Below are 57,671 nucleotides of genomic sequence, written 5' to 3'. Positions count from 1 at the left end.
TGCCGGAACGCGATTGCCTTGCGGTAATGGTGCAAAATGGCGCTTGGGTCGTGTTCCTGCTTGTCAACGGCAAGGCTGCGGTGCGCCTCTGCAATTGGCAACCACGTGCGCGGCGCATTTGAAAAGCCGGCGTTTTGCGCGTCGGCGTCCCAGACCATCGGTGTGCGGCAGCCGTCGCGGCCTTTGAACTCTGGCCAGAATTCGATGCCGTAGGGGTCTTGTAGGTCCTCAAACCGCACCTCTGCCTCTGGCAGGCCCAGCTCTTCGCCTTGGTAAATGCAGACCGACCCACGCAGCGCCATGATCAACGTAATGAACATGCGCTGCGCCCCGGTGGACAACTGCCAGCGGCTGACATGGCGCACCACGTCGTGGTTGGAAAACGCCCAGCACGCCCAGCCATCGCCGGCGACGCGGTCCACGTCCTCCATCACCTCGACGATGCGGGCGGCGGTCGGCTGGGTGTTGGCCAGAAACTCGAAGGCATAGCACATGTGCATCAGATCGTCGCCGCGCGTATACTCGCCCAAAATCTCGAGCCCGCGCTGCGCATCGCCAACCTCGCCCACGGCGGCGGCACCGTAAGGCTTCATCTCGGCCCGTAATTTGCGCAGGAAATCAAGGTTTTCTGGCCGGTTCTTATCGTAAATATGCAGCTGGTGATTATAGGGGTTCACCGCCGGGGCGATGTTCGCGTTGCGCTGATCCTTGGGCAGCGGTGGGTTGTCCCGCAGTTCGGAATCGCAAGTGTAAAAGTTGATCGTATCTAGCCGGAAGCCGTCGACGCCCCGGTGCAGCCAGAACTGCGCGACCTCAAGCAAGGCATTCTGCACCGCCTCGGAGTGGAAATTCAAATCAGGCTGGCTGGTCAGAAAGTTGTGCTGGTAATACTGCTCGCGCCGCGGCGACCACTGCCAGCCGCTCCCGCCAAAGATCGACAGCCAGTTATTCGGCGGCGTGCCGTCCGGCTTGGGATCGGCCCAAACGTACCAGTCCGCTTTGTCGTTCGTGCGGTCCTGCACACTTTGCTGGAACCACGGATGCTGGTCGCTGGTATGGCTGAGCACCAGATCGATCAGCACACGAATGCCAAAGCGGTGTGCCGTATCGATCACCGCATCGAAATCAGCCAGCGTGCCAAACATCGGGTCCACGTCGCAATAATCGCTGACGTCGTAGCCGAAGTCCTTCATCGGGGATGTAAAGAACGGCGAAATCCAGATCGCATCCACGCCAAGCGACGCGATATAGGGAATGCGCCCCACGATCCCCAGCAAATCGCCGATCCCGTCGCCGTTGCTGTCCTGATAGCTGCGCGGATAGATCTGATAGATCACGGCCCCCCGCCACCAGTCGGGGTTCGCCACATTGTCGATCCTATGTCCGGTCATCATCACTATCCTTGTCTGGCTATGTCTTTTGCTAGCAACGCGCATGTTTAAACGCAACAAGCCACACGCGCCCGGCCTTGTCATTCGCGATAGCCTGCGTAAAAGTTACCGCTAACAGGAGGAGCCGCCATGAAACTGTCCCGGTCCGATTTCCCAGCAGGTTTTCTGTTCGGGGCCGCCACCGCTGCCTACCAGATCGAAGGGTCATCTTTCGGCGGCGCAGGTTCGACCCATTGGGACACCTTCGCCAAAGGCCCGGGCAATGTCGTGCGCGCAGAAGACGGCGCAATCGCCTGCGACCATTACCACCGCATGGACGCCGATCTGGACCTGCTCAAAGACGCAGGCATGGACGCCTACCGCTTTTGCACCAGCTGGGCGCGGGTGCTGCCCGAGGGGCGCGGCCAAGTGAACCAAGAGGGCCTCGATTTCTATGACCGCTTGGTCGATGGCTGCCTTGATCGCGGATTAAAGCCGTTCCAAACGCTGTATCACTGGGAAATGCCATCTGCTCTGGCGGACCTGGGCGGCTGGACCAACCCCGATGTCGCCGACTGGATGGCGGACTACGCCGAGGTGATCACCAACCGCATCGGCGACCGGGTCCATTCCATCGCGACCATCAATGAAAGCTGGTGCGTCGCCTACCTGTCCCACTTTCTGGGCCACCATGCCCCCGGCCTGCGCGACATCCGCGCCGCCGCCCGCGCCATGCATCACGTCAATAAGGCTCACGGCCGCACCATGACCCGCCTGCGCGATCTGGGCATGAAAAATTGCGGCATAGTCCTGAACTTCGAGGCGACAGAGGCGGCCACAGACAGCGCCGCCGACACCCGCGCGGCCGCAACGCAGGACGCCACCCACAACCGCTGGTTCATCGAGGCAATCACCAAGGGCACCTACCCTGCAGAGGCGCTGGTAGGGTTCGGCCCCCACCTGCCGCAAGGCTGGCAAGACGACATGGCCGAGATCAGCCAGCCGATCGATTTTCTAGGCGTCAACTACTACACCCGCGGACTTGTTGCCGCTGATCCGGATACGACCTGGCCCGCGACCAAACCCGTCACCGGCCCGCTGAATAAAACCCAGATGGGCTGGGAGGTTTATCCCGAAGGTCTGCAACGTACCCTGACCCGCATGGCCCGCGACTATGTCGGTGATCTGCCGATGTTTGTCACCGAAAACGGCATGGCGTGGCCAGACGAGGTGGGCACCGACGACGATGTGCGCATTGATTTTATCGACCGCCATATGCAAGCCATGCAGGCCGCGATCACCAGCGGCGCAAACTTGCAGGGCTTTTTCTATTGGTCGCTGCTCGACAACTATGAATGGGCCTTCGGTTACGAAAAACGCTTTGGTCTGGTGCATGTCGACTTCGACACGCTGGACCGCACGCCCAAAGCCTCTTATCACGCGCTGAAGTCCGCCATTGCCCCGCGAAAGAACGATGTATGACCTTGCCTGCTGCTAACTCCTATAATCTGGTCGCCGATATTGGCGGCACGAATACCCGGATCGCATTGGCCGAAGGCCGCACCGTGCTGGCCGACACAGTGCGCCGCTATCAAAACGTCGATTTTCCCGGACTTGAAAGCGTGATCCGCCAGTACGAGGCGGACTCCGGCGGTCTGGATCCCTACGCCGCTTGCGTCGCGGTCGCGGGTCCGGTGCGCGACGGTCAAGCATCGATGACCAATCTGGATTGGGTGATCGACAAAGACACGCTGGCGCGCGCAACCCGGTCACATACTGTGGCGATTCTGAATGATTTGCAGGCGCAGGGCCATGCGCTGGGGTTTCTGGCACCGCAGAACGTCCTGCCGATCCTGACCGGCCCCGAAGGTAACGAACACGCCGCCAAGCTGGTGATCGGCGTCGGCACCGGATTTAACGCGGCCCCCGTGTTTGACACCGAACATGGCCGCCTCGTCACCCCTTCGGAAAGCGGCCACGCCAACCTGCCGATCCGCACCGAACAAGAGCTGCGTTTGTGCCAATACGTGTCCAATGCGCATGGCTTTCCAGCGGTCGAGGACGTGCTGTCCGGCCGCGGGCTAGAGCGCGTCTATGCCTTCTTGGGTCAAGAGGCCGGCGATCCGCGTGAAGAGCGGGCGCATATGATCATGGCCGCCCTCGCCGATGGCCGCGATCCGCGCGCCGTTGAAGCAGCCCAGATTTTCACCCGCATTTTAGGCACGGTTGCTGGCAACCTGTCGCTCATTCAACTGCCGTTCGGCGGTGTTTACCTTGTCGGCGGCGTCGCACGCGCCTTTGCCCCCTACCTGACCCAGTTCGGCTTTGGTGAAGCGTTCCGCGACAAGGGCCGGTTTGCCGGGTTTATGGGCAATTTCGCGGTCTCTGTGATCGAAGACGATTACGCCGCCCTGACCGGCTCTGCCGCGCATTTGGTGTCGCTGGCGAACGCGGAATCTTAAATCAAGTCCGGCCACGTCAAAGACTGTTTTTAAAGCCTTCACCTTCCGCCTGATAGCAGGCGGAGGGTGCAGGCTTTTGGGCCTGAACGGCTAACTGTTAGGCCAGCTGTTCCTGCACCGTCGATGTCAGCTCGTTCAAAGAGAATGGCTTCGGCAAAAACACCGCATCCGGTATCCGTGCGCTTTCGTCAGAGAACGCGTCTTCGGAATACCCCGACACAAAAACAACCTTGGTGGCTGGACGCTCGATCAGCGCTTCTCTGACCCAGGTCGGGCCATCTTTGCCGGGCATGATCACGTCGGTCACAAAGATATCGACCTTCAGCTCTGGGTCAGCAAGCATCTCTAGCGCGCCTTCGGCACAATCCGCCTCCAGCACGGTATATCCGCGCAGACGCAGGGCGCGGGATGCAAAGGCACGCACCGGGGCCTCGTCCTCGACCAGCAGCACGACGCCATCACCTTGGCGCACCACTGTTGCGTGCTGCGGCGGCGGGATCAGCGATTTGTCAGCGACGGGCAGCGAATGACTTGGGAATAACAATTCAAATTCCGTGCCAACCCCCACCTCTGAATGCGCAAAGATATAGCCGCCAGTCTGCTTCACGATGCCATAAACCGTCGACAGCCCAAGGCCAGTTCCCTCTCCCGGGCGTTTGGTCGTCCAGAACGGCTCGAATATCTTGTCCAGACGATCGGCCGGAATACCGCAACCTTCGTCGATGACCCGCACGCAGACATATTCGCCCGCAGGCACGGTGACCCGGTCGCGGATCAGGGGCATGTCCAACACGCGATTATTGGTCTTGATCCCAATTTCGCCGCCCGACGGCATGGCATCGCGGGCATTGACGACAAGGTTCATCATGACCTGTTCCAACTGCCGCTTATCCGCCTTGATCGCGGCCAAATCAGGGTCGTGGTCCAGAATAAGTGTTACTTTTTCGCCAACAAGCCGGTTCAGCAGATGGGTTAGATCAGACAGCGTATCGCGCAAATCGATCCGCTCTGGTTGCAAGTTTTGCTTGCGCGAAAATGCCAAAAGCTGCCCCACAAGGCTTGCCGCGCGGTTCGCGTTTTGATGGATCTGGATTAAATCGCCATAGTCGTGATCGCCCTGATCGTGGCGTAGAAGCAGCAAGTCGCAGTGCCCTGAAATCGCAGTTAGCAGGTTATTGAAATCATGCGCGACGCCGCCAGCTAACTGACCAATGGCCTGCATTTTCTGGCTTTGCACGAACTGCGCCTCTAGCGTTTTCAGCTCTGTCACGTCGTTCAGCACCGCAATCAAATGGCGACCTTCCGGGCCATCGGCGGTGTTGAGGGTCACCTGCACAAATGTTTCTTGGTTGTCGCCGCGCCCGCGCAGAAATTGGCTGCCATTCCCGCCGCCGCCCGTCAAAGATTCACGCACCCAGTCCGCGACAGGGCGACCAAGGCCATCGAGCACGTCCTGCACCCGCCGCTCTTGTGTTGTGGTCAGTCCCAACAGCGAACGCGCTTCCCGGTTAGAGGCGGTGATGGTGCCGTCTTTTGCTATTTTAAGCAGTGGAACTGGCAAATCCTCAATTGCGTTCCAGCCCGCCGCCAGCGCAGGCGGGCAATCTTGCGATGGCGCGGTCCGTCCGCTGGGCAGCATATAAACCTCGCGCCGGCCAGCGGCCCCGTCAACCATTCCAACCAGCATCGTCACAACGCCAGAGGCGCTGCGGAAGTCGCGCAGTTGGCCGCTGGCCAATTGTTCAGGTCCAAAAATGTCGATCAGGGATTTCGGTCGATAACCCAATAGCTTGCGAAATGGTTCATTTAGATAAAGGATCGCGTCCGTGGGCCCCGCCGTCAGCATCGGCAAGGTCAGTGTATCACCGCCGCGCCCGTTGCCGCGGCTCGCTTTACCCAGATCATCTAGGCGCCAAAGCTGCTTGTCGTCGCCTAAGTTCACCAGCGACAGGCGGAACTGACCCGTGCGCGTTATGATATCTTCGCGCGCGGCGCCGGTTGCGGTGGCGCGGTTTTGCAGGCGGAACAATACCGCCTCTGGATTAGCCAGAAGGCGGCTAAATGCCGTCGCCAGATGCCCATCAGAGATTTCGCCAAAGCGTTCCACCGCCACCGGGTTCGCGTAGACGATATCGCCGTCTGAATCCGTTAAATAAGCGACATCAACATCATGCCCGAGCAAAGCAATAATCGCCTCTTGCGATGATGTACCCGCCAAGGCAGGCGCGCTGCGGCGCAGGCTAGGTCCATAGACGCGCAAGCCGGATAAGGCCGCAATCAGCATACAACCCACAGCAACGGCAGAGGTCACAACGACGAAAAGAGGGTCATTGCTGAACAGCGCAAGCAATCCAAATATCGCCATGCCAAGCGTAAAGAGCCAGAACATCGACGCAGGCGGCGCAGCGGTCGCTGCGTCGCTGCCACGCAGGTTTTGCATCATCTTGCCCAGCCCCTTTGCACAGTCAAACCTGCATAGAGCGGAGCCGTCAACAATTGGTTAACGTCGCCCTACAGCCTAACGTTGCATCAGTTCCGGCGCAAAACAACCATGTAAAATCCGTCGTGCTGTGTCGATGGCTGCAGGCGCAAAGGTGCTTGCGCGTGCCAGCTTGGATTTTGTGCGACAAAGGCTTCGACGATCGCGTCATTCTCGTCCCGCAGGACCGAACATGTCGCATAGGCAAGTGCGCCGCCGGGCGCGCAAAGCGATGCGCCGTGCGCAATAACTTCGGCCTGTATCGCATTCAATTCATGCAGTCTTTCGTCCGTCAGCCGCCATTTGGCGTCAGGCGTGCGCCGCCATGTGCCGCTGCCGGAACAGGGCGCATCGACCAGCACCAGATCAAAGGGCGCGGCCCCCTGCAGGGCTTGCGTCGATAGCGTCTTGATCTGAACGCCGGCGCGGATGGCGCGCGGGGCGATATCGGTCATGCGGCGCGGGTCGATGTCGTGGGCGAAGACCGACGATCTCATCCGGTCCGCCATCGCCAACGCCTTACCCCCGCCACCCGCGCAAAGGTCCAGCACACGCAGGCCGGGCGAGAGAGGCAGCGCCGCCATCGCGGTTTGAGAGGCGGCGTCTTGCACCTCGATCACGCCATCGGCAAAGGCATGAGAGCCCGCAACGCGGCGCGGATTGTCCTGCACAATCAGTCCGGTATCCACATCCGGGTGCGGCAAAGTCGCGATGCCTTCGGCTTGCAGGCGGTCTTGCGCAACCTGCCGCGTGGTCCGCGACAAGTTCACGCGCAAATGCAGTCCGGCGCGGTGCTGCTGCATGACGGCGCAGGCCATCGCGTCATCCCCAAGCGACGCCTGCCAGATCGGCCAAAGCCAGTCGGGCAGATCCGCAGCCTGCGCAAGCGTTGGATCAGTGCGAGGGGCTTCCGCCTCCTCCGGCGTCAGCGCAGCGGGGGCATGGCCGCCAGCGCCAAATACGGTGTCTGGCGGGGTCCCGTCGCGGCGCAGCAGGCCAAGGATCAGCGCACGGCCGTCTTCCCCGCCGCCCGCAACCGACAAGGACCGCCGCGCGCGCAGGACGTCATAGACGTGATCGCGAATTGCGGCCCGGTCGCCGGATCCAGCAAACCGGTTCGAGCGCGCCCAATTGGTCAGGGCACGCTCTGCCGGCTCGCCCGCAAGGACGATATCCAGAATGGCAATCGCCGAGGCATAGCGCGCGGCGGGCGTCATAGGTCACGCATCACTTTAACAACGCCGCGCAACATATTGATATTAAGACCCAACGCGGTAGTTCGGAGACTCCCGCGTGATCTGCACATCATGCACGTGGCTTTCGCGCAGACCCGCGCCAGTGATCTTAACAAAGGTACAGTTCTTGCGCATATCGGCCACAGTGGCATTGCCGGTATAGCCCATTGCGGCCCGCAGACCGCCAACAAGCTGGTGCACAACAGCGCCAGCGCTGCCTTTGTAGGGCACCTGACCCTCAATGCCTTCGGGGACCAGCTTGTCGCTGGCTGCATCCTTTTGGAAATAGCGGTCGGCAGACCCCCGCGCCATGGCGCCAAGGCTACCCATGCCGCGATAGGATTTGAACGAGCGGCCTTGATACAAGATCACCTCGCCCGGGGATTCGTCCGTGCCAGCAATCATAGAGCCGACCATCGCGCAGGACGCGCCCGCGGCGATCGCCTTGGCGAAGTCGCCAGAGAACTTGATGCCGCCGTCAGCGATCACAGGCACATCGCCTGCCGCCTGCGCGCAATCTATCACAGCCGTCAGCTGTGGCACACCGACGCCTGCGACCATGCGGGTCGTGCAGATCGAACCGGGGCCGATGCCAACCTTGACCGCATCCGCACCTGCGCCGATCAACGCTTTGGTCGCCTCGCCGGTGGCGACGTTGCCCGCGACGACTTGAATGGCGCTCGAGAATGCTTTGACCCGCTCAACCGCGCGCGCAACGCCTTCGGAGTGGCCGTGCGCGGTGTCGATCACGATCAGATCGACGCCTGCTTCAATCAACGCTTGCGAGCGTTCAAAGCCCGCATCACCGACGCCCGTGGCTGCGCCAACGCGCAGGCGGCCAAGGTGATCTTTGCAGGCCATCGGGTTCAGCACAGCTTGTTCGCTGTCCTTCAGGGTCAGCAGGCCGGTCAGCTTGCCAGCACCGTCGGTGATCAGCAGTTTTTCGATCCGGCGCGCCTGCATCAGGCTACGCGCCTCGTCCAGATCGGCAGGTTCGCGCAGCACAGCAAGGTTGTCAGAGGTCATCATCACGCTGACAGGCGTCTTATCGTCGGTGGCAAAGCGCATATCGCGGTTTGTCACGATGCCGACCACAAGTCCCTTGTCGTTCACGACAGGAAAGCCCGTGACGCGGTAACGTTCCATCAGCACGCGGGCATCCGCCAGCGTCTGATCGGGCGTCAACGTGACCGGGTTATAAACCGTGCCAGAGATGAAGCGCTTAACGTGCCGGATCTCTTTCGCTTGCGCGTCGATATCTAGGTTCTTGTGCACAATGCCCATGCCGCCCGCTTGGGCCATGGCGATGGCCATGCGGCCTTCGGTTACCGTGTCCATCGCGCTGGATAACAGCGGGATGTTCATGGCGATGCTTTGCGTCACGAATGTGCGGGTGTCTGCCGTGCTGGGCAGGACGGCGGATGCTGCGGGAACAAGCAGTACGTCGTCGAAGGTCAATGCCTCGCGAATCTCCATCACGGTCTCTCCTGATGTGGTCACTTGGCACTGCGCTATTGCATGGAATGCGGCAGGGCAAAAGGCCGAAATGGGACGTCTGTGCGCAAATGGCGTGCGCAGGCTGGGGCGGGGCTGTGCGGCGGCGCCATTTGCACCGCGCTTGCGCCGCCGCACAGAACACCGCAGAAGGCGGGTATGGAACCCAGTGATCCCCTTATCCCGCCGCCGCTTAGCCGTTCCGTGCCGCGGCTGATCCTGCGTCTTGCGATCATCGCAGCGCTGGTCTGGGGCGGCCTGTCACTGTTCAACTGGCTGCAAGCCCATATCGCTGATCTAGAGGACGCCGCCCGCGCCCGCGCGCTGACGACCCTCGTGATCGTGTCGGTCGTCGCCTATGCGCTGATTATCGCCATTCCCTTTGTGCCCGCGATCGAGATTGGCATCGCCCTGATGGTGATGGAGGGGTCGATTATCGCCCCCTTTGTCTGGCTTGCGACGGTGCTGGGGCTGCTCATCGCCTTTGGCTTTGGCCGCTGGGTGTCATTGGACTGGCTGCACGGATTTTTCCGCGACCTGCATATGCGGCGCGCCTGCGAAATGGTGTCGCGGATCAAGACCCAAGCGCCTCAGGCCCGCCTTGCTGGCTTGTCGGATCGCCTGCCCCGCTGGCTGGCCCCGCTGGCCACGCGGTTTCGCTATGGCATGGTGGCGGCGCTCCTCAATATCCCTGGAAACGTGGCGCTTGGCGGCGGCGGCGGGATTTTGATGATGGCAGGGATCAGCCGCTTGTTCACGCCGCTTTTCACGATTTTCACCATCGCGATTGCCACCGCCCCTGTGCCGCTGGCGGTCTGGTTGATGGGCGCCGATTTCCTGAAGTGACGCCCTGCCGCATCCGGATGCCGCATCCACCCTTTCCTGCCCCCTGAAAATCGCTAGGTTGCGCGAGAACAGACCAAAGGCTGCCCCCATGACCGACCCTCTTGTGATCTTTACCCCCTCTGGCAAGCGCGGACATTTTCCCGTCGGCACGCCGATTTTGACAGCGGCGCGGCAGCTTGGCGTGGACCTTGATAGCGTTTGCGGCGGGCGTGGCATTTGTTCGAAATGCCAGGTGTCGCCGTCTTATGGCGAATTTTCCAAGCATGGCGTCACAGTGCGTGATGACGCGCTGAGCCCGTGGAACAGTGTCGAGCAGCGCTATGACGACATTCGCGGCCTGCCCAAGGGGCGGCGGCTGGGCTGCCAAGCCACCGTGCAGGGCGATATCGTCGTCGACGTGCCGCCCGAAAGCCAAGTGCACCGCCAAGTCGTGCGCAAGGCCGCTGCCGTGCGCGATATCATCATGGACCCGGCGACCAAGATGTATTTCGTCACCGTGGTTGAACCTGACATGCACGAACCCTCTGGCGATCTGGAACGGCTTGCACAGGCGTTAAAGGACCAGTGGCAGATTGAAGACCTGCACGCGCCCTTGCCCGTATTGCGCAAGCTGCAAAAGGCGCTGCGCAAAGGCAATTGGGAGGTCACGGTTGCCCTGCATCGCGGGTCTTTGGATGATCGCCACCAGTTGCTTGATATCTGGCCCGGTTTTCACGAGGGGCGGGTCTACGGCCTAGCCATCGACCTTGGGTCCACCACGATCGCCGCGCATCTGTGCGATCTGCGCAATGGCTTGGTGCTGGCATCCGCTGGCGTGATGAACCCGCAGATCCGCTTTGGCGAGGATCTGATGAGCCGCGTCAGCTATGCCATGATGAACCCCGGAGGCGAGGTCGAGATGACCGCCGCCGTGCGCGAGGCGATCAACGCGCTGACGGTGCAAATCGCGACGGAGGCCGAGATTGAGGCCGAACAGATCCTAGAGGCGGTGTTTGTCTGCAACCCCGTGATGCACCACCTGCTGCTGGGCATCGACCCGGTCGAGCTGGGCCAAGCGCCCTTTGCGCTGGCCACATCGGATGCGATGGCCCTGCCCGCCCGCGACATGGAACTGACGGCGATGAACGACGCGGCGCAGGTCTTTATCCTGCCCTGTATCGCGGGCCATGTCGGCGCGGACGCAGCGGCTGTGGCCCTGTCAGAAGAGCCGGGCAAGTCCGACGACCTTGTGTTGATCGTTGACGTCGGCACCAACGCAGAAATCCTGCTGGGCAATAAAACCCGCGTGTTGGCGTGTTCGTCCCCCACAGGCCCCGCGTTTGAAGGCGCGCAGATTAGCTCCGGCCAACGCGCCGCACCCGGCGCGATCGAGCGGGTCGAGATTGACGCCGCTACCAAGGAGCCCCGCTTCAAGATCATCGGCAGCGATCTGTGGTCCACAGACGCGGATTTCGGCACGCCCCAGATCACCGGCATCTGCGGGTCCGGCATCATCGAGGCCGTGGCCGAGATGCGCATGGCGGGGATTTTGGACGACAAGGGCCTGATTGGCTCTGCCGATCAGACAGGCACTGTACGCTGCGTCGAGACGGGGCGCACCCACGCCTATGTGCTGCACGATGGCACGCAGGCAGGTGGTCCGCTGATCACCGTGACGCAGGGCGATATCCGCGCGATCCAGCTGGCGAAATCGGCGTTGTATGCCGGGGCGCGGCTGTTGATGGACGAAATGGGTGTGGACCACGTAGACCGGATCACGCTGGCCGGCGCCTTTGGCGCGCATATCAGCCCCAAGCACGCGATGGTGCTGGGGATGATCCCAGACGCGCCGCTGGACAAAGTCACATCCGCCGGCAACGCCGCGGGCACCGGCGCGCGGATCGCGCTCTGCTCTGTCGCGGCGCGGCGCGATATTGCGCAGGTCGTGCGGCAGATCACCAAGGTTGAAACGGCAATCGCGCCGAAGTTTCAGGAACACTTCGTCAATGCCAACGCCATCCCCCATGCCACCGACGGCTTTCCCAATCTGATGGGCGTCGTCACGCTGCCGGATGTCAGCTTTAACCTTGGCGGCGGCGGATCGGTGGATGCGGACGGCAAGCGGCGCAGACGGGCGCGGCCGCCGCGCGACTAAATCGACGCAGAACGGCAGCATCGTTAAATTAGCTGATCTAAGGGTCGCGTTGCACAGGCAAGGCGGCCCTTTTTGCTGCTCAATCCACAGGCAAGTTTCGGTGCCAACAGTCCCAGCAGAAGCGGATCGCCCTTGCCTGCCGATCCGTTCGCCCTGCCCCAAATGCGTGAAGCGCAGTGTCAAACACGGCGGGCAGTCACAACAGATCGTCCGGCGGCGAAAGGGGATCGCCCCGCTCTTTGGCAATAAGGCTGCCAGAGTAGCGCACCATCAGACCTTTGGTGATGGGGGCCAGAAGCGCCACATCGAAGTGGAATACCCCGCCGGACACAAACTCGCGCGCCTCTGACGTCGGAAGCAGCCATCGCGGCAAGGGGATTGGGCCGATGCGTCCCGCTGTCACCGGATAGTGCAGCGCGCCGCTGCGCAGCTGCAATCCAATCACGAAAGAGAACGGCCAGAAGACCTCGAGCAGCTTGCCGGATTCGACCGACAAATGAGATTTGAACCGGTGTTGGCCAAACTGGCGCTCCCACGTCTCGCCGTGCGGGGTGACGGTTTTGGTGACCGCCACGGCGACATCAGGCTGCGCGGGCGGAAACCGAAAGACGGCGCAAAGCAGGCGCGGCCACGACCCGCTGCCCCGTAAAACGACGCAGCGCCCTTGCCACCGCGACACCCCCACCGTCTGGTGGATCGCTTTGAGCGCGTCTGGCAAATCTTTAAACTCTGGCCCCAAAACCCGTTCGAGCATGAAGGTGGTTGGCACCTCGTCGCGCTTTGTCGTCACCGCCAGATCAGACATCGCGGCCTCTGCCTCGGCAAGTGTTATCGCCTCTAGCGCGGGGCCAGCGCCGATGGGCAAACTTGAGCGGCGCAGCAAGGCGCGCGCGGGAATGGCGGGGATGTAGGGACCGTCGCCATCCTCGGCAATCAGGGACCAACTGCGGTCCGCGTGCGGGGTCGTGACCGATACGGACATACCGCCCCGCCCGCTGCCGAAAGGGCTAAGTGCGCCTGCCAACCCCTTAAAGACCTGCACAAGCGGCCGCGTCACAGCAAAGGGCCACAGACGACGCAGCCCGGCAAACAGCGCAAGGCCGTACCGCATCACGCCAAGCTCTAACCCCGCGCGAAAGCGGACCGTTTCAGCGCCAAAATGCGCCGGGAACAGGCGCTGGTCTGGCACGGCGATTTGCCAACCTTCCCTGACCAGCCCGCCCGGCAAGGTATAATCAGCCGGACTGGACCAGCCAAAGCCCCGTTCCCACTGGTTGCCGCGCCACAGGGGCATCGGCCGCCCGGCCTGCGACAGGATCGACTGCATCACAGACAACCCGCGCGGCGCGCGGTTGCCGGGCAGGATCGCGGTATCAATGACGCTCGGCACCTCGCCCCCTGCAAGGGCGCGCACGGCGGCGGACGACAGCGCCGGGACCGACGACAGGCCAGAGAGCACGCAAACCCCTGCCGCGCGGGCATCCGTATCCAGCGCCGCAATACCAGCGCAAAAACCCGCATCGTCCGCAAGATCAAGATAGTGGACACCAGCTGCAATCGCCGCGCGGGCCAAACGGTAGGGGTCGTCGCCGTAGGTGTGAAACGGGCCTGCCGCGTCGATGACGACGTCATGCGCCGTCAGCGCCCCCAGATTTTGGCTGCGGTCCATCTGGATAGCCCGGCACCCCAGGTCCGCCGCGCAGGTTTGGGCAGCGCGCAGAGAGCGGCCCGCGATGCAGACATCGTGCCCGTCAATGACCAGCAATTTGGCCAAGCGTGCGCCAAAAACTCCATATCCGCCCAGCAGCAAGACCTTCACCGCAGCAGCCGCTTTTGAAATGCAGGGTCCGGCAGCGCGCACATGTCACCCCTGCCGAAAATGGCATAGCGGTTGCGGGCAAGGCGGCGGTAAAGCCAGTCCCGCAACGGTTTTGGCAGGATCAACAACACCGCAGCCAGCCGCCCCCAGCCGCCAAAGCTGCATGCGGCATGAACCACGGCGTCAAAGTCCTGATGCGCAACGCCGGCATCAATGAAAAGCCACGACGCGGGGTCACTTGGATCAAGCCCATAGTGCCGCATCAGCGCCGCCCCAAGCGGTGTCTGGACGGGGCAGATGCGCACAGTTCCGCTGCGGTCCAAGCGGTGGATCATACGCGCACCCCAACTACAGATCGCGCATTCCGCATCCATCACGGCCAGCGGAGCCGCATCGTCAAACGTCGGAACTTGGGGGTCTAGGCGAAATGAAAATGGCTTGGACATATGACCGCGATTGTCCTGAACAATAGCGGGTTGCGCAAGGGCCATTGCAGCCCGGAGCCATCAAGATCGCAATGGCAGATCGGCGGCTACACTGGGGATATGATTGTCGTGTCGCCGCCGATTGGAGTTTTAACGATCATCGATACACCGCCAAATCGTTCTGCAAGCTTTGGGACCAGATTCCCGCATTCGTCAAATCCACTGAAAGATTATCTCTTTATACGCTTGATGAACTCCATGCGCGTACAATCCCAAATTGAAGGTATGTCTTGGGCGGCATCACGCGCGACAGTATCCTCACCTTCTTTGCAGGCCGTTTCGATATCGCCCAGCAGACCATGCAACCGCTTTGCGCCCAGCATTCCACACATGCCAGCAAATTCATGCGCACGGCTTTGCAACGTTTCAAGCGATTCAGTCTCTATCAGAATTGGAACTTCCTTATCCATGTAGCGGATGAAATCCACAATGCGATCCGAAAATCGGTCGTGTCCAAGCAAATCAGATACTTCGGCGACTTGGGCTTCATCAATAAACGGCTGCATCATGGACGTCAGATCGTTATTGGCAAAGCCGCCGACCGCCGCAGTTCCCGCAAGTGCTGCTTGCAAAGCCGCGCTGTCCAAGGGTTTCAATAGAACGGCCGCCATGCCAGCTGATTGAAATCTGCTACGTTCTTGCTGCGCGGCGTGGGCCGTGACGGCGATGATCGGAGTCTCTTTGTTCAACCCGTCGCCATTCAAAATAGCTTCCGTCGCCTGAATACCGTTAATGCCCGGCATAGAGATATCCATCAGGATCGTATCAAACTTCTTTTGCTTGTCGAACGCGATGGCCGTTTGTCCGCCATCGGCTGTTACAACCGTATGGCCAAGCCGCTGAAGCATTTCTTTTAACAGGCTTCTGTTAATTTCGTTGTCATCCACGACCAGGATATTCAACGCAACATGTGGAGCTTTGGGTGCTGCGCAGGTTTCCTGAGGGGCCGCATTAAAGATATCTGTTTCGCCGACCATCGTGACGGGTAGATCAACGATAAATCGACTGCCACGCCCGAGTTCGGATTCGCACCTGATTTCACCGCCCAATGTATCGACCAACCGCTTGACGATCCCCAAACCAAGGCCCGTCCCGCTGGTGCGACGTTCATATCGATTATCGAGCGACACAAAATCTTCGAAAATACGTCCAATGTCGTCCTCTGGAATTCCCGGACCTTCATCTATGACTTCTAAATGAAGCGAGACTGCGCCCTCAGCCGCCGTGTCATAAAATGCACGAAGGGTAATATCGGCATTTGGGCTGAACTTTGTCGCATTGCTGAGCAGGTTCAGGACAATCTGCTGAATTGATCTTGGGGCAGTCAGAATAAGGCGATCGTCTAGCCCAACCTGATCAATATGAAGCGTCGATCCCGATGCTTCGGACAGGGGTCTCATAAGGTCTACCATGCTGGATGTCAGCGACATGATATCACATGGATGAAATCTATGATCTTCGGTATCGGCCTCGGTGCTTTCAATCGTAAGAACGTCGTTGATGTGTCCTAAAAGGATCCCACCTGACGTAAGTGCAGCATTCAGAAAACCTTGCCGTTTGGCATCTAGCTTACCGTCGTCAAGAAGATGGATCGCCGAAAGAAGCCCGTTTAAAGGCGTGCGCATCTCGTGGCTCATGACTGCGAAAAAACGGGATTTTTCGCGGTAAGCTTGAAGGGCCTGATCGCGCGCATGAAGGATATCTGCTTCTTTTTGCACTTTGTCGGTAATGTCGCGCACATAGGCTACGAAGATTGGACCTTCGGTCGTCTCGGCCAGCGTCACGGATAGTTCTACAGGGAAAAGACGCCCCGTCTGATCTATCATTTCCGCCTCTAGACGCCCTTTCTCTGCAACGTGCAGAATCCCGGTTTCCCTAAAGGCATCAAGTCTTTTTTGCTGAAATTCACGCCCCTCTTCAGGAAATAGAATATCAACAAAACTCCGTCCGATAGCGACGTTTTTAGGCACACCAAAGATGTCCACGGCCGAGCCATTGAAATCGCGGATAATGCCATGGTCGTCGAAAACGACAATTCCATCAAGAGACGCCCGCAGCGTCGTCGCCAGCCGAAGCTGGGTTTCATGTGCTTCAATCGACTTTCGCTTGAGGGTCCTTTTCTGACACCACAGCCGAAGGAACATTCCGACAAGCAAAATTGCAACGAGAACAACGATAAACGCGAGTATCCCGATCAGCCTGATAATTTTCTGGCGTTCGGCTTCTGAAATGTCTGCTGCTTGCGAACGAGATGTTATAGAAATTTGCCTTGGAAGGTCTTCAATTTCGACGAGCGCACGTTCGAAAATGTCAAGATCGGTCAAAAGACGCGCATTCCCGGCCTCGATCAAAGGCAGTTGACGGTCTAATATATCGCGCAAAAGGGTGATGTCCGGCTGCGACACCGTGTTGTTCTTTACCCGGCCCACGATGTCGGTGCGACTGTACAACATGTCGAAATGTTTGCGTAAATTATCTAGGTCCGCGTCAGTCCCAGAACGCGCCACTTCAATCGCACGCCGCGTCTTAAGATACTCAACTTCCAGCTGCGAAAAAACCCACGCCGCATTATCCTGCTGCGCACTTCCGATCGCTTGAATTTGGAACCAAACACTCGCCCCAATAGGCGCAGCGATGGATGTACCAACGACGATCGCTATGGCTGAAAAGTAGTTAGAAATCTTATATCTTGCCTGGGGCATGTATTCGCTAAACATCAGCTATCCTGCAAACTATCGATTTATTTCAAGGCGGTCTAACTGCCAGATTGAACGATTATATATCGTTTTGGTCTGATAGGCCCGATCACTGTCATATGGATAGACAATCCAAAGCGGCCCCTTCTCGCGGCGCAACATCGGTTGACCATTGTTAGAATATGCAACCACAGGCCCATTTTCGACGACATCCGATACCGGGAAATCAACTTCATATTCATTGATTGCCGTGGCTTTGATTGTACCTTCAGTCACGCCCAACGAGTCCAACAATGCTTGAACCGCAACGCCTTCAAACACTTGCAGCCCATCTGTCCAGATTGTCGTCGTTTCAATGGTCGAAACCGGAAAGTCCTTTAGGTCATCCAAACTGAACTCGTGCCTGACCTCATCAACGGTTACCGTAAGTAGCACGTCCTGTGCGCTTGCAATCGTCGCATAGCCTGCCATACAAAACAGCGCGCCGATCGCCGTCGCATTCCAAATCCGTCCCATTTTCATTGATGCCCTTGGTGCTTTTTGGTTATTTATTAACCTTAGAGCTAAGCCCTTCGCTAAACGAGCGCCACGAAGGCTAGCTGTTATATACTGCCGTATAGTTAGCGGAAACAGCGAGTATACTCATGGTAAACACACGTTAAGGAGTGTTCTTTGTAGGTACCCTGTTGTAGCCTAACCAAACGATATTTGATTTCGGTCACGTGGAGGACTGCGATGCCCCTGAAAATTTTGATTGCCGACGACCATGACATGGTGCGCGAGACGATTGTCATGTTCCTAGACGCCGACGGCGCGACCGTTTCCCGCGCAGCGAGCACGCTGCAAGAGGCGCTGCAAATGATCGAAACCGACGGCCCGTTTGACCTGGTTCTTCTTGACTACACCATGCCTGGCATGAATGGATTAGAGGGATTGAAGACTGCTATAAAAGCCAATGGTGACAAGCCCGTAGGTCTTATCTCTGGCACCGCGACGCGTGTCATAGCGGAACAGGCTTTGGCCCTTGGCGCGATCGGCTTTCTGCCAAAAACGCTTCCCGCAAAATCGCTCGTCAACGCCGTCCGCTTCATGGCCGCCGGTGAAACCTATGCCCCCGTCGACTTTATGTCTGGCAAAGATGATCCCGACGAAACCGATTTCGAAAAGGATCTGTCAGACCGGGAAAAGCAGGTCCTGCGCGGGCTTTTGAGTGCCAAATCCAACAAGGAAATCGCGCGCGATCTTGATCTTCAAGAGGTGACGATCAAGCTACACGTCAAGACGCTGTGCCGCAAACTCGACGCGCGGAACAGAACCGACGCTGCGATGATCGCCCGCAGCGCCCACTTTGTTTAACGTCACGGCTATGGAGCGACAGTAGCATCAACGTCGCGTTTGCGTTCGTCGATGCCAGCTGGTGGATCTTTTCGTTTGTCATCAGGACCGTTTGGGCCTTTGCCATCGTCACGGTTTCAGCAAAGCGATGTCCGCTTCATGATCCACCCTCCAGTGGGACCGGGCTCTGGCCAAAGGTGACCAGATAGCCCCAAGGCTGTGGCCTGACTGGCTTTACGTTTTTACGCTAAACCAGCTCTAGGTCTTTTGCGATCATGCACGCATGGCTGCGGCTGCGGGCTTCGATTTTCAAAAAAATCGATTTCAAATGAACCTTGACCGTCGCTTCCGCAATACCAAGGAATTCTCCTAGTTTTTTGTTGCTGTGCCCCTCGCAAAGAAGCGCAAGCACATCGAACTCTCTTGGGGTTAAGCAACGGAATTGTTTAACATTATTGTTCGCATGATGCGATGTGTCTTCGAAAAACCGACCACCGGCCAGCATGATGCCAACGGCGTCAATGAAGCCACTTGGCCGAATGGACTTGCTGATAAAACCAGACGCACCCAGCAGGTTAGCCTTAGACGGCATGTTAAGCGATTCAGACGATGTTAAAAACGCTATGGGGGCGTCAGGCGCAGCATTTTTAATCTTATAGAAATTATCGAAATTTGACGCGTTTGGCATGTAATAATCAAGCAGGATCAAATCAAAATCCGGCAGCGCGTTTATTTTGCGGCAAGCTTCCTCTGATGTATTGGCAGAATCGACACTCGCCCCATATGTTGACAGATTGTAGATTATGATATCGCAAAACAATGCATGATCATCTATGGCGAGTATCCGTTTTCCTGATAGACCAGATATTTCCTGCGGGAATTTTATTATTGAATTCATCTCGGACCTCAAAGGTAGACCTACCTTACCTATATACTTCAATTCCAGTCAGAGGTATCTTCATTAAGGTTACTCTCGGGTCAAAAAGGGATATAACAACTACTATTTAGATAAATAAGATTGCGACCTCAAGAGTTGTGCGCAAATTTATTATTCTTTTATCGGATGATCCGAATCCCACTTTCGTAGGGTCCGTCGATCAAAGAGCGGTGCGGAACTGGGCACAGCTGTTCACATCGACTAATGGATTAAGCGACCTCAGCGAGGTCCCTAAAAGGACTAGCATTAATCATAGTTGCTCAGCATATAACGCAGCGCAGAAACGCAACGGGCTGCTAACTATCTGAATAAATACTGTGAGGCGTTAAGTACCAATACTATTGGCGAGGGTCAGCATTTATAACGCTGACGGTCGTGGCCAACTATTTCTGGCTAACCAGAAAAGTGCGGCATTAAAACGCACATCGCCAGACCAATGGCACCCTCTATTTACTTATGCTGGCGCTAGGACGCGGCTGGGTCGGTTCTGACCCTGGGCACCCTGCCCCGGCATTCGGTATCACTGGCGGTAAACAGCCTATATAGTCGTTCGCAGGACCGGTTGTGTCCTGACCCCTCATCCCGTGCAAAGGGAGACGATAAGTGATCAAATTCTACAAAGGCGCACTGGCGCAACTGGATCAGCTAAGATGGAAAGAGGCGCATCAAGAACTATAACAGTTGCTTAAATCCGAATAGGCTAAGCTATTTCGCATGCGAGTCTCAAATCTAGCTCTCAGGCTTCAAGTGCGCGGCGCGATCATCGATTGCGACATCATGCCTCGTCTTGAAGTCCCGAGAACCGTAAGAAACATACATTTGCACAAGGGGAAACATTTCTACCTGTCAATACATTGAAACCAGATTCAATCTTTGACACCATCATGTCGTCAGCGCAGCGAAAACAAAGACTACCGCTGTTGGAATTAAGAAGTTTTTCGAACTGGCACCTGATCGATCGGGAACAACCATATCAATAACGGCATCCGACATCGAGGATCTACGCCCACGCGCCAATTTCCGAGGCCCGAAACGCTTTGGATCAGTTAGAGAAGAGAGAGCTTTCAATCGGCCTTGCTGTGCAGCCATTCTATAGTCGTTCATTTTAGTGCGCTCCTGTTTCAACCAAACCTTACTTAGTTAAGATACACCTAAAGTCATAAATTTTAGGAGTCGCCAAAAGCATCCATAACGGCAGCAAAAGTATCCAGTTATATCCCTTCGGGTTAGGCGGCCTCTACTTTCGAACCTTGCACAGCAATTATTCGCATCAGATCAGGCGCTTCATCGAAATTTACGCTGCTGCGCAAATCTAGCGGTGGAATTGCGTCGAGAATCCGAAGTGGCCGCTGATGCGCACAAGCGATCCGACATCTCTCACCAACAAGCGCACGCGCCGATCACCTATGATGAAGCGCTGAAGCCCTGCCGGTCAATTTCGGACTGATGCGATACAGAAATGACGTAGTGCGCCATCCCCTCCCGAAAGACAGGCAGATCACAGATTTTGCGTGGCAGGCTACGCCACCAAAGCGTCAGCGCGATGATTTGCCCGGCGAATGCCATTAAGATCTGATTGGCCGACACCTGACGCCAGCATACGGCCCCGGCGCACCGGCTGACCACTCTCATGCTTGGCAAGAAACCGAGTGTCAGATCAAGAGCGTCACTTCACGTGTTTATGCTCCACTCGGCGCGTCTGGCTCGTGTTTCACCGCGGTATCGACGAACAGACATGGAGTAAAAGAGTGGTCGCAGGCCGCGTGATGCACCGTTGTAACCTCATCCGCCTGGTCAGATCCCGAGTGATCTGCAGATTGGCACCGTGCCCGCGGTGCAGTCACTTCCGGGCAGGACTTCGGACCAGTGGCAGTCACGACCTCATTCCGCCACGTAAGAGTGCCGAGCCGTGGAACCCGCGTCCAGCCTAGGCGGTCGCCGGAAATGCGGCGCTCAGCGCGTCGACAAATCTAGGCACGGCGAGAAATTCAGGCAAGACGAAATAGCGGAACGGAAGGGGTGACCACCGCCGGAGCTGCGTCAAGCCAAAGATACATAGCAGGAAACGATTGGTCTGTAATTGAAAGGCCGTGAGGATTCTAGCGCGCGCCGCGGTCATGAATGGCGACACAGCGCTGGCCATAGCCGTCAAAAAACCGCAGCGCGTCTGAGGAAATGGAGAACAGTTCAGCAGCCCATTTATGCAGTAGCATTTCGCCAATTTTATTGGCCCACCGCTGCAATCAGCATATTATAAAAACTATCACTAATGAAAAAGAAAGTTTTCGGCCTCACAGAAATTCGACCAGGTCATAGCGTCGTCAACATCTACGAGCATACGCTCATTCGTTGCATTTACTTTTACAGTAAAATACAGATTTCCACTAATTGTTGTAGCCCAGGCACTAATATCATCTAAGGAAGTGACATTATCATAATCGACGAAGTCAATAACGTCAGAACCCACGGTGAAATCTGTTATGACGTCAAGCTGCCGGTTCTTTTGAGCCCAAGTCCCATTCAAATCATCCCAATCTACCATGTCGCCATTTTTGAACTCGAATACATCCGCGCCAACGCCGCCAGACAAAATATCTGCCTCTATACCGCCAGAAATACGATCGTTACCGTCTTGCCCGTATAGAATATCGCGACCCATACCGCCAAAAAGTTGGTCGTTTCCGTCACCACCGATTAATCGGTCATCACCATTATCACCGAAGACAAAATCATCGTCATCCAAACCTTGGACGACATCGTTGCCATTTCCGCCATAAAGGCGGTCATTATGGTCGCCGCCATAAAGGCGATCGTTGCCGCTACCACCAAATACTCTATCAGCACCGAACCCGCCGACGACAATGTCATCGCCATTTTGGCCGACCAGAAGATCTGCAGCTTCGCCGCCATAAATTCGGTCATTGCCGGAACCGCCATAAATCCGATCGTTTCCGGCACCACCGCCTAATATGTCTGCTCCGTGGCCACCCGATAGCAAGTCATTGCCACTCTGACCAAGCAATCTGTCATTGCCGGTGCCACCAAAAAGGCGATCATGATCCGCACCGCCAGCAAGATAGTCGTTTCCATCATCACCGCTCAGCGTATCTGCGCCAGAGCCGCCAAATAATTTATCGTTCCCATTCTGACCAGCCAAACGGTCGGCACCATTTTGGCCATATAGGCGATCTGCGTCATCGCCGCCGTATAGATTGTCGTCGCCATCACCGCCAACCAGCCAATCGCGCCCGTTATTCCCGATCAGTAGGTCGTTTCCATTAGCCCCAACAATGACATCATTATGCAGCCCGCCGTCGATCCTATCGTTGCCGTTGCCGCCAAAAAGCTTGTCGGAACCTGTGCCGCCATTTAAAGTGTCGTCACCATCTTCACCATATACGGTATCATTGCCGCTGCCCCCCCAAATCTGATCATTGCCTTGGTACCCGCGCACAACGTCATCATTCAGACCCGCAGCAATCAGATCATCCCTTCCGGTCCCTACAATTCTTTCAAGAACGTCGGATGTATTCACGTCAACATCGTTAATTGTTATGCCGTTGGTCGCGGCAATCCCTGTCGGAACAACGTTTTGCGGGTCGACATATGGAACGGTCTTGAGTTTTGAAAAATCAGGAAGCTGAGCTCTACTAATGAAATGGCTTTCCTGAGCGCCCGAGTTTGCGCCCCCATTGTTGTTCATATCGACGCGAGCGCCTTCGAATGCGTAAAAGATGCTCCCTCCCGCAGGGGTGGTGATAAGGATCCACTGCTGCGGCTGCGATCCTGCATCGTTGTGAGCGCCATTAAACTCAACAATGCGCACGTTTGTCGGAAGGTTATTTAGATCAATGGCCTGACCTTCGATCCGAAGTGTATCTCTTTGTGAATCGAAATCCTCGATCCGGCCGACAATGACGCTTGAAACTTCATTGATGTTCTTGAAGTTAATCGTGTCGTTTCCGCTTCCCGTCCTCACATGATGACCGTGTGAAAAACTTGTTATTTTTGAAAACTGCAGGTTATCCCAATTATTCTGATCCCGGCTTCCGCTGGCATCAAATGTATGAATCTGTCCAGTTCCATTTTGCGCGATATGCGTTCTTGTCAACATTATAGGCACCCCACCTAGTTTATCTCAAAGCAATCAATTAAAATTTATAATATGATTGCTATATTCAAAGTTGGCCTGCAGGGCGGGGATAAGAGGAAACCGCCATGTAATTCAAGCTGTGCTTATGCGTAATCAATCTAAATTTTTAGAGGTAGTGCTTCACGCGGATAGAGCCGGCCTGATATTGACTACTCGCCTATACAGAAGAATAGCGGCTGCGTCCGAATGGGGACTGCGTTTCGGCTTTCCCCTCAACCAAGTCAGACATCGGGGCGTCCGCAACATGAAGCTTTGGGATGCGTGTCGCGCCAGCTTCGCTACAAGACGGTCATGTCAAAAGTCCTTAGCATAAAGGCCCTGATGCTGCGGCACTGTGGATCTGGCGCGGCACCGATCTATCGCCTGAAAGCGCCGCCTGGCTTGCCTGCCGCAACGCTGGGACCTCGTCATCCCAGCGCAGCGTCTCTTATTCAGTGCCCAAATGCTTGGTCAGCGTAATTCAGTACTGACGTCCTGAACGCGTTATGATTGGCGCAAGCATATGAAACGATGCTCTTTCATCCGCCAGAGTTCTTGAGAATAAAGGATGGCATTAACATGTATTGCCGACACAGACACCTTGCAGTGCCGTGCGTTAATTCAGCGCACCCCACTTTTGGGCGCTGAAAATAGACTCGAAAACTTGAGGAAGCTGAAAAACGCGCCGATCCGGTCGAGTTCTACGTCTCAATATATGTAGAGCCATATTCCATCAGATAGCCGACATATCCGAAAGTATATCGAGCGATCTTCCGGGTGCCATTTATACCTTATTGCACGAGTGCGATTTATTAAAATTCTCTTCAATGTTCAATCAACGTCTCGTGATCAGAGCACGTGTTTTGAAACTGCCGGCATGTTGACCCGGCCTGAAAGGAAGAAAATTTATGCTTATTCCCTTTTCACAAATGATGCGGGCGACTGTTGCTGCCGCGGCTTTGTCGGTGATCGGCTTTGCAGCCTCTGCCGATGCTTTGTCCAGTACGTTCGCGTTCGTCGTCGTCGAAAAGAACGATGCCGGTGTCGAAGAGCTTGTCGCGCGCAACACTGTGCGGCCGGGCGAAGTCATTCAGTACCAACTGAACCACGAAAACATGACCGACGAGGACATGGCCGGCATCGTTGTCGCAGCGCCAGTTCCCGAAGGGGTGACCATCACGCTGGGCAATCAGACAACGTCGATCAACGCGGTTTTTGAAGTGCAGGCGGACCTAGACCCCGAACTGGACGGCCTTGAATGGTCAACGCTGCCAGCGGTTCGGATGGTTGCAGGCCCCGACGGCGTCCTGCGCGAAGAACCTTTGCCAGAGACAGAGATCGCGTCGGTCCGTTGGACATACTCCGATCCCCTCGAAGCGGGCAAATCCGCGGTCAACACATACCGCGTTCGCGTCAACTAAACCACCGCGCCTCCTTTAGCGGGGCTTCCCCCACTTAAGTAGATATAAGGAAATATCGAAGTGTCTTATCAATCCCTGTTTATGCGATCGGCCAGCGTCGCCGCTTTCGGCGCAGCCATCGGTACGGCGGCTTTTGCAGCATCGCCAGAAGCCGGATCTGTCATCGGCAACCAAGCCGTTGCCACCTATACCAATGCCGCTGGCGACACGATCACCGTGACATCGAACACGGTCGAAACGATCGTCCAGCAGGTCGCTGGCGTGACGCTGACGTCCGATAATACGGAAACCATCGCGCCGGGTGGTAAGGCATTCCTGCCGCACATCATCACCAACGAAGGCAACGGCGCAGACAGCTTTTCGCTGACCGCAGTCGAGGCGAACACTGGCACGCTGAACACGTCGCAGCTGGTGTTCTATCCTGACGCCAACATGGACGGCGTGGCCGATAGCGCGACACCGCTAACATCTACCCCTGTTCTGGCCCCGGGCGAGCAATTCGGCGTCGTGATCGAGGCCACCGTTGCGTCCAATGCCACCGGTACAGACACCATTACAATCACGGCGACATCCGCGCTGGATGGCACAGAGCTGGACATCAACACCGACACCCTGACGATTTCGAACGGTGCCATTGTTGAGCTGGTCAAATCGATGGTCGCTGACGCGGCATCGGGTGGAAACCCAAGCATCGTTGATGCGGGCGACACCGTGACTATCACGCTGACCTATTCCAGCACCGGTCTGGCCGCTGCGAATAACTACGTGGTGCAGGACGTTCTGGACGGCAACCTGACCTACGTGCCCGGTTCTGCGCGCTGGTCGGACTCTGCCACGCCGCTGGATGACAACAACGGCTCTACCGTCGTTGATGCCAGCAATGGGTCGAGTGAAACGATTGCGTGGGATTTTGACGACGCGCAGACCGTAAACTTTAACCTGTCGTCCGTCGGGTCGGGTCGGTCCGGTAGCGTGACATTCCAAGCCGTTGTTGCCTCTACTGCTGACGCAGGCATCATCCCCAACACCGCAACGCAAGAGGTGAACGGCGCGGCTTTCCCGCCGTCGAACACCGCTTCGATCAATGTTGATAGCACATTTAGGGTTGCCGTTGCGGATACGGCCATCAATTCAGACTTAACCGTAAACGCTGCCGTTGCATCGGCGACCGATGACGATACCGCCGGCAACGATGTCGTATTGGAAACTGGCGACGTCTATCAAGGCGGCGTGATCCGTCAGGAATTCGTGCTGACCAACCTGTCGAACCAATCCGACAGCCTGTCGCTACAGGTCGCTAACGTCGATTTCCCTGCTGGCACCACCTTCCGCTTTGTCGGCGCTGACGGGATTACCCCGATTGTCGGCTCTGTCGGGCCGCTCGCCGTTGGCGCAAGCGCTACGGTCACCTTGATCGCGACCCTGCCGACGGACGTGACATCGACCGCGACCACAAACTACACCGCGGTCATCTCGACGATCTCTGATGCCTCTGGTGTCACTGACATCTCGACCGCTGAATTCAGCGGTGAAGTTCTGGCGGCCGCGGTCGACCTAGAGAACGCTGTTGTTGGCTCCGAAGGCGACGGCGCGGCACCGACCAACGGTATCTTGCCTTGGGTCACCACCACCACTGACCCAGGTCAGCCGGTCACTTATGACATGGTCGTCCAGAACGACGGCCCTGTGTCGGACAGCTACAACCTGTCGCTGGCTCAACCCCTTCCAACGGGTTGGACGTATGAGTTCCGCGACGCCGACGGCAATGTCGTGACCAACACCGGCACGATCCCCGCAGGCGGCAGCACGACATTCCAAGTTGTCGTCACGCCACCCGATGATGCGCTTCCGGGCGATACGCTGGTCGATATTGCGCTGACCTCTTCTGTGTCGGGTCAGGGCGACCGGATCGTGAACCAAGTCACGGTGAACGAGATCTACGACGTGCAGATCATCGACGACCAAACCGCGCAGGCAGCACCGGGCGGCATTGTCGAAATCACCCACACTGTCACCAACAAAGGTAACGTTGCCATCACTGAGGGCGCGATCAATGATAGCGGCCTTACCAACTTCTCTGGTGCGATTTTCTGGGATGCCAACGGGAACGGTGTGATTGATCCGACCGAACCAGTCATCGACAACTTCAACGATCTGACGGACGGCGTTTCTGCTGGGGTCAATGGTTTGGCACCTGGCGACAGCATCACGCTGATCTACCGCGTACAGACCCCGTCCACCAGCACGGCAGGTGTCACTGAAAACGGCACAATCACCTTGGCGACATCCTTGAATAGCGGCGCGGCGATAGATGTCCATGCCAGCGACAACGCGGTCGAGGACCGGATCACCATCATCTCTGGCGACATGACCCTGAACAAGTATCAGTACATCGATGCCAATTGTGACGGCACGGTCGGTACCTTCACCAAAACCCGTCAGGACGTCGAACCCGGCCAGTGCATCCGCTACTTGGTCGAGGGCGAAAACACCGGCTCGTCGGCAGCAGACAACGTCACCATCTTTGATGCGGCGCCTGCCTATACCGCGATCACAAACTGTGGCGGTTCCTGCGCCGAAACCACCTTCCCTGCAGGAAGCACCGCGGCTGCGACCTCGACAAACATCTCGAGCGATCACGGGACGGTCCTGCCCGGCGGGTTTGCCCGGTTGGAGTTCACCGTTCAGGTGAGCAACTAAGCGAACCCAAGGCACCCCCCCAAGACACTGTCCCCCCAGACGTCGGGGGGGTGCCCACTTTTCCCTATTTCTTTGACACTCGGTATCCTTCCAGGAGCAGGTTTATGCGCAAATTCATTCAATCAGCCGGCTTCCGCGCTATGACACTTCTGCGAACCGCAGCACTGATGCTGATCTTGTTGTCAAATGCAGCCCTGTATCCTGCGGCCGCGATGGCAAGCCCCGTACCCGGCGGCACAATCATCCGCAGCATCGCCAACGCGACATATTTCAACACCGCCCTTGGCATGGTTGAAACCGTGCAGTCCAACCGCGTCGAGGCAATCGTCATGTCGGTGCCCGGCCTATCAGTTGCGGGATACTCTGCACTGCTGATGACCCGCGGTAGCATCGCGCAGTATTATTTCGATGTCGTCAATTCCGGCAATGTGACGCTGAACGCGCTGATGCACGTCGAAGACCAGCTTGGCGCATCCATGATGGGCGGCGGACATCTTGTCGCTGACCTAAACGGGAACGGCATCATTGATGGCAACGAGCGGTCCATCAACCTTGCGCTGCCCATGAAATTGCTTCCCGGACAGCGGTTGCAACTGATTTACGAATTCCGCGTCTCGACCAATACCGTTTTGGGCGACGCGATGCGGTCGGCCCTTATCGTCACAGCAACGGTTGACGGCGACCCGAATGCCACAGCGCCGGTCCAAGGGACAGCGCAAGGCATCACGACCATCGTTTCCGGCGCGCTGACGATCACGAAATCCCAAGTCGTGCGCGACAACGATCGTATCACGCAGCTTGATTACACCCTGCGGGTGCGCAACAATTCAGAACAAGCGGTCACCAAGTATGACAGCATCGACGGCGCACCCCTGCGCATTGATGGCACCCAGCGCGCAGGCATTTTAGTGCGCGACGTCATGCCGTTGAACACCGTTTTTGCCGGCATCGCCGATGCGGGCGGCACGGAGGCATTGTATCACCGCGCAGGCGACCCCCAGCATGACTACCTGACGCAGCAGCCTGCTGCGGCGGCCGATATCGACGCCGTGGCGTTCTTTATGGCTGATGACTATGACATCGGTCAGTCGCGGGACCCGTCCTTTACGGTCAACGTGCCAAAGCCGCTTGGCGATGTAGAGGTTGCAAACACAGCCACGACCTATCTAGAGGAAGACGGCCAAAGCCTGACGCTGTCATCCAACACCACCTTTTATGATCGCACAGGCTCTGGCGCTGGCGCGCTTCGTTTCGAATATCCAGACACCGCGACCGACCAAATCTATGGCACTGCGGGCAGCGACACCCGCCTGCGCGTCACGTCTGGCAGCTGTAACCTGTCTGGGGACGCCGATCTTGTCACGATCACGGTGCGCAGCGCGCTGACCGGCGACATCGAAAACCTGACCGCCACCGAAACTGGCCCAAACACCGGCGTGTTCCTGACCGCTGCCCTGCCCTTGGCTCGCATGGACCCAAGCCGCGCTGGCGACGGTGTGATGGCGACCACGCCGGGCGATACGCTGTTCGCGACAGCCGAGTGCGGCGGCGTGCTGCTGGACGACGAACTGCTGATCGATCCGGGCAACTTCTTGTTCAACTCTGTCACCAATGACGCGATCGAAGGCGTCGAAATCGTGCTCGTCAATGCGGCAACCGGGGCCACTGTCCTGCGCAGCAATACGGACGAGCGCGGCTTCTTTTCGCTAGGTCAGATTGCGGCGGGCCGCTACCGCTATGAGGTGCTGAACGCGCCGGCTTGGATCTTTCCATCGGTCCGTATGGATTTCACGGGCTTTCGCAAGACCGTCACAAGCGCCGGGTTTGGTAACCTGTTTACCCACGCGGGCGGCATGGTCCATGTGTCCGATATCCCCGTTGATCCATTTTACGGCGCGCCCCTGTCCTTGGACAAGGACGCCAACACGGACACCGTCACACAGGGCGAATTTGTGACCTATTCGCTGGGTTTCACCAACAACATGCACCAGGCCCTGATCGGCGCAGAGCTGCTGGACCGCCCTGCGCGCGGCGTGACGCTTGTGCCCGGATCGGTTCTGCTGAACGGAACCGCCCTGCCCGATCCAGTCGATGCGCAAGGCGGCGACCTGCTGTTCGACCTTGGCAGGCTAGAACCGCTGTCCAATCACGAGCTGACCTACGTCATGCGCTTTACCGCAGCCGCTGTTGAGGGCCGCAATGAAAACACGGCCGTCCTGTCGGGCCGCCAAGCGGGCACTGGCACGCTGCGCCAATCCCCGGTGGCCCGCGCGATGGTGCGCCTGAACAATTCGGGCGGCGTCTTTGCCCGCGAAGGCACGGTCATTGGATCTGTGTTTATGGATTGCGACGGCGACGGCATCCGCGGCGACATCACGGAACCGGGCATTCCCGGCGTTAGGATCGTCACCCAAGAAGGCCTGTCCGTCGTGACCGATATCGACGGCAAGTATTCCCTGTTCGGCCTGCGCCCCGTCACCCACGCCTTTTTGGTGCAGGATGAAACCTTGCCCATCGGCACCGCTGTGACCGTCACGCGCACAAATGACCTGATGCGCGGCGGCTCTCGCCTGATCCCGCTGCGCAAGGGCGAGCTGCGCGCCGAACACTTCGCCGTTGCGGACTGTACGCCAGACGCGATGGTTGAGGTCGCAAAGCGCCGCACCCATTTTGACGACGCGGCAGGGATCAACACGCTGACCGCGTCCGATCTGCCCATCACCAGCCAAGGCGCGCCCGTGCGCTCCTCTCGCGGGGAGCAGGGCATTGCGACCACGACGCAGTTGACCACTGGCATGCTGGATGCAGAGCAAGAAGCACGCGAAGATGTGGCCACCAAAGCCGAAGCCATCGCACGCCGCGAGCCTTTGGACGCGATGATCCGCACGCTGAATTCAGAGCCGGGCTTTATCGACCTTCAGGACGGACAAACCGTTGACCGCAGCACCCAGAACATCCGCGTCAAAGGCAAGGCTGACCTGACCCTTGCGCTGGCGCTGAATGGCCGGCCGCTGGGGGCCGACCGTGTCGGCCAGCGCACCAGCTGGGAGGCAAATAACGTCCAAGCCGCAGAATTTATCGCGGTCAAACTGGACCCTGGCAAAAACACCTTGGCCCTGATCGGCAAAGACGGCTTTGGGATCGAACGCGTCCGCACCGAGATTACCTTGATCGCACCCGGCGCACCCGCAAAGTTCGAAATCATCATGCCAGAAACGGCCTCTGCCTCTCCGGTGTCGATCGTCCCGGTTGTTGTGCGGGTGCTGGACGCACGCGGCATGCCGGTCCCGGCCTCTGGCACGGTGACCTTGGATGCGCGCATGGCCTTGTGGGACGTGACCGACATTCGCCCCGGCACCCCCGGCGTGCAGGCCTACCTTGATAACGGCGAAGCCACCTTTGGCCTGATCCCGCCGCAAGTTTCTGGCATTGACCGTATCACTGTGACCGGCAACTTTGGCACAGCCGAAGCGACCATCGCCTTTACCCCCAACCTAGACGAACGCATCCTGATCGGCGTGATCGAGGGTGCCGTGTCCTTGGGGGGCAACGACGTTGCACTGCTACCCAAAGACCGGTTCAGCAGCTTTGAGGATACGGCGACCGGCCTGCGCGGCGAAGTTTATCTGAAAGGCGCAATTCGCGGCGACGCCCTGCTGACCCTGCGCTACAGCTCTGACCGCGACACCGAAGACCGCCTGTTCCGCGACATTCGCGGCGACGAATACTACCCCGTGTACGGCGACAATTCCGAACGCGGGCAGGATGCACAATCGTCCAGCAACCTGTTCGTCAAAGTTGAAAAGGGCCGCTCTTATATCCTTTACGGCGATATCGCGATCGAGCCTGAATCCAGCGCGCTGCGCCTTGACGGCATGCGCCGCGTGACCACCGGTGCCAAGGCGCATTGGGAAAACGACAAGGTGTCCGTCACCGTCTTTGGTGCCCGCACAGCGCAACGGCAGCGCGTGCAAGAAATCCGCGGACGCGGTGTGTCTGGCCCCTATGACATCGACTTGGGCGATTATGTCCAAGGCTCTGAACGGGTCGAAATTCTGGTCCGCGACGAGCGCGGCGGCGATATCCTGACCACAACCGCGATGCGCCGCGGCACCGATTATGTCCTTGATTTCTTTCGCGACACGCTGACCTTTAACGCGCCTGTCCGTCAGTTCGACCTGGACGGAAACCCCGTATCAATCCGCATCACCTATGAGACATCGGAAGCCGGGGCCGAGCGCTATTGGCTGTATGGCGGCGAAGTGAACTATGCCGTCAGCGACCAAATCACCGTTGGCGCGCGCGCTGCGCATGCGGATGCCCCTGCGGGCAATCCGGCTGATGAACGCATCCAGTCTGGCTACATCCGCCATGAAGGCGAAAATGGCGGCGTCTTTGAGGCCGAGCTGGCCCGATCAGAGAACGCACGCGGCCAAGTCGATAACGCGGCGCGCCTGTCGTACGATCTGCAGACGGAGTTTCATCGCCTTAGCTTTGAGGCCATCCACACTGGCAAAAACTTTAACGCCAGCGGCGGACTGGCCCGTCCCGGCACCACACAGGTTCGCCTAAGTTATGGGTATGACATCGACAAAAACAGCGACCTTGTCATCGGAGCCGACTTTGTCCGTGACCGGATCAATGACCTCGACCGCCTGACGCTGGAAGCGATCTATTCGCGCCAGATCAACAAGCGGCTGCGGGGCGACATCGGTTTGGAATATCGCCACGACCAAAACGGCGCGACGACCGAGGCAGGCACCGCCATCATCCTTGGGGCGCATTGGACCCCCCTTGGCCGCGATAACACCGTGATCGAAGCTGAATTGCGCCAGCCCCTGAACATTGGCGGCGATCAACCGACCGAACTGACCCTTGGCCTGTACCGAGAGGCCGCACCAGGCTGGCGCGTCTTCAACGAGGTCGAGCTTCAGTTTGGCGACGATATCGTCATGCCCCGGTCCACGCTTGGCTTTACCTTTCAGATGAACAAATGGCTGTCCGGCCGGACCGAATTCAGCCGCGGTGCCAATGAAACGGATACGACCCTGAACCAAGGGCTGTCGGCGCAGTTCAAGCTGAATTCTTTGACGACGCTGAACATGGGCATCGAACATTCCCGCCTGCTGGACGCAGAAGAGGCGAAGATGACCAGCCTTGCGATCGGTGCCAAATGGGGCTCTGACGAGACCGATTGGGTGGGTGACGCCGATTTCGACACCACCTTTGAAAAATCCGGCACCACCTATTACGGCAACTTGGGGCTGGCTGGGCAGATCACACCCGATCTGACCGTGCTTGGCCGGACCCGCATCGCCGTCGACAACCGCAACGGCCAAAACCGCCAGCGTGTGCGCACCCGCGTCGGTGCCGCCTACCGCCCCCTGACCGACCCCCGGCTAGAGGTTCTGGCGTGGTACGAGCACCGCCTTGAAAAAATGCACAATACGACCAAAAGCCACCTGTGGTCGGTTGATGCGAGCTATGAGGTTGATGCCGACCTGCGGGTGAATGGTAAATATGCCGGGCAGCACCAGTCAATCGAGCTTACCAACACCTTTGCCACCTCGTTGACGCAACTGGTTCAAGCTGGCGCAAACTATGAATTTGGCGATGATCGGTTCCAGATTGGCGTGAACGGGGCGTATCTGTGGGATGATACCAACAGCGCGACCTGGGGTCTTGGGGCCGAATTCGGGTTCGTCCCGGCCAAGGGCACGTTGCTTGCGCTGGGATACAACCTGACGGGCAGCCAACTGCCGCAGCAGGATGCGCTTTATCAAAAAGGGCTGCATCTGCGCTTTGATCTTTTGCTGGACAACTCTCTTTGGGACCAGCTTGACGGATTCCTTGGCGACTAGGGGGCGCTGGTCATCAAGGAAGGGCCGCGCCGCATGCGCATGTGCGGCGCGGCCCGCTTACTTTCGCCCATGCGTCCCCGCGGGCATCATGTTCGCAAAAGGATGATCCACCTATCCTTATTCTCTGGCAACTGACCGGTTGTGCAAATGAACATACCGGCGAAATAGGCCAATATAGCTCCAACACAGACTAAGTTGATGGAGAATTCCAATGCATAAAATTGCAGCCGCTGCCGCGCTTTCAATTTTACCACTCTTTGCCGCGCAGGGGGCGCAGGCTGAATTTAATTCCTTGTCTGAATTTACGATATCGACAAAAAATGTATTCAACTACGACGTTCGCCCCTATATGCCGCAGGACGCCGTACGTTTAAGCGCAGGAACGATCACCGAAGCATCCTATCAGCGCCCCCGCGATGCGTTTATTGACGGCAAATCCGCCCCGGCAACCAATCTGAAGCACCTGATCGGTTGGGCCGAAGCGGGGCGGAGTGGTTATGACGCGGTGCAACATGGCGCACGGATCGGGCCGAACAAACGCCCGACTCAGATGACGATCGGGCAAATAAAGCAATGGATCAGAGCAACACCCGGTCAGCCCCATGCGATTGGACGCTATCAGTTTATTCCCGCCACGCTTGATACCCTCGTGCGTGAAATCGGATTTAGCGCCAACACGGTTTTCACCGCCGACGTGCAGGATCGCCTGGCCGATCTGTTGCTTGAGGACGCAGGCTACAGCCTTTTTGTTGATGGAAAAGTCAGCCGCCACCAGTTCATGGACAATTTGGCAAAGATTTGGGCGGGTTTTCCGACCTCGACCGGCAGGTCGTTTTATCACGGCTATGCAGGAAACTATGCCACCATCAGCTGGAACGAATTTGATCATCACATGGCGAGCATTTTCAAAAAGTAAATCGAAATTCAGCTTTTGGATTGGCGATTCCTTGAATTTCCCAATTCATGCATAAAGCTGCGTGGATTGCACTTTAGGGCGCGGACCATGTAATCGGCTGAAGCGTACACTCCTGTATGCCCCCCTTCCCGAACGAAAGACGGGTCTAGGCACCGCTTTCGCGCGATCTGGCTAGATTGCTGATCCAGATCAACGACCATATCGCGGCTTGCTGGCACGTTTAGGGTGAACCCGATGCGGAGCCTGACAGCATGCCCAGCGAAACCTCTGCCCCCAATGGGCAGGATCTGAACGACGGATATGTGGTGTCGGTGCGCGGCGCAGTGGTCGATGTGTGTTTCGATACCGCACTGCCCGCGATCAATGATGCGCTGTCCGTGCAGTGGGAAAATGACGCGCCGCTGATCCTAGAAGTGCAAAGCCACCTTGATCCCCGCACCGTGCGGACGGTGGCGTTTCAGTCGACGGCTGGCCTGCAACGCGGGGTGCCGGTCGCAGCGACGGGCGGCCCGGTTAGCGTGCCGGTCGGCCCTGCGATTTTGGGGCGATTGCTGGATGTGGTGGGCAATCTGCGGGACGATGGCCCTGTGCTGCCCGATGACACACCGCGCCGGTCGATCCATGCCGCCCCGCCCGCACTGCGTGACCAGACGCCCACCACCGAGGTGTTCGAGACGGGCATCAAGATCATCGACCTGCTGACGCCGATGGCGCAGGGCGGCAAGGCTGCGATGTTCGGCGGCGCGGGCGTTGGCAAGACCGTGCTGGTGATGGAACTGATCCGGGCGATGGTCGAAGGCTATGACGGGATTTCTGTCTTTGCTGGCGTTGGCGAACGGTCGCGCGAAGGGCATGAACTGCTGACTGAAATGCAGGACTCCGGGGTGCTGGACCGCACGGTGCTGGTTTACGGCCAGATGAATGAACCGCCCGGCGCACGGTGGCGCGCCCCGATGACGGCGCTGACGATTTCCGAATATTTCCGCGATACGCGGCATCAGAACGTGTTGCTGCTGATGGATAACGTCTTTCGCTTTGTGCAAGCCGGGGCAGAGGTGTCCGGGCTGCTGGGGCGTCTGCCGTCGCGGGTGGGCTATCAGCCGACGCTGGCGACCGAAGTCGCGGCCTTGCAAGAACGCATCGCCAGCGTCGCAGGCTCGTCCGTCACGGCCATTCAGGCGGTCTATGTCCCGGCCGACGATTTCACCGATCCGGCGGTCACCACCATTTCCAGCCACATGGACTGCGTCATCGTGCTGTCGCGCAGCCAAGCCTCCGAAGGGTTCTATCCTGCGATTGACCCGCTGGCCTCATCCTCGATGCTGCTTGATCCGTTGGTGGTGGGCGTCGATCATTACGAGACGGCAGAAGCCGTGCGCCAGACCCTTGCCCGGTTCCGCGAACTGACCGACATCATCTCTTTGCTGGGGGTCGAGGAATTGGGTCAGGCGGACCGTCTGATCGTGAAACGCGCCCGCCGCTTGCAGCGGTTTTTGACCCAGCCCTTTATGGTGACAGAGGCGTTTACCGGCGTTCCCGGCGCACGGGTCACGCTGGCCGATACGCTTGCGGGATGCCGCGCCATTCTGGACGGCGCCGCTGACGATTGGGACGAAAGTGCGCTTTATATGGTTGGCACGCTGGCGGACGCAGAGGCAAAGAACGCAGCATCCGACCGCCCTGCCCCCAAAGTCGCCGCAAAAAAGGACGCTGCATGAAACTGCGCATCGTCACCCCCTTATCCGTCGTCGTGGAAACCGAAATCGACAGCCTGCGGGCCGAGGATTCCAGCGGCAGCTTTGGCATTCTGCCGGGCCATGCCCCGTTCCTGACGGCGCTTGCGATATCCGTCGTCACGTGGCGCAAGGAAGGCACCGATCATTTCTGCGCAGTACGCGGCGGCGCGCTGAGCGTGGCAGGCAATGTGTCCATCGCGACGCGCGAAGCCATCACAGGCGACAATCTTGCGACCCTTGATGCAGACGTGCTGGCACGGTTCCGGTCTGACGCCGACGCAGAGCGGATCGACCGCACCGCCGCCACAACCCTGCAGCTCAATGCCATCCGCCAGATGGTCAACCGCCTATCGCTGGGCGCCGACGCAGGAGAGTTCCGATGACCCCGGACGACGACGATGACCCCCTTGTGCGCCAAGCCCGCCTGCGCCGCGACCGCCACGACCGCTGGCTGCGCGAAGGCGATATGTCCGTTGGCCGCAGGTTGGCGCAGATCGGCGTGCTGGGCTGGATGATCGTGGTGCCGATGCTGGCCGGGATCTTTACCGGGCGCTGGCTGGATGCACGCTTTGGTGACGGAATTTTCTGGACGGCCCCTTGCCTGATGCTGGGCCTTGGATTGGGCGGCTGGACTGCATGGAATTGGATGAACGCGGAATGATTGCAGACCTGCCAATGACCCTAAGCGTGCCCGCCAGCTTTGGCGGCGGAATTGTGCTGGGATTTGCCTATTTCTGGGCGCTGCGCGAAACCGCGCGCCTGATCGTGTCAGGCGGCCATCCGGCGCTTGGGCTGGCGCTGACGCTTGGGCGGCTCGGGCTGATCGGCGCGGGGTTTTATGTGGCCGTGCTGGCGGGCGGGGCCGCCTTGATTGCCGCATTGGCAGGCGTGCTTGTCGCAAAAGCGGTGATGCTGCAGGTCGCGCCATGATGTCGCCGCTGGAATCCACCGTCCTGTTCAGCATCGGCCCTGTGCCGATCACGCAGGCGGTTTTGACGACATGGGGCATCATGGTCGTTCTGGTCGCGGGGGCCTTTGCCATGACCCGCAACCTAACCGTCCGGCCCAGCAAGCGGCAGGCCGCGCTGGAACTGATCGTCGCCACCATCGACACCCAGATCACCGAAACCACCGGGGCGGCCCCCGCCCCCTATCGCGGTTTCATCGGCACGCTGTTCCTGTTCATTCTGGTCGCCAACTGGATCTCGCTTATTCCGGGGATGGAACCGCCGACCGCCCAGTTGGAAACTGACGCGGCGCTGGCGCTGCTGGTGTTTGCAGCCGTGATCTGGTTCGGCGTGCGCGGCGCAGGGGCTGGCGGCTATTTGCGGTCCTTCACCCGGCCCAACCCGATCATGATCCCCCTCAATATCCTGCAAAGCCTGACGCGCGTCTTTTCGATGTTCGTGCGCCTGTTCGGTAACGTCATGAGCGGCGTTTTCGTCATCGCCATTGTGGCATCGCTGGCCGGACTGCTGGTGCCGATCCCGCTGATGGCCCTCGATCTGCTGACGGGGCTAGTGCAGGCCTATATCTTTGCCGTCCTTGCGATGGTCTTCATCGCCGCCACGATTACGGACGGCGCTCCCACTACTCAAAAGGACTCCTAATGGACTATCTTCCGCATATCAGCATCATCTGCGCGGCCTTTGCCGTATCCTTCGGTGCCATCGGGCCAGCCTTGGCCGAAGGCCGCGCCGTGGCCGCCGCCATGGACGCCATCGCCCGCCAGCCAGAGGCGGCGAATACGATTTCCCGCACCCTGTTTGTCGGCCTTGCCATGATCGAGACGACGGCGATCTATTGCCTTGTGATCGCGCTGCTTTTGCTCTTTGCCAATCCGCTTTTGTCATGACCATCGACTTTTGGACGCTTGGCCTGCAGGCGATCAACGTCGGGGTCCTGATCTGGCTGCTGTCCCGCGTATTCTGGACCCCCATCGCCGCCGCCATCGCGGCGCGGCAAACAGCGACGCAAACCGCGCTGGATGACGCAGCAGATGTGCAGGCCAAGGCAGATGCCGCACTGGCTGACGTCACGCAGGCCCGCGCGGGCATTGCCGCAGAACGGACAGCCGCGCTCGCCGAGGCCGCGCGCGAGGCCGAAGCGCAGAGCAAACAAGCCGCCGCCGCCGCGCAGACGCAGGCCGATACGCTTTTGGCTGCGGCTACGGCCACCGCGAAGGCAAAGACAGAAGCCGACAGCGCCGCCGCCAATGCCGCATCAGCGACGCTTGCGGTTGCCATGGCGCGCAAGCTTTTGGCGGGGCTGGATACGCAGGTTGTGCAAGCCGCGTTTCTGGATCGCTTGGTCGCCGGGATCGCGGAAATGACGCCAAGCGATCGCGCCGCCCTTGTCGCCACGCCGGGCGGCGTCGACCTTGTCAGCCCCGATGCCCTGGACGCAACGGCCCAAGCCAAGGTCACGGCGGCGGTCCACAAGGCGCTTGGCGGTACGCCCGATCTGCATTTTGTCACCGACCCCGCGCTGATCGCAGGAGGAGAGCTGCGCACCGCGCATTTCACGCTGCACAACAGTTGGCGCGCCGATTTGGACGATATCGCCGGGGCACTGACCGATGCCGCGTGATCCCGAAACGGACTGGCTGTCCGCCGCACAGCAGACGTTGGACGCACTGACACTCGCCCCCCGCGCCGCCCATCGCGGCCGGGTCGAAGAGATCGGCGACGGCGTCGCCATGATCTCTGGCCTGCGCGATGTGGGGCTGGACGAGGTGTTGCACTTTTCAGGCGGGCAAACCGGGTTCGCCCGTGTGCTGGACCCGGACCAGATTGGCTGCGTCCTGCTGGACGGCACCACACAGGTCGAGGCTGGCGACGCTGTCTACGGCACCGGCACCGTTGTAGATGTGCCTGTCGGCGCGGGCCTGCTGGGGCGCATCGTCGATCCCTTGGGTCGCCCCCTGGATGGCAAGGGCGCGATCACGGCAGACACCCGCAGGCCCATCGAACGCGCTGCCCCCGCGATCATCGACCGCGATCTGGTGACCGAGCCCGTGCAAACCGGCGTCGTCGTCGTCGACACCCTGTTCCCCCTTGGCCGCGGCCAAAGAGAGTTGATCGTTGGTGATCATTCGACCGGGAAAACGACCCTCGCTATCGACGCGATCATGGCGCAGGCGCACAGCGATATGATCTGCGTCTATGTCGCCATCGGGCAGAAATCGTCCAGCGTGCGCCGGGCGATTACCGCACTGCAAACGGCGGGCAATTTTGACCGCTGCATCGTCGTGGTCGCCAGCGCCGCCAGCGCGCCGGGCCTGCAATGGATTGCGCCTTATGCGGGCATGACGATGGCCGAACACTTTCGCGACGCAGGCCAGCACGCGCTGATCGTCATCGACGATCTGTCCAAACACGCCGCAACCCACCGCGAAATCGCACTTTTGACACGGCAATCGCCGGGCCGCGAGGCCTATCCCGGCGATGTATTCTATATCCACGCCCGCCTGCTGGAACGCGCGGCCAAGCTGTCGGCGGCCCTTGGCGGCGGATCGCTGACCGCCTTGCCGATTGCCGAAACCGTGGCGGGCAATCTGTCGGACTATATCCCGACCAACCTGATTTCGATCACCGACGGGCAGATCGTTCTGGATGCGGCGCTGTTCCATCAAGGCCAGAAACCAGCGGTGGATGCGGGCCTGTCGGTCAGCCGCGTTGGCGGTAAAACGCAGGCGAAACTGCTGCGCACCGCCGCCGGTACCCTGCGGCTGGACTATGCCCAGTTTCTGGAACTCGAGGTCTTTACCCGCTTTGGCGGCATGCCCGACGGGCGCGTGCGCAGCCAGCTGACGCGCGGGGCCCGGATCAGAGAGGCGCTGCGCCAAGACCAGCACACCCCGTTCCGATTGGCCGACGAGGTGGCGCTGATGATGGCGGTGCAGGCGGGCCTGCTCGATGCGGTGCCCACCAGCGCCGTGGCCGCATTTCGCGCCGGGTTGCCCGCGCGGCTGGACCAACAGGCCGCCGCGCAGGTGCAGACCATTACCAGCGCCAGCACGCTTGATGACGCAGGCCATGCCCACCTTTTGGACGTGCTAAGCGAGTATGCCGAAACCTTTGCCGTGCAACCATGACCGCGCGGCTGGCCGATATCACCGCCCGGATCGAAGGCATCCGCCAGCTGGGGGCGGTGGTAAACGCGATGAAGGGCATTGCGTCGGCCCGCGCACATGTCGCCCGCGATCAGGTCACGGCGGTGGATAGCTATGCCGCGACACTGGCAGCAGCGATGGCGCAGGTCGTCGGCGCGCATGCGCAGGCTGCAACCGGCACAGCAGACACACCGACCGGGCTGCTGGTGTTTTGCGCCGAACAAGGCTTTGCCGGGGCGTTCAGCGAACGGGTGCTGGACACCATCCCGGCAGATGCACCGCTGTTCCTGATCGGCACGCGCGGGCTGTCTGTCGCGGCGAGCCGTGACATTACGCCGGACTGGCACGCCGCCCTGCCCTCTCATTCTACCGGGATGCCAAAGCTGGCAGAGGCGATCACCACTGCGATCTTTGCCGCGATGGCCAAGGGCGACATCGGCAGCCTTGATGTGATCCACACAAGCTGGGAGGCCGGGCGACCAAGCGTGGCGCAGCACAGGCTTTTGCCGCTTGATCTGTCTGCCCTACCCGCCCCAAGCGGTGCTGACGTGCTGACGCAACTGCCGCGCACCGCGCTGATTGAAGGGCTGTCGCAGGATTACCTGCACGCGCTGATCACCCGCGCCGCCCTGCACGCCTTTGCCGCCGAAAACGAGGCGCGGATGCAGGCCATGACTGCCGCAGGCCACCAAATTGAAGACGAGCTTGCCGTGTTCGAGGCCCGCCTGCGCCACGTGCGGCAAAGCGCGATCACAGCCGAGATTATCGAGCTTGGCACCGGCGCTGCCGCCGCCGGACCGGCAAGATAACGCCAACACGGCACCGCGCCCTGCACAACTTTGACCTGTATCAACATCAGCCCGCGCCAATGGGACTATAGGGGGACAAGGGGCTGCCTGCTGCGCCTCGTTCCAAAGGACATCCCATGCCAAGCCATATCAAGCTGATCGTCCCCGCGCCCAATAACCAAGACATTCCGCCACCCGCCCACGTCGCGGTGATCCCGCCCCCCGTACCAGAGACTCTGTTCGAGGCGCTCGACCGGGATATGCATGGCCGCATGGCGCAGGCGACATTCGGGATCGCGCCGTCTGTGCTGGCAGAGGCTTGGGTGGACTGGGCCGTCCACATCGCGGCCTCGCCGGGCAAACAGCTTAGCTTGGTGCAGCAGGCGATGAAGGACACACAGACGTTCTGGATGTCTGCGCTTGGCCTGCAACCCACTGCGGTGCCTGACGACCGGCGCTTTGCGTCCGATCACTGGAAGGCTTGGCCGTTCAACGTGCTGGCGCAGACCTATCACCAGAACTGGACGCTGCTGCAAAACGCCACCACGGGCGTGCACGGTGTCACCCCGGCGCATGAAAACCTGATGGCCTTTACCGCAGGGCTGCTGACCGATGCGGCGGCCCCGTCGAACTTTGCCATGACCAACCCCGATGTTCTGGCCGCGACAGTCAAAACCCGCGGCCTGAATATGCTAGAGGGCCTGCGCAACCTGTCCCACGACGCCCTGCACAAGGGCGATCCGTCGACCGCGTTCAAGGTCGGGCGCGATCTGGCGGCCACGCCTGGCAAAGTGGTGTACCACAACGACCTGATGGAGCTGATCCAATACGCCCCCACGACCGCAAAAGTGCGGCCAGAGCCGATCCTGATCGTGCCCGCGTGGATCATGAAGTATTACATCCTTGATCTGTCCCAGCAAAATTCACTGGTGAAATACCTCGTCGGGCAAGGCTACACCGTGTTCATGGTGTCGTGGAAAAACCCCGAAGCCAGCGACCGCAATCGCAGCATGGAGGATTATCGCAAGCTTGGCGTCATGGACGCGATTGATGCCGCCTGCGCCATCACCGGTGCGCCGCAGGTGCACGCGATGGGCTATTGCCTTGGCGGCACGCTGCTGTCGATCGCCGCTGCCACCATGGGACGCGACCATGACGACCGCCTTGCGACCGTCACCCTGTTGGCCGCCCAAGTCGATTTCACCGAAGCCGGCCCCCTGAAGCTATTCATAAACGAGGCCGAGGTCACGTTGATCGAGGATATGATGGAGTCGCAGGGTTTCCTGACCTCTGACCAGATGGCCGGGGCCTTTGCCCTATTGCATGCCCGCGATCTGATCTGGGCCCCGATGATCCGCGACTACATGCTGGGGGAACGGGGCGATGCCTTTGACCTGATGTTCTGGAACGCCGACGGCACCCGGATGCCGTCGCAGATGCATGCGGAATACCTGCGCAAACTGTTCCTGCACAACGATCTGGCCGAGGGGCACTACCACGTTGGCGGCAAGGCCATCGCCCTGACCGATATCAAGGTGCCGCTGTTCGTCGTCGGCACCGAGGACGACCATGTCGCCCCTTGGCCGTCGGTTTATAAACTGCACCTGTTTGCCGATACGGACATAACCTTTACCCTGACCAGCGGCGGCCATAACGCAGGCATCGTGTCAGAGCCGGGCCATCAGGGCCGCCACTTTCGCACAAGCGAGGCAGCCGAAGGGGCCGCCTTTCAGGGTCCCGGCGACTGGCTGGCAGATACTGAACCGCAAGACGGATCATGGTGGCCTGTGCTGACAGATTGGCTCCTCGTGCGGTCCGGCAAGGACATATCCCCGCCGCCCATGGGCCAGCCAAATGGGCGTTATAAGGCAGGGGCAGACGCCCCAGGTGCCTATGTGATGCAGCCATGAGCGCGCTTAAGGGTAAAGTGGCGCTGGTGCTAGGCGTGGCCAACGCCCAGTCCATCGCCGCAGGTTGCGCGCAGGCCTTTGCGGATGCGGGCGCTGATGTCGCGCTGACCTATCAGGGTGCAAAGGCGCGCCCTTTTGTCGAACCCGTCGCCGCGGCTGTTGGGGCCAAGTTGCTTTTGCCGCTCGACGTCACAGTCGAGGGAGAGATGGAGGCCGTCTTTGCCGCCGTTCAGGCGCGCTGGGGGCATGTGGACATCCTTGTCCATTCCCTTGCGTTCTGCGGGGCAGACGACCTGCACGGACGGGTGACCGATTGCAGCGCGGCGGGCTTTGCGCAGGCGATGGATATTTCCGTCCATTCGCTGATCCGCGCCGCGCGTCTGGCAGAACCGCTGATGCATGCGGGCGGTACGATCCTGACGATGTCGTATTATGGCGGCGAAAAGGTCGTGGATAATTACAACATCATGGGGCCAGTCAAAGCCGCATTAGAGGCGGTTGTGCGCAACCTTGCGGTTGAACTGGGGCCACGGCAAATCCGCGTCAATGCCCTGTCACCGGGACCGCTGCGCACCCGCGCCGGGTCCGGCATTGCGCATTTCGACGCGCTGGTCGACGCGGCCCGCGACCGGGCACCGGAACAGGCGCTGGTCACGGTCGCAGACGTCGGCGACGTCGCCGCGATGCTGGCATCCGACGGTGCCCGCTGCGTCACCGGAGAGGTCGTGCACATCGACGGTGGCCTGCATGTCCGCGCCTGAGCCTGCAGGCCAATTCATCGAAAACCGCACCTTTGCTGAACTGGCCGTGGGCGACACGGCACAGTCGGTGCGGACCCTAACGCCGCGCGACATATCGCTTTTCGCGGTCATGTCGGGCGACGTGAACCCGGCGCATGTCGATGCGGCCTATGCGGCGACTGACATGTTCCACGGCGTCATTGCCCATGGCATGTGGGGGGCCGCGCTGATCAGCGCTGTTCTGGGCACGCAGTTGCCGGGGCCGGGAACAATCTTTCTGGACCAAAGCCTGTCGTTCAAGGCCCCTGTTGCGCTTGGCGATACGATCACGACCCGCATTACAGTGACCGAAAAGTTGAACAAAGGCCGCGTCTTGCTTGCCTGCGCCTGCATCAATCAGGACGGGGTCACCGTGATTGACGGCATCGCCCGCGTCATCGCGCCTTCGGACAAGGTGCACCGCCCCCGCTTTGTGTTGCCAGAGGTCACGCTGCATGCCCCTGCCGCCCAATATGCCCGCCTTGTCGCCGCGACGACGGATTTGACGCCCGTGCGCACTGCTGTCGTGCATCCGTGCGACGCCCTGTCCCTGACGGGCGCCTTGGACGCCGCCGCGCGGGGCATCATCGTGCCGGTTCTGATCGGTCCGGCCGCGCGCATCGCTGCGGCTGCCAAAGCGGCGGGCCGCGATCTGGGTGCGATAGAGGTCATCGACGTCCCCCACAGCCATGCCGCAGCCGCCACGGCCGTCGCCCTTGCGAAAGCCGGCAAGGTCGCGGCGCTGATGCAGGGGGCGCTGCAAACGGACGAGCTGATGGCGGCGGTGATGGACGCAGCCCTTGGCCTGCACACCGAACGGTGGATGAGCCATGTTTACGTGCTGGACGTCCCGACCTATGCCAAACCGCTGCTGATCACCGACGCGGCGATCAACGTCGCACCTGACCTTAGCGCGAAACGCGATATCGTGCAGAACGCCATCCAACTGGCGCAGGCCCTTGGCACCGCCCATCCCAAAGTCGCGATCCTTGCGGCGGTCGAGACGGTCACCCCCCGCATGCCCGCGACGCTGCACGCCGCAGCCCTGTGCAAAATGGCGGATCGCGGGCAAATCACGGGCGGCGTGCTAGACGGGCCGCTGGCCTTCGACAATGCGATCTCGCCCGCATCGGCGGCGGCCAAGGGGATCGTGTCGCCTGTCGCGGGTCAGGCCGACATCCTTGTGGCCCCAGACCTAGAATCCGCAGGCATGATGGCCAAGCAACTGATTTATCTGGCGGGGGCTGATGCGGCCGGGCTTGTGATGGGGGCCAGCGTGCCCGTCATCCTGACCAACCCCGCCGACAGCGCATGGGCGCGGCTGGCATCCTGTGCGCTTGCGCGGCTGGTGATCGGCTAACCGCTGCTAGCGCACGGTGCATAGCGCTGCGCATCAATCCGCCCGTTCAGCGCCAATCCTGATCCGCATCAGTGCGGCGCTTTGTAAATCAGCACAAGGTGAACGCATCAGCCACGACGCCGGTCGCCAACGACATTCATATCAGCTGACGAAACGCGCAGTCCGGGGTGCAAGGGCGGCACCCGCAATGCGAAGGAACCATACATGGACGCCACGTTAACGGCCGACAATCTGACCTGCCAGAACTGCGATCGCTCAACAGAGGCTGACCACCGCATTGCGAACCATCTGGCGATGCTGGCGGGCTATGCGCGCCTGAAATCGGCAGCGATGGTCAGCGAAGGGCGGAACATGACAGCGGCGGATGCGCTTTTGCTGCTGAATGCCGTGCATGTGCAGATTGACGCCGTCGCCGACCTGCACCGCACGCTTTCCAGACACGGTCCGCGCGCACCTATTGACCTCCCCACGGCGCTTGGGTCGGTCTGCGATACATTGCATGCGGTTGCAGGCGACGGCGTCGTCATTGTCCGCGACTTCCATCCGGGCTGCTCGGTCTCGTCCGACGACCTGTTGCCCGTGACGCAAATCGTGACCGAACTGATGACGAACGCAATCAAGCACGGGCGGGACGCGGCCGGGCTTGTCCGCCTCAGCGTGTCCTGCAAGCCAATCGGCGACGGCAAGATCGAGATTGCGGCCCAAGACAACGGCCCCGGACTGCCCAAGCACGCCGCGCCTCAAGAGGGTCATGGTCTGGGCTTTCGCATCGTCGAGAGATTGCTGGCACAGGTTGACGGGCAGATCGCCTATCACCGCACGCAGGGCGGCATGACTGTGTGCCTGACCGTGCCGTCCGCGGGATAACAGTGCTGATCTGTGTCAGTGCGGCCGCGCCGGGGGGCGCGTCAAGATCAGGGTATTCCCTGCATTCGCCAGTTAACGCAGCAATGGCCCCTCATGGTCTAGGTATCCCAAATCGAATTCCGCGAGGGCCACCAGTCCCTTAAAATCAAGGATCTCAACCTGCCCCTTTTGAAACGTCAGCAGTCCTTTTTCACGCAGCTCACGCAGCACCCTGTTGACGTGAACCGCGCTTAGACCCAGCGCATCGGCCAGATGATATTGCGTCAAGGGGCAGTCAAATCCGGCCGTTGTCGCCTGTCCGACAAGCATGAGGCGCGCATTCAGTTCGAGCAGAAAATGCGCCGTGCGTTCAAGCGCGTTGCGCCGCCCGATGCCAACAAGGTGTTCCACCACCATCGCCTCGTCCCGCGACGCGGCCCACAGGACGGCCGCCGCGAGGCGCGGTGTTTGGGTAAAGGCTGTCAGCAGCTCGCTGTCCTTAACCTCTGACGCCTCAACTGTGGTGATAGGTTCGATATTATGGTCAGCGGTGCGAAACAGCACCGACCGCAGGCCAAGAAAATCGCCGGGGATCTGAAAGTCCACAATCTGCCGCGTCCCGTCACGCAGCAGCTTGTAGGAACAGACCCAGCCTTCAGCCAGAATATAGGCCGCCGACCGCGTCTGCCCTTGATGAACAAGGTCACGGCCCGCGACAAACCTGCGACGGCGCTGGTGCAGCCCGTCTAGAACCGCAAGCTCTGCGTCATCCAATGCGACGAACGAGCCCAATTTCCGCGCAAGCGGGCTGTGTTTGCTATACATCTGGCGTCCTTCCGGTCACGGCCGAAGGCCTGCAAGACCTATCTAGATTGCGATTAACGGCTGCGCCGCGCCTCAATCCTGATGTGTATCAGCCCAGTCTAGATGCGATCTGCCACGTTGACGAGGAACCATTACTTTTTCGCGAACAAGAAGGTCTATTCTCCATGTCCAACGCACAAAATTTGTCCAGTGAAGCCCTTGCAACGGACGCAGTGTCAGGCGCTGCGGCCCTGTCGATCTGTGAATCCCTGCTGCTTGCCTTGAACGATCACGATGTTCTGCCCGAACGTGAAATCATCGGTATCCTGCACGACGCGGCCACAGCCCATGCCAACCACCCTGTGAATAGGCCCGGCGCGGCATTCCACGCCAAGGTCGCAGCGCTGATCAACAGCATCATCGACGGCGGAAATTCCGTCCGGCGCAGCGGCACTTAGGCACACCACCTATCGCAGGTGGATAAGACAGATGGCGCATGGCGCTGCACCCACGCATGACGCAACTGCATGTTTCCCTGCAATACGCATCACGGCAGGCGGCCCAAGCAGCGGAGCTTCGTTACAGGCGAAATGCAGGTCACGCCGTTTAGGACGGCACGCGCGGTTTCGCAGAAGGCAGGGACAATGTGAAACTGCTCCCCACCCCGGCCGTGCTTTCGACCGTAAGTGATCCGCCTTGAAGCTCTGCCAGATTTCTTGAAATCGCCAACCCCATCCCAGTTCCCCCAGCCTTTCGCGTGGCGCTGGAATCGACTTGAAAGAAAACATCAAAGATACTTTCAATGTCTGATTGTCCTATCCCAGGTCCGCTATCGCTGACCTCGAACAAAACGTTATCTTGGCTTGCAGTTACCTTCAATTTGACATGACCGGAATCTGTAAACTTGATCGCATTGCCAACCAAATTGAAAAGGATCTGCTGAGTTCTGACTTTATCCGCATAAACTTGCCCTGTGCCGCGGATGACCTCGAAGCTCAGACCCTTCTTTTGCGAAAGTGTCTTTAGCTGAATAGCGACCGGATCCACAATTGTTGCGATATCGTACGCGGCGCTTTCCACCGTCAGGCTGCCAGATTCGATCTTTGCGATATCAAGCATCTCGTTGATCAGATACAAAAGGTGATCGCCCGATTGGATCGTCCGATCCATCAGGTTTGAAAACTGATCGAACATCTCTTCCATCATTATTTTAACGTCGGCGGGATCAGTATTGCCGTCTTCTATTGCAGCAAGCAACGTCTTGGATGACTTGAGCAAGCGCGGGTTCTTTGCGATACGTGCAACACCCAATATAACGGTCAGCGGCGTTCTTAGCTCATGGCTCAGCACACCCATGAAATTGGTTTTCGCTTCGCTGGCGGCCTCGGCCGCGGCCTTGGCATGACTTAGTTCAGTGACATCCACATATAGACCAACATAGCAGCCATCCTGCATACGCCGGTCAGAAACCTTAATCACCCGGCCATCTGTAAGGTGCTGTTCAATATCTAATGAACCGCCACTACGACGGGATTCGATACGATTTGCAATCCACGCCATTTCGTCCGCGGAATTGCTAAGCTGCATCGGGTGGTGATCGCCAACTTTGACATAGTCGGAAAATCGCGTGCCATAGTGAACCATTTCCTCAGAAAACCCATACATCTCGCGGTATCTGGCATTGCTGACAATAAGCCGATCACGCGTATCAAACATAACAAAGCCGTCGGCCAATGCCTCGATACCGTTATGCAACAGCGCCTCTGCCCGCTTTCGCGTCTCTGAAAGCCAAATAATATAAAGCAGCAGTACCAACAGTGCTAACGCGACAACCACCATACCAATGCGTTTTTGCCATTGCGCCTCTGCCGCTGTTGGCCACCCGCCTTTTGTCGTCGCATACAGCTGCCAGTCTTCGAATTCGAAGTCAAAATCAAGAATAACAGGGTCTTTCTCTTTTACAGCTTGATCACCGTACAGAAAAACCCCTTCAATTCCCTTTCTACTATTAGCAACGTCGATCGCAAGATCGTAGTCTTCATTCGCATCGGTCAGCCCCGCTTCGGCAAGGAATTCATCATAATCAAGAACAAGGGATACGATACCCCAAGGCGTCCTTACGTCCCCTGGCACCATCGCATTGCCATTGGCATCGCGTTCAGTCAAATAAACCGGGGCCCGAAGGATCATACCCAAACCGCCCTGAGCCAGATTGACCGGGCCGGTAATCATCTCTCCGCCGGTGTCCAACATATTTTGGATCATTGGAAACTGTTCGTCATTTCTCCGATAATCCAACCCAAAAGCACCTTCATTCCCGACAAACGGGTATATAAGCGTAATGACAAGGTCAGGAGCCGCCGCGATACTTATAGTAGCATCGTCAATACTTCTAATATTTTGAACCCTCTTTGAAAATTCCTCCTGCGTAATATCAGGATTATCAGCGATAAAGGTTGCAAGTTCGCGCAGAACTAATGACTGAGAATGAATAAGCCCTTCGAAGGTCTCTCGGACCTCTAGCAGTTCAAGGTACATTTCCGACTTCAGCTCACTCAGGTATTTTGAATAAGAAAGTCTGTCAAATTGTATAATGGCAAATATACTGATCACAGATGCAAATACAAAATACACCCAAAGCCACTTGCCAACAGACGTGACCCAATCAAAAAATGATCTAAACATATAAAGAATTCTACTTCCATAGACGGGCCGAACGAAATGATGATGCTAATGTTGCAGCAAAAACGCGGCAACAGCTTTGCTACAAAACCTACGCGATAGCATTTACGGCAACAAATGAGGCAACGATAGGGCTAAATCGGACGAAATAATTCCGCAATGACGCGGTGTGGCCTGCATATATCGGCGGGCTGCCGCACAGGCAGGTGGCCAAAATGCGCACTTGGGGCGAATTTATTGCGCCTCTCGTCTGTCATTCTGCAAAACCGGTTTTAGGGTTTCAATCAGAAAATCCATAAAGCACCGCACCTTAGGCGTTAGCACGTTTGATCGTGGATAGATCAACCAAAGTACTGACGCGTCATCTAGCCGCCAGTCAGGCAGGATATGGATAAGACGGCCAGCGGCAAGGTCCTTGGTGACGCTCCACTGAGAGTTAATCGACACCCCGCCCCCGGCAACCGTAGCGACCCGCTGCGATGTGCCATCGTCAAAAATAGAGCAACAAATCATTTGGTTAGGGTCAAAGGTCGCCTGCTGGCCAGCGCTATGAATAAGCGTGCGCGGCGCAGTATTGGCCCAGGCCAAAAATGCGTGCCCGGGCAAATCCTGTGGCCTTTGGGGCGTGCCGTGACGCGCCAAGTAATCTGGGGCAGCGCAAAGAATACGCCAATCGTCTGCCAATTTGCGGCCGCGCAGGCTGCTGTCCTCTAAGGGCGCGCTGCGCAGCGCAAGGTCGAAACTGCCTTCGATCAGATCAAAACGCGTATCGGACAGGCGCAAATCCAGCGTGATTTTTGGGTATTTCGCATGGAAGGCAGGCAGTAGCGGCATGATGTGCAATTGGGCGAAACTGCTGGGCGCGGCGAACCGCAATGTGCCCGACGGCTCTGCCGCGTTCAGGCCAAGGGCTGCGCGCCCTGCCTCGGACTGCGCAAGGATCTCTCTGGCATAGGGCAGAAATGCCTCGCCCTCTTGCGACAACGACACCTTGCGGGTGGTGCGGTGCAGCAATTCTGCGCCCAGCTCGTGTTCTAACTTTGCCAGACGCGCGCTGGCCATCGCAGGGGCAAGCCCAAGGCTACGCCCCGCGGCCGAGATGTTCAGGCGTTCGGCAGCGGCCACAAACAGACGCAAGCTATCGGTGTCCATCCAGCCCTCATTATATCTAAAATCGGAATTCTGAAGTCCGATATGCGCCGTTTCTTCTGCTTTTCAAAGGTGTATTTTGGTATGAAGCATCAACGCACAAACCTTAGGATCGCAGACATGAAAGCTATTGGATATACGCAGACCGGCCCCGTGGATGGCAGCGGCGCACTGCAAATGGTTGATCTGGATCGCCCGCAGGTCGGACCGCGCGATCTTTTGGTTGCCGTCAAAGGCATCTCGGTCAACCCGGTAGATGTGAAACTGCGCGCCAATCGCGCGCCAGAGGGCGGGCCGGGCATCCTTGGCTTTGACGCGGCCGGCGTGGTTGTGGAAACCGGCGCAGAGGTGACAGGCTACACCGTTGGCGACGCGGTATTTTACGCTGGCGACGTGACCCGCGCCGGCACCAACGCAGAATTTCACGCGGTTGATGAACGCATCGCCGGGCGCAAGCCTGCGTCGCTGGATTTCACCGAAGCTGCGGGCATGCCGCTGACGACGATCACGGCATGGGAAATGCTGTTTGACAGCTTTCGCCTGACCGAAGGCGGCGGCGCAGGGCAAAGCCTGCTGGTCATTGGCGGCGCTGGCGGTGTCGGCTCTATCCTGATCCAGCTGGCCAAACGGCTGACCAAGTTGACCGTCATCGCGACCGCCTCTCGGCCCGAGACGCAAGATTGGGTGCGCAAGATGGGCGCCGATCATGTGGTCGACCACCGCGGTGACCTTGTTGCGCAAGTGCGCGACCTTGGCCTTGCGCCGACCTATGTGGCTGCGCTGACGGCGACCGACCAGCACTGGGCCGCCATCGTGGACCTGATTGCGCCGCGCGGCCATGTCGCGCTGATCGACGATCCTGACAACCTGAACATCGGACCGGCCAAGTTCAAAGCGCTGAGCATTTCGTGGGAGTTCATGTTCACACGGTCGATGTTCGGCACCGCCGACATCGCGGTGCAGCGCGATCTGCTGAACCGTGTCGCCGACATGCTGGACGACGGCACATTGGCATCCACAGTGACCGAACGCGCCGATGTGTTGACGGTCGAAACCCTGACCGCAGCACACAAACGTCAGGAAACGGGCCGTGTGATCGGCAAGCAGGTCCTGCCCGGCCTGTCCAACGAAGCATAAAGGAGAAACACCAATGACGGCCTATTCAATTCTTGAAGTCACGCCCTTGAAGGACGATTGGATCCCCGACTATCTGCCAGCCACCAACAAGGTGATTGCACGCCACGGCGGCAAATATCTGGCGCGCACGTCGAGCCACGAACAGCTTGAAGGGCCTCAGCGCGGCGCCGCCCTGCGTGTCCTGATCGAATGGCCTTCCGCGGACGCGGCCAAAGCGTTCATGCAAGACCCAGAGTATGCACCGCATCTGGACGCGCGGCAGGCGGGGTCAGACAGCTTTCACTGGCTGATCAAGGGGCAAGACGATTTAGCCTAAGCCATGCGGGCTGTCCCCTAAGGGGCGGCCCGCAGCCCATCCATCTGGGGGCGGCATTCGGTGACATCCGCGACACCACGGTGCCGTCAATGTGCGCTTGAACCGCGCGCGTACCGACACACCTTTTTCCCGGCTTGCACGCGACGTGCTGCCCGCATCCAGCTAAGGCCTCATCATGAAAAAGATCATTCTTATCACCGGTGCGACAGACGGTATTGGTCGCGCGGCGGCCGAGGCGCTTGCAAAGCAAGGCCATGACTTGATCATTCATGGCCGAAGCACGGGCAAACTCGCCACCACGGCAGAGGCCCTGCGCAAGACGGGGGCCGACATCACGACCGCATTGGCCGACCTTTCGGACCTGTCGCAAGTGGCAGCGATGGCGGAGCAGATTGCAGCATCGCATCCCCGGATTGATGTGCTGATCAACAACGCTGGCGTCTTCAAAACAGACCACACCATCACCGACGACGGGTTAGACGTCCGTTTTGTCGTCAACACCTTGGCCCCTGCCCTTTTGACCTTGAAACTGCTGCCCACGGTTCCATTGGGCGGCCGCATCATCCACCTATCCTCTGCCGCGCAGGCCCCGGTGGACCTGCAGGCATTAGCTGGCGCACGCCCGATGCAAGACATGGACGCCTATGCGCAAAGCAAGCTTGCCATCACACTCTGGAGCCAGCACTTCGCAGCGCAGCATCCGGCGGGGCCCGCCTCTATCGCGGTCAACCCGGGCTCTCTTTTAGCGACAAAGATGGTGCGCGAAGGGTTTGGCACGTCAGGGAACGATCTGAACATCGGCGTCGACATCCTGACCCGCGCCGCCCTTTCTGACGCATTCGCAGATGCCACAGGCCGCTACTTTGACAACGATGCACGCCGCTTCGGTCCCCGCTATCCTGAAGCGCTTTGCGCAACTGTTGCCGGTGCCGTGGATAAGATGTTGAAGCCTTTTTTAGCGCTTCGCTGAACCCCGTGAGATGTATGTAGTAAAGTCCGGTTCGAGCCCAATGTGCCTGATGCGACACTGCACGATAAGTCTGCACAAAATCCGATACAGACGTGGCTGGCAAACACTCATCGCCGACAGAAAAGACAACGGACCCTAACAAGACACGGCCCTGAAAAAGCCATTGGGTATCAGTTTTTTTTGCACACAAGAACGGGCGATAACGGGGGCCTGCGGCATCCCATTTGCCAAGGTTGCCACAAAATTACCTTAATTCGCGCCCGATTTGCCTCAAAAGATACCTAAACTAGAGCAATAAATCTCCTCAAGACCAACGTTCTAAGGGTATAAGCAATGGCAGATTACACCTTCAATGTTTACCTCGAGAGCCCTTACGCCAGCGGTTTCGATTCCGCGCCGGGCGTTTTCACTTACTCCCCCCTCACCGGAAGCACCGGTACCGCAGTCATTACCGATAATGAAACAGGCGTGGACGGATTGACGCTGGATGACAATGTCGGTGGCAGCCAAGAAACGGCGACGGCAACGATAACGGTCGACGGAACCGTGACATACCAAGACATCTCGGTGAATGCGGACGCAGGTTGGACCATTTATGACCCGATCGATGACGTCACTTTCGAGGTCATTCTGCTTAACGGCAAACAGGGCAAACAAAGCTTTACCTACACGTTGTCAGAATACCCTTTGGTCGAAGGGCGCGCATACGAGATTATAAACTTCGACAATCAGCCCGACGCGCAGGTCGCGGGCGAGCCCGTATTTACCTATGCTGACTATGTCTGTTTCACGCGCGGTTGCATGCTTGAAACCCCGAACGGCATGCGATCGGTTGAGGAACTTGCAGTTGGCGATTTGGTTGAAACGCTCGATCATGGGCCGCAGCCCATTCGGTGGATCGGATCGAAAAGGCTAATTGCCCGCGGAAAGAATGCGCCAATACAAATCCCAAAGGGTGTGTTTGGGTGCCATAAAACCTTCGAACTATCACCCCAACATAGAGTCCTGCTGCGCGATACTTTGAACGAATTGCACTTTGGCAATTCCGAATGCCTTACCGCGGCAAAACATCTTGTGGGCGATGCACCGATCACCCAAAGCGCGGGGGGATATGTCGAATACTTCCATATCCTTTTTGACCGTCATGAAATCCTGAATTGTAACGGTGTCGATGTCGAAAGCTTCCATCCGGCCAAGCAGGGTGAACTTTTGTTGTCAGATGATGACCGCGCTAAAATCGTGGATATATTCCCAAGTCTGGCTGATGGTTTCGAAAATTACGGATCAACAGCGCGGCCCGTCCTCAGAGGGTACGAGACGCAGGTCATACGCAGCGCACTCGCGCAGCAGATGGAAGCGGCTTAACTGAACTACCAGCGGCGTCGATGACGTGTTGTAAAGAGCGGGTTAAGACCGCGCGCGTCATATCCACATTATCCGCCGGTTCCATTTCTGGAAGACCGGAAATCCATTTAAGAAAACGGCGATTTCAGTGAGTGCGAAGTCTATCAGGCCGATACCGCCGCCCGGCGTCGCGATGGGATTAATTGCGCCGCCGTGGCATAGGCTCTCTGCCTACGACCTGGTGCAGCCGATCTCTCGCGACCGCTCAGAGAGAGGAACAGCAGACATAAGGTCACGGCAAATCCGTTCTGTATCGGCAACGGGAAATACCAAACGGTTGTAGGCGAGGTCGCCACAATTGTTCGGGGCAATCCCAAGCCTGACAAGCTTTTTTTGCGGTGCCTCTTAGGGTGCAACGTTGTCGCGATAAAGAGAGAATAGGCTGAGTGTACGCGCCTTTTTTGCCCAAGCACCATGTCACCTAGGTCAACGGCTGCTGTCTGCAGGATATGTTCGCACAACAGAAAACGGATCGGACCAGGATCGATATCGCCACCCGTTGAACGCACCCACTCGTAGAAATCTGGAATTCAGAGCCAGATCGATTCATCCCAAATCCGATCCACGAAATGCTGGGACTAGACACCTAGCCGATGTGATCAAACGGCGTCTCAGCGCGCATATCACGCGTATTAAACCAAGCTTGATAGTATTGCATGATCGCGGCCTCTAATTGGCGTAAGATTTTATAATCTGTATCAAGCGGTTCCCAGCGGACATAGACAGATCGCAAACCCTAAACGGCGGGTTCCATTCCAGCCAGGCCATCCAGTCAGATTTTCCGTTTATCCGATCATCCTTAAACGGACATTCTTCAATTAGAACGCCGACCGGTTGAGGTTGCAGCCGTTTTGTACATCGATCAAGCCGCTTGGCGGAACTGTGCCATGGTTCGGGCAACAGACGAGAGATTTGCGCATTATTTATGGCTTAAAGACACCGGTCAAATGATAGAGCCGTCTGTGGGCTGTAGCAGCATTGCCCGCACACCAGACCTTGCCGAGCGTACAACAAACAATCTTTTTAAGTTCTTTAGGGACGCGGCAAATGCGACTGCCTGCCTTGGTAACCTCACCCTGTGCGATATACTTTGTACAACAGCCTAAGGAGCCGCTGCTTATGATTGAATTTATGCACCAAGTTCAACTGGCAATGCCGGTGAATGGGGAAGATAGAGCGCGAGCATGCTATGTTGACGTCTTGGGTTTCGAGGAAGTCGAAAAACCTGCCATTTTGAAAGACCGCGGCGGCGTTTGGTTCACCCGTGCTGCCATCGATCTGCATTTGGGCGTCGAGGAACCATTCATTCCAGCAAAAAAGGCCCACCCTGCTTTCGGCGCCCCGTCACTCGATGAAGCTATTCAGCATCTTCAAAATCGGAAAGTGGCATATCGACGTGATATCGATTTGCCGACCATTCGCCGGATCTACATTGATGATCCGTTCGGAAACCGGATTGAGCTGCTCGAACGATTGCGATGATCGCCTATATCAGCACCTCACATGTCTTCATCGCTCTTCCGAAAAACTTCGTTTTTGAGGTAGGGTCAACGTAGTATTTGAAGTCAAGATCAGTCAGTATCCGAACAGATGATCAGACGATCGCAAAGAAGATGGACCAAGAGATTGACGCAGAAGCTTTTTCTCGCTGCCACCGTGCTCATTTTATCGAGCCCTGCGTTCGCAGATGTCGTCGTTAGCTTCGACGAAGGCGCACCAAGAGATCGATTCACATTTCACAATACTGGGGCGTGCACGCTTACTGCCGCAACGTTGGAACTGGACCTGTCTGGATCAGCTTCGGGTCTGATCTTTGATGTGACCAGCACTGGCGCAGGCGTTGAAGTATTTCAGCCGCTTGAGCTTGTCGCGGGAAAGGCGACGTTGACTATGCTTCCGACTGTTAAGGACGGCGACAACAAACTTGTCTTAAATATTGGTGCACTTGGTCCTGACGAACGGATCGCGTTTACAATCGACGTGGATGACACTGCTGGTGGGCGCGAAATCACAGTATCTGGCTCTGAGATTGAGGGTGCCACAGTCGCGTTGACGGTTGAAAACACGTCAACGCGCGCCTCGTTTTCGTCAAACTCCGAAGCCTCTCTTATCACCCCGGTATGTTCATAGGATTTTACCAATCCTCACGCTAGAACTGGCAGATTAGACGCGGCTTTCGGCAACCATTTTTTTTGTTTCGGACCTCCGCATCTCACCGCAAAGCCGGCATTCCTGCTGGGCCCTCATTTAGGATATTGCCTGTCAGATCATCTAAAGCTGTGGAACGCGCGAAAGATTTCCTTGCGCGAACTGACCGGAATTGCGCCGATAATTAGGACGGCAGATAGCAGCGCAGCAAGTGCGAAAGCCCATGCAATAGCCCAGACGGGACCTGCTGCCATCGCCTCCACTGCCGTGGCAAAGATAAAGGCCACAAGACTAGAGATCGACGCAATGATGGTGGAGCTTAGGCCAGCAAGATCACCGAGCGGGCGCATCGCCAACGCATTGAGGTTGCCGAACAGGAGGCCGAGGGCGAAGAAACCCAGCCAACCCAGACCGAGCAAGACCGCCAATGGTGGGTGCCCCTGAGTCAGTGCTGCCGCTCCCAGAAGCGCGGCCCCTGACACGCCCAGCAATACAACACCTGCAAGTATCGGAGCCTCCATGCCGGTGCGACCAACGCACCTCACGTTCAGAAGGAGCGCGGCACCGGTTCCCGTCGCGAGAATGGCAAAAAATGCGGGCATCGCAGTCGAGAGATCGTAGATCGCGCCGAACAACTCTGCCGCCACAGCAAAATAGGTAAGCTGCGCACCAAAGATAAAGCCCGTGGCTATGATGACGGGCGTCACGTCGGGGCGACACAGCACCGTCCGGGTGTTTCGTGCCAAGCGCCGAAATTGCAGAGGTATCCGCTTTTCGACGGGCAGCGTCTCGGGGTGACGGGTCCATAGCCAGCCACCGAGCCCGGCCGCCAGCACCAGATAAGCCCAGAATACGCCGCGCCAGCCAAATGTTGCCGCAATGACAGCACCGACAGCTGGCGCAATCATCGGAACGAGGATCAACAAAGTGAAAATGACCGACATGACCTGCGCCATATCAGTTCCCGCATAGCGGTCGCGGATCATCGCGCGTGTGCCGATCTTTGGTCCCGCAACGCCTGCGCCCTGAAGGAAGCGTCCGAATACCACAGCGGCAAAGCTATCCGCCGTGGCAGCGAGAATTGTGCCGACGACAAAGACGATAAGACCCGCGATGACGGCAGGGCGCCGTCCCGCAGCGTCGCTAAATGGGCCAATCAGCAGCTCACCTGCGGCCATTCCCAACACGAAAACGGTGATGATCTGT

At 58.5% G+C, this 57,671-nt stretch carries 43 protein-coding genes (2 of these 43 cut by a window edge); 29 read left to right on the top strand and 14 right to left on the bottom strand.

The features are described 5' to 3' along the window. Window positions 1-1,394, bottom strand: the 5' portion of a protein-coding gene (locus KBW81_RS06545; RefSeq protein ID WP_392337315.1) for an alpha-glucosidase. It extends 262 nt beyond the left edge of the window; 1,394 of the gene's 1,656 nt are visible here — the first part of the coding sequence; the start codon lies at window positions 1,392-1,394; its stop codon lies off the left edge, out of view. A 126-nt stretch (window positions 1,395-1,520) separates the two neighbouring features. On the opposite strand from KBW81_RS06545, the gene KBW81_RS06540 reads away from it, so the two are divergent. Next, entirely contained in the window at window positions 1,521-2,852 is a 1,332-nt protein-coding gene (locus KBW81_RS06540) for a GH1 family beta-glucosidase (protein ID WP_254248754.1), read from the top strand. After that, window positions 2,849-3,832 (top strand): glucokinase, encoded by a 984-nt coding sequence (locus KBW81_RS06535; protein ID WP_254248753.1) that lies wholly within the window; start codon window positions 2,849-2,851, stop codon window positions 3,830-3,832. Before KBW81_RS06540 ends, KBW81_RS06535 begins: the two co-directional genes overlap by 4 nt. 97 nt (window positions 3,833-3,929) lie before the next feature. Here the strand turns inward: KBW81_RS06535 and KBW81_RS06530 are convergent, their stop codons facing one another. From KBW81_RS06530 to guaB, 3 genes are all read right to left on the bottom strand, one after another. Beyond that, on the bottom strand, window positions 3,930-6,272 hold the full coding sequence (locus tag KBW81_RS06530; RefSeq protein ID WP_254249012.1) for an ATP-binding protein: 2,343 nt from the start codon (window positions 6,270-6,272) through the stop codon (window positions 3,930-3,932). 89 nt (window positions 6,273-6,361) lie between these two features. Further along, the gene (locus tag KBW81_RS06525; RefSeq protein ID WP_254248752.1) at window positions 6,362-7,528 is read right to left on the bottom strand and encodes an RsmB/NOP family class I SAM-dependent RNA methyltransferase; all 1,167 of its coding nucleotides are present in this window, start codon (window positions 7,526-7,528) and stop codon (window positions 6,362-6,364) included. A gap of 42 nt (window positions 7,529-7,570) precedes the next feature. Then, window positions 7,571-9,022 (bottom strand): IMP dehydrogenase, encoded by a 1,452-nt coding sequence (gene guaB / locus KBW81_RS06520; protein WP_254249011.1) that lies wholly within the window; start codon window positions 9,020-9,022, stop codon window positions 7,571-7,573. Between the two features lie 177 nt (window positions 9,023-9,199). On the opposite strand from guaB, the gene KBW81_RS06515 reads away from it, so the two are divergent. Continuing rightward, complete coding sequence (locus KBW81_RS06515) at window positions 9,200-9,886, top strand: TVP38/TMEM64 family protein (protein ID WP_254248751.1); 687 nt, start codon at window positions 9,200-9,202, stop codon at window positions 9,884-9,886. 88 nt (window positions 9,887-9,974) lie between these two features. Further along, entirely contained in the window at window positions 9,975-12,020 is a 2,046-nt protein-coding gene (locus KBW81_RS06510) for an ASKHA domain-containing protein (protein WP_254248750.1), read from the top strand. Between the two features lie 196 nt (window positions 12,021-12,216). Here KBW81_RS06510 and KBW81_RS06505 read toward each other — a convergent pair whose 3' ends face one another. The 4 genes from KBW81_RS06505 to KBW81_RS06490 all read right to left on the bottom strand — a co-directional run bounded on the left by KBW81_RS06505 (window position 12,217) and on the right by KBW81_RS06490 (window position 17,542). Further along, on the bottom strand, window positions 12,217-13,881 hold the full coding sequence (locus tag KBW81_RS06505; protein WP_254248749.1) for an SDR family oxidoreductase: 1,665 nt from the start codon (window positions 13,879-13,881) through the stop codon (window positions 12,217-12,219). Further along, entirely contained in the window at window positions 13,836-14,285 is a 450-nt protein-coding gene (locus tag KBW81_RS06500; protein ID WP_254248748.1) for a thiol-disulfide oxidoreductase DCC family protein, read from the bottom strand. Before KBW81_RS06500 ends, KBW81_RS06505 begins: the two co-directional genes overlap by 46 nt. Before the next feature lie 209 nt (window positions 14,286-14,494). Continuing rightward, window positions 14,495-17,041 (bottom strand): PAS domain-containing hybrid sensor histidine kinase/response regulator, encoded by a 2,547-nt coding sequence (locus KBW81_RS06495; RefSeq protein WP_254248747.1) that lies wholly within the window; start codon window positions 17,039-17,041, stop codon window positions 14,495-14,497. 15 nt (window positions 17,042-17,056) lie between these two features. After that, the gene (locus KBW81_RS06490; RefSeq protein ID WP_254248746.1) at window positions 17,057-17,542 is read right to left on the bottom strand and encodes a putative pterin-binding protein; all 486 of its coding nucleotides are present in this window, start codon (window positions 17,540-17,542) and stop codon (window positions 17,057-17,059) included. Window positions 17,543-17,755: 213 nt separating this feature from the next. On the opposite strand from KBW81_RS06490, the gene KBW81_RS06485 reads away from it, so the two are divergent. Then, window positions 17,756-18,376 (top strand): response regulator transcription factor, encoded by a 621-nt coding sequence (locus tag KBW81_RS06485; protein WP_254248745.1) that lies wholly within the window; start codon window positions 17,756-17,758, stop codon window positions 18,374-18,376. 226 nt (window positions 18,377-18,602) lie between these two features. Here the strand turns inward: KBW81_RS06485 and KBW81_RS06480 are convergent, their stop codons facing one another. Both KBW81_RS06480 and KBW81_RS06475 read right to left on the bottom strand, forming a co-directional pair. Continuing rightward, on the bottom strand, window positions 18,603-19,265 hold the full coding sequence (locus tag KBW81_RS06480) for a response regulator transcription factor (RefSeq protein WP_254248744.1): 663 nt from the start codon (window positions 19,263-19,265) through the stop codon (window positions 18,603-18,605). A 2,293-nt stretch (window positions 19,266-21,558) separates the two neighbouring features. After that, window positions 21,559-23,406 carry a calcium-binding protein gene (locus KBW81_RS06475; RefSeq protein ID WP_254248743.1) on the bottom strand — a complete coding sequence of 616 codons (1,848 nt, stop codon included), beginning with the start codon at window positions 23,404-23,406 and terminating at the stop codon, window positions 21,559-21,561. 926 nt (window positions 23,407-24,332) lie between these two features. Here KBW81_RS06475 and KBW81_RS06470 point away from each other — a divergent pair. From KBW81_RS06470 to KBW81_RS06390, 17 genes are all read left to right on the top strand, one after another. Then, window positions 24,333-24,845, top strand: a complete 513-nt coding sequence (locus KBW81_RS06470) for a hypothetical protein (RefSeq protein ID WP_254248742.1) — start codon at window positions 24,333-24,335, stop codon at window positions 24,843-24,845. A 60-nt stretch (window positions 24,846-24,905) separates the two neighbouring features. Continuing rightward, window positions 24,906-27,545: a beta strand repeat-containing protein gene (locus KBW81_RS06465; protein WP_254248741.1), complete on the top strand. Its 2,640-nt coding sequence runs from the start codon at window positions 24,906-24,908 to the stop codon at window positions 27,543-27,545. Window positions 27,546-27,685: 140 nt separating this feature from the next. Further along, window positions 27,686-33,406, top strand: a complete 5,721-nt coding sequence (locus KBW81_RS06460; RefSeq protein ID WP_254248740.1) for a hypothetical protein — start codon at window positions 27,686-27,688, stop codon at window positions 33,404-33,406. 211 nt (window positions 33,407-33,617) lie between these two features. Further along, window positions 33,618-34,322, top strand: a complete 705-nt coding sequence (locus KBW81_RS06455) for a lysozyme family protein (RefSeq protein ID WP_254248739.1) — start codon at window positions 33,618-33,620, stop codon at window positions 34,320-34,322. Window positions 34,323-34,573: 251 nt separating this feature from the next. After that, window positions 34,574-36,040: a F0F1 ATP synthase subunit beta gene (atpD, locus tag KBW81_RS06450; protein WP_254248738.1), complete on the top strand. Its 1,467-nt coding sequence runs from the start codon at window positions 34,574-34,576 to the stop codon at window positions 36,038-36,040. Next, complete coding sequence (locus KBW81_RS06445) at window positions 36,037-36,441, top strand: F0F1 ATP synthase subunit epsilon (protein WP_254248737.1); 405 nt, start codon at window positions 36,037-36,039, stop codon at window positions 36,439-36,441. The genes atpD and KBW81_RS06445 overlap by 4 nt, the downstream gene beginning before the upstream one ends. Then, the gene (locus KBW81_RS06440) at window positions 36,438-36,719 is read left to right on the top strand and encodes an AtpZ/AtpI family protein (RefSeq protein ID WP_254248736.1); all 282 of its coding nucleotides are present in this window, start codon (window positions 36,438-36,440) and stop codon (window positions 36,717-36,719) included. Before KBW81_RS06445 ends, KBW81_RS06440 begins: the two co-directional genes overlap by 4 nt. Further along, entirely contained in the window at window positions 36,695-36,988 is a 294-nt protein-coding gene (locus KBW81_RS06435) for an ATP synthase subunit I (RefSeq protein ID WP_254248735.1), read from the top strand. The genes KBW81_RS06440 and KBW81_RS06435 overlap by 25 nt, the downstream gene beginning before the upstream one ends. Then, window positions 36,985-37,668 carry a F0F1 ATP synthase subunit A gene (locus tag KBW81_RS06430; RefSeq protein WP_254248734.1) on the top strand — a complete coding sequence of 228 codons (684 nt, stop codon included), beginning with the start codon at window positions 36,985-36,987 and terminating at the stop codon, window positions 37,666-37,668. The genes KBW81_RS06435 and KBW81_RS06430 overlap by 4 nt, the downstream gene beginning before the upstream one ends. Beyond that, the gene (locus tag KBW81_RS06425; protein ID WP_090191597.1) at window positions 37,668-37,913 is read left to right on the top strand and encodes a F0F1 ATP synthase subunit C; all 246 of its coding nucleotides are present in this window, start codon (window positions 37,668-37,670) and stop codon (window positions 37,911-37,913) included. Before KBW81_RS06430 ends, KBW81_RS06425 begins: the two co-directional genes overlap by 1 nt. Beyond that, a complete protein-coding gene (locus KBW81_RS06420; protein ID WP_254248733.1) occupies window positions 37,910-38,647 on the top strand; it encodes a F0F1 ATP synthase subunit B family protein in 738 nt (245 codons plus the stop codon). Before KBW81_RS06425 ends, KBW81_RS06420 begins: the two co-directional genes overlap by 4 nt. After that, window positions 38,637-40,154, top strand: coding sequence for a F0F1 ATP synthase subunit alpha (locus KBW81_RS06415; protein ID WP_254248732.1), 1,518 nt, complete (start codon window positions 38,637-38,639; stop codon window positions 40,152-40,154). The genes KBW81_RS06420 and KBW81_RS06415 overlap by 11 nt, the downstream gene beginning before the upstream one ends. Next, the gene (locus tag KBW81_RS06410; RefSeq protein WP_254248731.1) at window positions 40,151-40,981 is read left to right on the top strand and encodes a F0F1 ATP synthase subunit gamma; all 831 of its coding nucleotides are present in this window, start codon (window positions 40,151-40,153) and stop codon (window positions 40,979-40,981) included. Before KBW81_RS06415 ends, KBW81_RS06410 begins: the two co-directional genes overlap by 4 nt. A 116-nt stretch (window positions 40,982-41,097) precedes the next feature. Further along, window positions 41,098-42,870, top strand: a complete 1,773-nt coding sequence (locus tag KBW81_RS06405; RefSeq protein ID WP_254248730.1) for a PHA/PHB synthase family protein — start codon at window positions 41,098-41,100, stop codon at window positions 42,868-42,870. Continuing rightward, on the top strand, window positions 42,867-43,631 hold the full coding sequence (fabI, locus tag KBW81_RS06400; protein ID WP_254248729.1) for an enoyl-ACP reductase FabI: 765 nt from the start codon (window positions 42,867-42,869) through the stop codon (window positions 43,629-43,631). Before KBW81_RS06405 ends, fabI begins: the two co-directional genes overlap by 4 nt. Next, complete coding sequence (locus KBW81_RS06395; protein WP_254248728.1) at window positions 43,618-45,009, top strand: bifunctional enoyl-CoA hydratase/phosphate acetyltransferase; 1,392 nt, start codon at window positions 43,618-43,620, stop codon at window positions 45,007-45,009. Before fabI ends, KBW81_RS06395 begins: the two co-directional genes overlap by 14 nt. Before the next feature lie 204 nt (window positions 45,010-45,213). Next, the gene (locus tag KBW81_RS06390) at window positions 45,214-45,876 is read left to right on the top strand and encodes a sensor histidine kinase (RefSeq protein ID WP_254248727.1); all 663 of its coding nucleotides are present in this window, start codon (window positions 45,214-45,216) and stop codon (window positions 45,874-45,876) included. A 72-nt stretch (window positions 45,877-45,948) separates the two neighbouring features. On the opposite strand, the gene KBW81_RS06385 is transcribed toward KBW81_RS06390, so the two are convergent. Further along, the gene (locus KBW81_RS06385) at window positions 45,949-46,680 is read right to left on the bottom strand and encodes a Crp/Fnr family transcriptional regulator (RefSeq protein ID WP_254248726.1); all 732 of its coding nucleotides are present in this window, start codon (window positions 46,678-46,680) and stop codon (window positions 45,949-45,951) included. A 164-nt stretch (window positions 46,681-46,844) separates the two neighbouring features. On the opposite strand from KBW81_RS06385, the gene KBW81_RS06380 reads away from it, so the two are divergent. Further along, window positions 46,845-47,117, top strand: coding sequence for a hypothetical protein (locus KBW81_RS06380; RefSeq protein WP_254248725.1), 273 nt, complete (start codon window positions 46,845-46,847; stop codon window positions 47,115-47,117). A gap of 148 nt (window positions 47,118-47,265) precedes the next feature. Here KBW81_RS06380 and KBW81_RS06375 read toward each other — a convergent pair whose 3' ends face one another. Beyond that, window positions 47,266-49,344 (bottom strand): ATP-binding protein, encoded by a 2,079-nt coding sequence (locus tag KBW81_RS06375; RefSeq protein WP_254248724.1) that lies wholly within the window; start codon window positions 49,342-49,344, stop codon window positions 47,266-47,268. Between the two features lie 231 nt (window positions 49,345-49,575). Continuing rightward, complete coding sequence (locus KBW81_RS06370) at window positions 49,576-50,493, bottom strand: LysR family transcriptional regulator (RefSeq protein WP_254248723.1); 918 nt, start codon at window positions 50,491-50,493, stop codon at window positions 49,576-49,578. A gap of 117 nt (window positions 50,494-50,610) precedes the next feature. Between KBW81_RS06370 and KBW81_RS06365 the strand changes: the two genes are divergently transcribed. The 6 genes from KBW81_RS06365 to KBW81_RS06340 all read left to right on the top strand — a co-directional run bounded on the left by KBW81_RS06365 (window position 50,611) and on the right by KBW81_RS06340 (window position 56,447). Beyond that, a complete protein-coding gene (locus KBW81_RS06365) occupies window positions 50,611-51,627 on the top strand; it encodes a zinc-binding alcohol dehydrogenase family protein (RefSeq protein ID WP_254248722.1) in 1,017 nt (338 codons plus the stop codon). A gap of 13 nt (window positions 51,628-51,640) precedes the next feature. Then, complete coding sequence (locus tag KBW81_RS06360; RefSeq protein ID WP_254248721.1) at window positions 51,641-51,943, top strand: DUF1330 domain-containing protein; 303 nt, start codon at window positions 51,641-51,643, stop codon at window positions 51,941-51,943. Window positions 51,944-52,118: 175 nt separating this feature from the next. Then, complete coding sequence (locus tag KBW81_RS06355; RefSeq protein WP_254248720.1) at window positions 52,119-52,913, top strand: SDR family NAD(P)-dependent oxidoreductase; 795 nt, start codon at window positions 52,119-52,121, stop codon at window positions 52,911-52,913. A 333-nt stretch (window positions 52,914-53,246) separates the two neighbouring features. Next, a complete protein-coding gene (locus KBW81_RS06350; protein ID WP_254248719.1) occupies window positions 53,247-54,278 on the top strand; it encodes a Hint domain-containing protein in 1,032 nt (343 codons plus the stop codon). Between the two features lie 1,158 nt (window positions 54,279-55,436). Then, on the top strand, window positions 55,437-55,799 hold the full coding sequence (locus KBW81_RS06345; protein WP_254248718.1) for a VOC family protein: 363 nt from the start codon (window positions 55,437-55,439) through the stop codon (window positions 55,797-55,799). 144 nt (window positions 55,800-55,943) lie between these two features. Next, the gene (locus tag KBW81_RS06340; protein ID WP_254248717.1) at window positions 55,944-56,447 is read left to right on the top strand and encodes an aggregation factor core; all 504 of its coding nucleotides are present in this window, start codon (window positions 55,944-55,946) and stop codon (window positions 56,445-56,447) included. A gap of 137 nt (window positions 56,448-56,584) precedes the next feature. Here KBW81_RS06340 and KBW81_RS06335 read toward each other — a convergent pair whose 3' ends face one another. Then, a protein-coding gene (locus KBW81_RS06335; RefSeq protein WP_254248716.1) for an MFS transporter crosses the window boundary here: on the bottom strand, window positions 56,585-57,671 show its 3' portion. Its footprint extends 131 nt past the window's final position; 1,087 of the gene's 1,218 nt are visible here — the last part of the coding sequence; its start codon lies beyond the right edge, outside the window — the gene reads right to left on this strand; the stop codon is at window positions 56,585-56,587.

This window comes from Loktanella salsilacus (assembly GCF_024206795.1).
GTDB lineage: Bacteria > Pseudomonadota > Alphaproteobacteria > Rhodobacterales > Rhodobacteraceae > Loktanella > Loktanella salsilacus.
The sequence above is the reverse complement of the archived record's forward strand: the minus strand, read 5'-3'. Positions and strand labels throughout refer to the sequence as shown.

Coding starts and splice junctions, on each gene's coding strand:
- KBW81_RS06540 (WP_254248754.1), top strand. CDS start 1,521: ATGAAACTGTCCCGGTCCGATTTCCCAGCAGGTTTTCTGTTCGGGGCC.
- KBW81_RS06535 (WP_254248753.1), top strand. CDS start 2,849: ATGACCTTGCCTGCTGCTAACTCCTATAATCTGGTCGCCGATATTGGC.
- KBW81_RS06530 (WP_254249012.1), bottom strand. CDS start 6,272: ATGCAAAACCTGCGTGGCAGCGACGCAGCGACCGCTGCGCCGCCTGCG.
- KBW81_RS06525 (WP_254248752.1), bottom strand. CDS start 7,528: ATGACGCCCGCCGCGCGCTATGCCTCGGCGATTGCCATTCTGGATATC.
- guaB (WP_254249011.1), bottom strand. CDS start 9,022: ATGGAGATTCGCGAGGCATTGACCTTCGACGACGTACTGCTTGTTCCC.
- KBW81_RS06515 (WP_254248751.1), top strand. CDS start 9,200: ATGGAACCCAGTGATCCCCTTATCCCGCCGCCGCTTAGCCGTTCCGTG.
- KBW81_RS06510 (WP_254248750.1), top strand. CDS start 9,975: ATGACCGACCCTCTTGTGATCTTTACCCCCTCTGGCAAGCGCGGACAT.
- KBW81_RS06500 (WP_254248748.1), bottom strand. CDS start 14,285: ATGTCCAAGCCATTTTCATTTCGCCTAGACCCCCAAGTTCCGACGTTT.
- KBW81_RS06495 (WP_254248747.1), bottom strand. CDS start 17,041: ATGTTTAGCGAATACATGCCCCAGGCAAGATATAAGATTTCTAACTAC.
- KBW81_RS06490 (WP_254248746.1), bottom strand. CDS start 17,542: ATGAAAATGGGACGGATTTGGAATGCGACGGCGATCGGCGCGCTGTTT.
- KBW81_RS06485 (WP_254248745.1), top strand. CDS start 17,756: ATGCCCCTGAAAATTTTGATTGCCGACGACCATGACATGGTGCGCGAG.
- KBW81_RS06475 (WP_254248743.1), bottom strand. CDS start 23,406: ATGTTGACAAGAACGCATATCGCGCAAAATGGAACTGGACAGATTCAT.
- KBW81_RS06470 (WP_254248742.1), top strand. CDS start 24,333: ATGCTTATTCCCTTTTCACAAATGATGCGGGCGACTGTTGCTGCCGCG.
- KBW81_RS06460 (WP_254248740.1), top strand. CDS start 27,686: ATGACACTTCTGCGAACCGCAGCACTGATGCTGATCTTGTTGTCAAAT.
- KBW81_RS06455 (WP_254248739.1), top strand. CDS start 33,618: ATGCATAAAATTGCAGCCGCTGCCGCGCTTTCAATTTTACCACTCTTT.
- atpD (WP_254248738.1), top strand. CDS start 34,574: ATGCCCAGCGAAACCTCTGCCCCCAATGGGCAGGATCTGAACGACGGA.
- KBW81_RS06445 (WP_254248737.1), top strand. CDS start 36,037: ATGAAACTGCGCATCGTCACCCCCTTATCCGTCGTCGTGGAAACCGAA.
- KBW81_RS06440 (WP_254248736.1), top strand. CDS start 36,438: ATGACCCCGGACGACGACGATGACCCCCTTGTGCGCCAAGCCCGCCTG.
- KBW81_RS06435 (WP_254248735.1), top strand. CDS start 36,695: ATGGAATTGGATGAACGCGGAATGATTGCAGACCTGCCAATGACCCTA.
- KBW81_RS06430 (WP_254248734.1), top strand. CDS start 36,985: ATGATGTCGCCGCTGGAATCCACCGTCCTGTTCAGCATCGGCCCTGTG.
- KBW81_RS06425 (WP_090191597.1), top strand. CDS start 37,668: ATGGACTATCTTCCGCATATCAGCATCATCTGCGCGGCCTTTGCCGTA.
- KBW81_RS06420 (WP_254248733.1), top strand. CDS start 37,910: ATGACCATCGACTTTTGGACGCTTGGCCTGCAGGCGATCAACGTCGGG.
- KBW81_RS06415 (WP_254248732.1), top strand. CDS start 38,637: ATGCCGCGTGATCCCGAAACGGACTGGCTGTCCGCCGCACAGCAGACG.
- KBW81_RS06410 (WP_254248731.1), top strand. CDS start 40,151: ATGACCGCGCGGCTGGCCGATATCACCGCCCGGATCGAAGGCATCCGC.
- KBW81_RS06405 (WP_254248730.1), top strand. CDS start 41,098: ATGCCAAGCCATATCAAGCTGATCGTCCCCGCGCCCAATAACCAAGAC.
- fabI (WP_254248729.1), top strand. CDS start 42,867: ATGAGCGCGCTTAAGGGTAAAGTGGCGCTGGTGCTAGGCGTGGCCAAC.
- KBW81_RS06395 (WP_254248728.1), top strand. CDS start 43,618: ATGTCCGCGCCTGAGCCTGCAGGCCAATTCATCGAAAACCGCACCTTT.
- KBW81_RS06390 (WP_254248727.1), top strand. CDS start 45,214: ATGGACGCCACGTTAACGGCCGACAATCTGACCTGCCAGAACTGCGAT.
- KBW81_RS06385 (WP_254248726.1), bottom strand. CDS start 46,680: ATGTATAGCAAACACAGCCCGCTTGCGCGGAAATTGGGCTCGTTCGTC.
- KBW81_RS06380 (WP_254248725.1), top strand. CDS start 46,845: ATGTCCAACGCACAAAATTTGTCCAGTGAAGCCCTTGCAACGGACGCA.
- KBW81_RS06375 (WP_254248724.1), bottom strand. CDS start 49,344: ATGTTTAGATCATTTTTTGATTGGGTCACGTCTGTTGGCAAGTGGCTT.
- KBW81_RS06370 (WP_254248723.1), bottom strand. CDS start 50,493: ATGGACACCGATAGCTTGCGTCTGTTTGTGGCCGCTGCCGAACGCCTG.
- KBW81_RS06365 (WP_254248722.1), top strand. CDS start 50,611: ATGAAAGCTATTGGATATACGCAGACCGGCCCCGTGGATGGCAGCGGC.
- KBW81_RS06360 (WP_254248721.1), top strand. CDS start 51,641: ATGACGGCCTATTCAATTCTTGAAGTCACGCCCTTGAAGGACGATTGG.
- KBW81_RS06355 (WP_254248720.1), top strand. CDS start 52,119: ATGAAAAAGATCATTCTTATCACCGGTGCGACAGACGGTATTGGTCGC.
- KBW81_RS06350 (WP_254248719.1), top strand. CDS start 53,247: ATGGCAGATTACACCTTCAATGTTTACCTCGAGAGCCCTTACGCCAGC.
- KBW81_RS06345 (WP_254248718.1), top strand. CDS start 55,437: ATGATTGAATTTATGCACCAAGTTCAACTGGCAATGCCGGTGAATGGG.